53 protein-coding genes and 1 pseudogene (2 of these 54 only partly in view) are annotated in these 57,671 nt (G+C 49.2%); 36 read left to right on the top strand and 18 right to left on the bottom strand.

Features of this window, described 5'->3' with window-relative positions; genetic code table 11:
* Positions 1 to 70 carry the 3' portion of a DciA family protein gene (locus IEV19_RS12760; protein WP_188371118.1) on the top strand. Its footprint begins 224 nt before the window's first position, so the window shows 70 of its 294 coding nt (coding positions 225-294); the start codon falls outside the window, past its left edge; it ends in the stop codon at positions 68 to 70.
* Positions 71 to 136: 66 nt separating this feature from the next.
* Here IEV19_RS12760 and IEV19_RS12755 read toward each other — a convergent pair whose 3' ends face one another.
* Together IEV19_RS12755 and IEV19_RS12750 are read right to left on the bottom strand one after the other, a co-directional pair.
* Positions 137 to 556, bottom strand: a complete 420-nt coding sequence (locus IEV19_RS12755) for a nucleoside-diphosphate kinase (protein WP_188371117.1) — start codon at positions 554 to 556, stop codon at positions 137 to 139.
* A gap of 49 nt (positions 557 to 605) precedes the next feature.
* Entirely contained in the window at positions 606 to 1,631 is a 1,026-nt protein-coding gene (locus IEV19_RS12750) for an alkaline phosphatase D family protein (RefSeq protein ID WP_188371116.1), read from the bottom strand.
* A 157-nt stretch (positions 1,632 to 1,788) separates the two neighbouring features.
* On the opposite strand from IEV19_RS12750, the gene IEV19_RS12745 reads away from it, so the two are divergent.
* The 3 genes from IEV19_RS12745 to IEV19_RS12735 are packed head-to-tail and all read left to right on the top strand — an operon-like array spanning position 1,789 to position 4,474.
* Positions 1,789 to 2,805 (top strand): DHH family phosphoesterase, encoded by a 1,017-nt coding sequence (locus IEV19_RS12745; protein WP_188371115.1) that lies wholly within the window; start codon positions 1,789 to 1,791, stop codon positions 2,803 to 2,805.
* Positions 2,802 to 3,353 carry a gliding motility-associated peptidyl-prolyl isomerase GldI gene (gene gldI / locus IEV19_RS12740; protein ID WP_188371114.1) on the top strand — a complete coding sequence of 184 codons (552 nt, stop codon included), beginning with the start codon at positions 2,802 to 2,804 and terminating at the stop codon, positions 3,351 to 3,353. The genes IEV19_RS12745 and gldI overlap by 4 nt, the downstream gene beginning before the upstream one ends.
* 11 nt (positions 3,354 to 3,364) lie before the next feature.
* A complete protein-coding gene (locus tag IEV19_RS12735) occupies positions 3,365 to 4,474 on the top strand; it encodes a peptidylprolyl isomerase (RefSeq protein WP_188371113.1) in 1,110 nt (369 codons plus the stop codon).
* Positions 4,475 to 4,507: 33 nt separating this feature from the next.
* Here IEV19_RS12735 and IEV19_RS12730 read toward each other — a convergent pair whose 3' ends face one another.
* A complete protein-coding gene (locus IEV19_RS12730; protein ID WP_188371112.1) occupies positions 4,508 to 5,959 on the bottom strand; it encodes an aminoacyl-histidine dipeptidase in 1,452 nt (483 codons plus the stop codon).
* 75 nt (positions 5,960 to 6,034) lie between these two features.
* Here IEV19_RS12730 and IEV19_RS12725 point away from each other — a divergent pair, with 75 nt between their 5' ends.
* The 3 genes from IEV19_RS12725 to IEV19_RS12715 all read left to right on the top strand — a co-directional run bounded on the left by IEV19_RS12725 (position 6,035) and on the right by IEV19_RS12715 (position 11,469).
* Positions 6,035 to 7,102, top strand: a complete 1,068-nt coding sequence (locus IEV19_RS12725; RefSeq protein ID WP_188371111.1) for a DUF3810 domain-containing protein — start codon at positions 6,035 to 6,037, stop codon at positions 7,100 to 7,102.
* Positions 7,103 to 7,211: 109 nt separating this feature from the next.
* On the top strand, positions 7,212 to 10,169 hold the full coding sequence (locus IEV19_RS12720) for an amidohydrolase family protein (protein WP_188371110.1): 2,958 nt from the start codon (positions 7,212 to 7,214) through the stop codon (positions 10,167 to 10,169).
* Positions 10,170 to 10,179: 10 nt separating this feature from the next.
* A complete protein-coding gene (locus IEV19_RS12715) occupies positions 10,180 to 11,469 on the top strand; it encodes an amidohydrolase family protein (RefSeq protein ID WP_188371109.1) in 1,290 nt (429 codons plus the stop codon).
* A gap of 27 nt (positions 11,470 to 11,496) precedes the next feature.
* Here IEV19_RS12715 and IEV19_RS12710 read toward each other — a convergent pair whose 3' ends face one another.
* Positions 11,497 to 12,309 carry a DUF6503 family protein gene (locus IEV19_RS12710; protein WP_188371108.1) on the bottom strand — a complete coding sequence of 271 codons (813 nt, stop codon included), beginning with the start codon at positions 12,307 to 12,309 and terminating at the stop codon, positions 11,497 to 11,499.
* Positions 12,310 to 12,377: 68 nt separating this feature from the next.
* Here IEV19_RS12710 and IEV19_RS12705 point away from each other — a divergent pair, with 68 nt between their 5' ends.
* From IEV19_RS12705 to IEV19_RS12650, 12 genes and pseudogenes are all read left to right on the top strand, one after another.
* Positions 12,378 to 13,193, top strand: a complete 816-nt coding sequence (locus IEV19_RS12705) for a TrmH family RNA methyltransferase (RefSeq protein ID WP_188371107.1) — start codon at positions 12,378 to 12,380, stop codon at positions 13,191 to 13,193.
* A gap of 20 nt (positions 13,194 to 13,213) precedes the next feature.
* On the top strand, positions 13,214 to 14,446 hold the full coding sequence (locus IEV19_RS12700; protein ID WP_188371106.1) for a M48 family metallopeptidase: 1,233 nt from the start codon (positions 13,214 to 13,216) through the stop codon (positions 14,444 to 14,446).
* Between the two features lie 40 nt (positions 14,447 to 14,486).
* Complete coding sequence (locus IEV19_RS12695; protein ID WP_188371105.1) at positions 14,487 to 16,694, top strand: RelA/SpoT family protein; 2,208 nt, start codon at positions 14,487 to 14,489, stop codon at positions 16,692 to 16,694.
* 91 nt (positions 16,695 to 16,785) lie between these two features.
* Complete coding sequence (locus tag IEV19_RS12690; protein WP_188371104.1) at positions 16,786 to 17,235, top strand: Fur family transcriptional regulator; 450 nt, start codon at positions 16,786 to 16,788, stop codon at positions 17,233 to 17,235.
* A 13-nt stretch (positions 17,236 to 17,248) separates the two neighbouring features.
* Positions 17,249 to 18,535, top strand: coding sequence for an adenylosuccinate synthase (locus IEV19_RS12685; protein ID WP_188371103.1), 1,287 nt, complete (start codon positions 17,249 to 17,251; stop codon positions 18,533 to 18,535).
* Between the two features lie 107 nt (positions 18,536 to 18,642).
* Positions 18,643 to 20,217: pseudogene (locus tag IEV19_RS12680) on the top strand (OstA-like protein); the annotation flags it as partial.
* A 387-nt stretch (positions 20,218 to 20,604) separates the two neighbouring features.
* A complete protein-coding gene (locus IEV19_RS12675; protein ID WP_188371102.1) occupies positions 20,605 to 21,786 on the top strand; it encodes an aspartate aminotransferase family protein in 1,182 nt (393 codons plus the stop codon).
* A 97-nt stretch (positions 21,787 to 21,883) separates the two neighbouring features.
* Positions 21,884 to 23,284, top strand: a complete 1,401-nt coding sequence (locus IEV19_RS12670) for a tetratricopeptide repeat protein (RefSeq protein WP_188371101.1) — start codon at positions 21,884 to 21,886, stop codon at positions 23,282 to 23,284.
* A gap of 27 nt (positions 23,285 to 23,311) precedes the next feature.
* Positions 23,312 to 24,229 carry a polyprenyl-phosphate transporter gene (locus IEV19_RS12665; RefSeq protein ID WP_188371100.1) on the top strand — a complete coding sequence of 306 codons (918 nt, stop codon included), beginning with the start codon at positions 23,312 to 23,314 and terminating at the stop codon, positions 24,227 to 24,229.
* 11 nt (positions 24,230 to 24,240) lie between these two features.
* Positions 24,241 to 25,257 carry a DUF368 domain-containing protein gene (locus tag IEV19_RS12660; RefSeq protein WP_188371099.1) on the top strand — a complete coding sequence of 339 codons (1,017 nt, stop codon included), beginning with the start codon at positions 24,241 to 24,243 and terminating at the stop codon, positions 25,255 to 25,257.
* Positions 25,232 to 25,987 carry a shikimate dehydrogenase family protein gene (locus tag IEV19_RS12655; protein ID WP_188371098.1) on the top strand — a complete coding sequence of 252 codons (756 nt, stop codon included), beginning with the start codon at positions 25,232 to 25,234 and terminating at the stop codon, positions 25,985 to 25,987. Before IEV19_RS12660 ends, IEV19_RS12655 begins: the two co-directional genes overlap by 26 nt.
* A 132-nt stretch (positions 25,988 to 26,119) precedes the next feature.
* Positions 26,120 to 28,267: a DUF349 domain-containing protein gene (locus IEV19_RS12650; protein WP_188371097.1), complete on the top strand. Its 2,148-nt coding sequence runs from the start codon at positions 26,120 to 26,122 to the stop codon at positions 28,265 to 28,267.
* A gap of 39 nt (positions 28,268 to 28,306) precedes the next feature.
* Here the strand turns inward: IEV19_RS12650 and IEV19_RS12645 are convergent, their stop codons facing one another.
* On the bottom strand, positions 28,307 to 28,525 hold the full coding sequence (locus IEV19_RS12645; protein WP_188371096.1) for a hypothetical protein: 219 nt from the start codon (positions 28,523 to 28,525) through the stop codon (positions 28,307 to 28,309).
* Positions 28,526 to 28,912: 387 nt separating this feature from the next.
* Between IEV19_RS12645 and IEV19_RS12640 the strand changes: the two genes are divergently transcribed.
* Positions 28,913 to 29,686: a sulfite exporter TauE/SafE family protein gene (locus IEV19_RS12640; RefSeq protein ID WP_188371095.1), complete on the top strand. Its 774-nt coding sequence runs from the start codon at positions 28,913 to 28,915 to the stop codon at positions 29,684 to 29,686.
* A gap of 60 nt (positions 29,687 to 29,746) precedes the next feature.
* On the opposite strand, the gene IEV19_RS12635 is transcribed toward IEV19_RS12640, so the two are convergent.
* Positions 29,747 to 29,965: a hypothetical protein gene (locus IEV19_RS12635; RefSeq protein WP_188371094.1), complete on the bottom strand. Its 219-nt coding sequence runs from the start codon at positions 29,963 to 29,965 to the stop codon at positions 29,747 to 29,749.
* Between the two features lie 420 nt (positions 29,966 to 30,385).
* Between IEV19_RS12635 and IEV19_RS12630 the strand changes: the two genes are divergently transcribed.
* Both IEV19_RS12630 and IEV19_RS12625 read left to right on the top strand, forming a co-directional pair.
* Positions 30,386 to 32,347 (top strand): TPR end-of-group domain-containing protein, encoded by a 1,962-nt coding sequence (locus IEV19_RS12630; protein ID WP_188371093.1) that lies wholly within the window; start codon positions 30,386 to 30,388, stop codon positions 32,345 to 32,347.
* Entirely contained in the window at positions 32,334 to 32,729 is a 396-nt protein-coding gene (locus IEV19_RS12625; RefSeq protein ID WP_188371092.1) for a nuclear transport factor 2 family protein, read from the top strand. Before IEV19_RS12630 ends, IEV19_RS12625 begins: the two co-directional genes overlap by 14 nt.
* A 107-nt stretch (positions 32,730 to 32,836) precedes the next feature.
* On the opposite strand, the gene IEV19_RS12620 is transcribed toward IEV19_RS12625, so the two are convergent.
* Positions 32,837 to 33,055, bottom strand: coding sequence for a hypothetical protein (locus IEV19_RS12620; protein ID WP_188371091.1), 219 nt, complete (start codon positions 33,053 to 33,055; stop codon positions 32,837 to 32,839).
* A gap of 292 nt (positions 33,056 to 33,347) precedes the next feature.
* Here IEV19_RS12620 and IEV19_RS12615 point away from each other — a divergent pair, with 292 nt between their 5' ends.
* Positions 33,348 to 33,806, top strand: coding sequence for a hypothetical protein (locus tag IEV19_RS12615; RefSeq protein ID WP_188371090.1), 459 nt, complete (start codon positions 33,348 to 33,350; stop codon positions 33,804 to 33,806).
* On the opposite strand, the gene IEV19_RS12610 is transcribed toward IEV19_RS12615, so the two are convergent.
* Positions 33,791 to 34,492, bottom strand: a complete 702-nt coding sequence (locus IEV19_RS12610; RefSeq protein ID WP_188371089.1) for a peptidoglycan DD-metalloendopeptidase family protein — start codon at positions 34,490 to 34,492, stop codon at positions 33,791 to 33,793. The two genes, IEV19_RS12615 and IEV19_RS12610, sit on opposite strands and share 16 nt — an antisense overlap.
* A gap of 107 nt (positions 34,493 to 34,599) precedes the next feature.
* On the opposite strand from IEV19_RS12610, the gene msrA reads away from it, so the two are divergent.
* Complete coding sequence (gene msrA, locus IEV19_RS12605) at positions 34,600 to 35,280, top strand: peptide-methionine (S)-S-oxide reductase MsrA (RefSeq protein ID WP_188371088.1); 681 nt, start codon at positions 34,600 to 34,602, stop codon at positions 35,278 to 35,280.
* Positions 35,281 to 35,479: 199 nt separating this feature from the next.
* Entirely contained in the window at positions 35,480 to 36,214 is a 735-nt protein-coding gene (locus IEV19_RS12600; RefSeq protein WP_188371087.1) for a sugar-binding protein, read from the top strand.
* 3 nt (positions 36,215 to 36,217) lie between these two features.
* On the opposite strand, the gene IEV19_RS12595 is transcribed toward IEV19_RS12600, so the two are convergent.
* From IEV19_RS12595 to IEV19_RS12585, 3 genes are read right to left on the bottom strand one after another with little or no spacing between them, the layout of a single operon-like run.
* Positions 36,218 to 37,666 carry a DUF4097 family beta strand repeat-containing protein gene (locus IEV19_RS12595; RefSeq protein WP_188371086.1) on the bottom strand — a complete coding sequence of 483 codons (1,449 nt, stop codon included), beginning with the start codon at positions 37,664 to 37,666 and terminating at the stop codon, positions 36,218 to 36,220.
* Positions 37,638 to 38,222: a hypothetical protein gene (locus IEV19_RS12590; RefSeq protein ID WP_188371085.1), complete on the bottom strand. Its 585-nt coding sequence runs from the start codon at positions 38,220 to 38,222 to the stop codon at positions 37,638 to 37,640. The genes IEV19_RS12595 and IEV19_RS12590 overlap by 29 nt, the downstream gene beginning before the upstream one ends.
* Complete coding sequence (locus IEV19_RS12585) at positions 38,206 to 38,763, bottom strand: RNA polymerase sigma factor (RefSeq protein WP_308418543.1); 558 nt, start codon at positions 38,761 to 38,763, stop codon at positions 38,206 to 38,208. The genes IEV19_RS12590 and IEV19_RS12585 overlap by 17 nt, the downstream gene beginning before the upstream one ends.
* An 87-nt stretch (positions 38,764 to 38,850) precedes the next feature.
* On the opposite strand from IEV19_RS12585, the gene IEV19_RS12580 reads away from it, so the two are divergent.
* The 5 genes from IEV19_RS12580 to IEV19_RS12560 are packed head-to-tail and all read left to right on the top strand — an operon-like array spanning position 38,851 to position 43,241.
* Positions 38,851 to 39,759 (top strand): aldose epimerase family protein, encoded by a 909-nt coding sequence (locus tag IEV19_RS12580; RefSeq protein ID WP_188371084.1) that lies wholly within the window; start codon positions 38,851 to 38,853, stop codon positions 39,757 to 39,759.
* Between the two features lie 28 nt (positions 39,760 to 39,787).
* The gene (locus IEV19_RS12575; RefSeq protein ID WP_188371083.1) at positions 39,788 to 40,354 is read left to right on the top strand and encodes a DUF2911 domain-containing protein; all 567 of its coding nucleotides are present in this window, start codon (positions 39,788 to 39,790) and stop codon (positions 40,352 to 40,354) included.
* Positions 40,351 to 41,397 carry a methylmalonyl Co-A mutase-associated GTPase MeaB gene (gene meaB / locus IEV19_RS12570; RefSeq protein ID WP_373284835.1) on the top strand — a complete coding sequence of 349 codons (1,047 nt, stop codon included), beginning with the start codon at positions 40,351 to 40,353 and terminating at the stop codon, positions 41,395 to 41,397. Before IEV19_RS12575 ends, meaB begins: the two co-directional genes overlap by 4 nt.
* Before the next feature lie 31 nt (positions 41,398 to 41,428).
* Positions 41,429 to 42,388, top strand: a complete 960-nt coding sequence (locus IEV19_RS12565; RefSeq protein WP_188371082.1) for a glycosyltransferase family 2 protein — start codon at positions 41,429 to 41,431, stop codon at positions 42,386 to 42,388.
* On the top strand, positions 42,369 to 43,241 hold the full coding sequence (locus IEV19_RS12560) for a lysylphosphatidylglycerol synthase transmembrane domain-containing protein (RefSeq protein WP_188371081.1): 873 nt from the start codon (positions 42,369 to 42,371) through the stop codon (positions 43,239 to 43,241). The genes IEV19_RS12565 and IEV19_RS12560 overlap by 20 nt, the downstream gene beginning before the upstream one ends.
* Here the strand turns inward: IEV19_RS12560 and IEV19_RS12555 are convergent, their stop codons facing one another.
* Genes IEV19_RS12555 through mazG form a run of 5 tightly spaced genes read right to left on the bottom strand, consistent with a single transcriptional unit; the run spans position 43,242 to position 47,887 of the window.
* Positions 43,242 to 44,900 (bottom strand): ArnT family glycosyltransferase, encoded by a 1,659-nt coding sequence (locus tag IEV19_RS12555; protein WP_188371080.1) that lies wholly within the window; start codon positions 44,898 to 44,900, stop codon positions 43,242 to 43,244. It lies immediately after the preceding gene.
* On the bottom strand, positions 44,897 to 45,466 hold the full coding sequence (locus IEV19_RS12550) for a phosphatase PAP2 family protein (protein WP_188371079.1): 570 nt from the start codon (positions 45,464 to 45,466) through the stop codon (positions 44,897 to 44,899). Before IEV19_RS12550 ends, IEV19_RS12555 begins: the two co-directional genes overlap by 4 nt.
* Position 45,467: 1 nt before the next feature.
* Positions 45,468 to 45,695 (bottom strand): DUF8828 family protein, encoded by a 228-nt coding sequence (locus IEV19_RS12545; RefSeq protein WP_188371078.1) that lies wholly within the window; start codon positions 45,693 to 45,695, stop codon positions 45,468 to 45,470.
* A gap of 23 nt (positions 45,696 to 45,718) precedes the next feature.
* On the bottom strand, positions 45,719 to 47,098 hold the full coding sequence (locus tag IEV19_RS12540) for an MATE family efflux transporter (RefSeq protein WP_188371077.1): 1,380 nt from the start codon (positions 47,096 to 47,098) through the stop codon (positions 45,719 to 45,721).
* A 15-nt stretch (positions 47,099 to 47,113) separates the two neighbouring features.
* Positions 47,114 to 47,887, bottom strand: a complete 774-nt coding sequence (gene mazG, locus IEV19_RS12535) for a nucleoside triphosphate pyrophosphohydrolase (RefSeq protein WP_188371328.1) — start codon at positions 47,885 to 47,887, stop codon at positions 47,114 to 47,116.
* A gap of 118 nt (positions 47,888 to 48,005) precedes the next feature.
* Here mazG and IEV19_RS12530 point away from each other — a divergent pair, with 118 nt between their 5' ends.
* Positions 48,006 to 49,658 carry an N-acyl-D-amino-acid deacylase family protein gene (locus tag IEV19_RS12530; RefSeq protein ID WP_188371076.1) on the top strand — a complete coding sequence of 551 codons (1,653 nt, stop codon included), beginning with the start codon at positions 48,006 to 48,008 and terminating at the stop codon, positions 49,656 to 49,658.
* Between the two features lie 17 nt (positions 49,659 to 49,675).
* A complete protein-coding gene (locus tag IEV19_RS12525) occupies positions 49,676 to 50,440 on the top strand; it encodes an SOS response-associated peptidase (RefSeq protein WP_188371075.1) in 765 nt (254 codons plus the stop codon).
* Between the two features lie 9 nt (positions 50,441 to 50,449).
* On the opposite strand, the gene IEV19_RS12520 is transcribed toward IEV19_RS12525, so the two are convergent.
* Entirely contained in the window at positions 50,450 to 52,657 is a 2,208-nt protein-coding gene (locus tag IEV19_RS12520; protein ID WP_188371074.1) for a carbohydrate binding family 9 domain-containing protein, read from the bottom strand.
* Positions 52,658 to 52,786: 129 nt separating this feature from the next.
* Here IEV19_RS12520 and IEV19_RS12515 point away from each other — a divergent pair, with 129 nt between their 5' ends.
* From IEV19_RS12515 to IEV19_RS12500, 4 genes are read left to right on the top strand one after another with little or no spacing between them, the layout of a single operon-like run.
* Complete coding sequence (locus IEV19_RS12515; RefSeq protein ID WP_188371073.1) at positions 52,787 to 53,671, top strand: alpha/beta hydrolase; 885 nt, start codon at positions 52,787 to 52,789, stop codon at positions 53,669 to 53,671.
* Positions 53,672 to 54,346 (top strand): GDSL-type esterase/lipase family protein, encoded by a 675-nt coding sequence (locus tag IEV19_RS12510; RefSeq protein WP_188371072.1) that lies wholly within the window; start codon positions 53,672 to 53,674, stop codon positions 54,344 to 54,346.
* A gap of 5 nt (positions 54,347 to 54,351) precedes the next feature.
* The gene (locus tag IEV19_RS12505) at positions 54,352 to 55,971 is read left to right on the top strand and encodes a beta-N-acetylhexosaminidase (RefSeq protein ID WP_308418542.1); all 1,620 of its coding nucleotides are present in this window, start codon (positions 54,352 to 54,354) and stop codon (positions 55,969 to 55,971) included.
* A 37-nt stretch (positions 55,972 to 56,008) separates the two neighbouring features.
* Entirely contained in the window at positions 56,009 to 57,514 is a 1,506-nt protein-coding gene (locus IEV19_RS12500; protein ID WP_188371071.1) for a S10 family peptidase, read from the top strand.
* Between the two features lie 25 nt (positions 57,515 to 57,539).
* Here IEV19_RS12500 and IEV19_RS12495 read toward each other — a convergent pair whose 3' ends face one another.
* Positions 57,540 to 57,671, bottom strand: the end of a protein-coding gene (locus IEV19_RS12495; RefSeq protein ID WP_188371070.1) for an amidohydrolase family protein. Its footprint extends 3,276 nt past the window's final position; the window shows 132 of its 3,408 coding nt (coding positions 3,277-3,408); the start codon falls outside the window, past its right edge; it ends in the stop codon at positions 57,540 to 57,542.

The following is a 57,671-nucleotide window of genomic DNA, read 5'->3' as shown; positions in this document are numbered from 1 at the left end:
ATCCAAAATCATCGACCTGTTGAACGAAGAATTGGGAAGGGAAGTGGTAAGGAAGATCGTCCTTCGCTGAATACTTTCATCCAACAAAAAAGGCTTCCGTATACTGGAAGCCCTTTTTCAAAATCATTTGTACAGATCAATAGATCTCCCTTCCTGAGAAGTGGAATGCCCCTTCAATGGCAGCATTCTCATCACTGTCTGAGCCGTGTATAGCGTTTTCCCCTATATCCTTGGCATAAAGCTTTCGGATGGTACCTTCGGCTGCTTCGGCAGGATTGGTCGCACCTATCAGAGCCCTGAAATCCTCCACTGCGTTATCCTTTTCCAGGATGGCTGAAACGATTGGACCTCGGGTCATAAATTCAACCAGTTCATTGAAGAAAGGCCTCTCCTTATGAATGGCGTAGAATTCACGTGCATCCCTTTTGCTGAGCTGGGTATATTTCATGGCGATGATCTTGAATCCCGCAGAGGTGATCTTCTCCAGGATAGGCCCGATATGTCCGTTCTCCACGGCATCGGGTTTGATCATGGTAAATGTTCTGTTTCCTGTCATTCTTAAAAATTTTCGGCAAAAGTACGCTATCTTATCGCAACCTACAACATTAATACTGCTGCCAGAGTTCACCCAGGACCTCGCCATGATCCCCGACAATTTTGAAGTGTACCCGTTTTGTACTGAAATCGAATTCCAGTACCCCAAAACTCTTTTTTGAAACAACCTCCCCTATCCTGTACCGATTAGGTTCCCCTGAATAGGAGGAATAGACATGGGTCAGACCGCTGCTTGTGAAGTCGATCAGCGGAAAAGACAAACCATCGACAGCGGAGCTCGAAAATTCTGAGATATGCCGGTCTCCGGACAAGATGATGACCCCTTTCGCACCCGAGTCGACAATCGTTTTCTCAAGTCTGTCGACCTCGTGGGGAAAATTACCCCAGGTCTCAAACCCATGCTGGGAGGACAGAACCTGTATACTGCTTACAATTACGTTGAAGTCGGCATCCGAATTCCTGAGCTCCCCTTCCAGCCATGACCACTGTGCATTTCCCAGGACAGTACCTTCTCCATAAGTTCCGGGCTGGTATCTTTTACCCTTTTCCTCTGCCGGAGTCAGGGCCGTCCTGAAGTAGCGTGTATCGAGGACAAGAACTCTTATTTTACCTTCTGGCCTTATAAATTCGTGAGAAGCGTACACCCCTTCCCTCGCTCTTCTGGGATCATTCTCTTCCAATCCTAAAAAGTCCAGGAATACTTGCTGGCTGCCCTCCTTTGAGACGAACTCTACCCCCCCGTCATTCAAACCGTAATCATGATCATCCCAGGTACCGATAACCGGCACCTCTTCTAACACAGCCTTGTAGCCGGGCACCTCTCTTTGTGCTGAATACATAGCCGCGATCTCTGTGGGGTTACTGGTATCGGCATAGACGATGTCACCACCCCAGATCCATACATCCGGGTTGGCGGCGAGTACATCGTCCCACAGTCTGTTCCGTACATCGTGTTTGTTGCAGGAACCGAAGGTGATGGTGAAATCGCCAAATGCTTGCCGACTTTCCCCTGTGGGCAGGGATTTACAGGCAAGGAAGCAGAAGAAGATCGGGATAGCAAATACGTATTTCTTCATTGGTTTATATTTATTGCTAAGGTAAAAGAATACACCTACCCCGAAAAGCCCCTGTCTTTTTTTGGATAAATCGCAGATGATCCCCCGCTAGAAAATCCCAAGATCTTCTTTAAGGACGGTTCGTGTTGATATGTCAAATAGTCGTATCTTTGCACCCATGAATTCAGCCGATGCCAGGGCGTTGAATACCCTGCTTAGCACTCCGAAAAAAATAGCGATAGTCCCCCACAAGAACCCCGATGGTGATGCCATCGGAGCGGGCCTGGCCTTGTATCATTACCTGGTGATGAAAGGACACAACCCTGTAGTGATTAGCCCGAATGACTATCCTGAATTCCTCAAGTGGATGCCCGGGACAGAGGCTGTCATGAACTTTGAAAAACAGGAAGAGGAGGCCACAGCATTCCTAAAAACGGCAGCGGTGGTCTTCACCATCGATTTCAACGATCTCTCCAGAGTTGGTAAGATGCAGGAGATCCTGCAAGAACTGCAAGCGCCCTTCGTGATGATCGACCACCATCAGAGTCCGGCAGACTACGCCCGTATCAGGTATTCAGATCCGACCATGAGTTCTACTTGCGAGATGATCTTCCACACCGTAGAAGCTCTTGGCGGGAAGGACGAGATCACCCCTCAGATAGCCGATTGCCTTTATGCCGGGATCCTTACCGATACAGGTTCCTTTAAATACGCCTCCACTTCGAGCCTGACTCACAGAGTGGCGGCATTTCTCATAGAAAAGGGAGCCAGAAATTCTGAGATCCACCGTTTGATCTTTGACACCAATACCCCCGGAAGGCTTCACTTGCTGGGATGTGCCCTGAACAATATGGTGATCCTGCCGGAATACAGCACGGCTTACATCACGCTGAGCCAGGACGAGCTAGACAGGCACCAATTCAAAAAAGGGGATACAGAAGGATTTGTGAATTACGGCCTAACCCTGGCGGGGATCAGGCTGGCGGTGATCTTTATTGAGAACAAGGACGAAGGGATCATCAAGATCTCCTTGCGATCTGAAGGCGATTTTTCGGTCAATGAATTTGCGCGGGCCTACTTTAACGGGGGAGGCCATACCAATGCAGCCGGCGGAAAAAGTGAACAATCCATGGAGGATACTGTCGCCTATTTCAGGAGCCTGCTCCCGAAACACCAAAAAGAACTGAACAAATGAGAAAGGTCTTACCCTTATTTTTGGCACTTCTGGTCCTGGCCTGCCAGGGACCGGAACCCAGAAGGCCTGTGAAAGTAAAATCAGGTTCCTTTATCAAAGAATCCGTAGAAAGGAATAAAAAATTACTGGCAGAAGAAGAGGAACGCATCCAAAGGATCATTAAAACAGACAGCCTGAAAGAGTACATGCCCAGTTCTGAGGGTAGCTGGTATGCCTATGAGCTAAAAAATGAGGTCTCTGATTACACGCCCCAGACCGATGACCTCGTGAGATTCACTTACACCTTGCTCACCCTGGACAATGATACGATCTACACCCAAAAAGAGATAGGGCTGCAATCCTACAAAGTGGATAAACAGGAACTATTCCCCGGATTGCGCAACAGCATCAAACTCTTGAAGGAAGGGGAAATTGCGATCTTCCTCTTTCCCTCATCCCTCGGATACGGATATATTGGCGATAAAAACAAGATCGGGGTAAACGTCCCCCTCAAAGCCGTGATCACAGTCCGTGAGATCGAAAGAGATACGAATAACGAAACACCATAAATTGACATAAAATGAAGAATATACTTATCCTGTTAACCGCGATGATGATCACCCTGGCAGGGTGTAAATCGAGCCAGTATACCCACCTGGGGGATGGTCTGTTTGCGGACATCAAAACGACAAAAGGTGACATTATTGTGAAACTGGAACACGATAAAACTCCTGTGACCGTGGCCAACTTCGTCTCCCTGGCAGAAGGCACGAACCCTTTTGTGAGCGAACAATACAAGGACAAAAGATACTACGACGGAGTGCTGTTCCACCGGGTGATGGCCGACTTTATGATACAGGGTGGAGATCCCACCGCACAGGGAACCGGGTCCCCCGGGTATCGTTTTAAAGACGAGATCGTCGATTCGCTCCGGCACGACAGGCCCGGGATCCTATCCATGGCCAACGGAGGCCCAAAAACTAATGGGAGCCAGTTCTTTATCACGTTGAAGCCCACACCCTGGCTGGACGGAAAGCACGCGGTCTTCGGGGAGGTTGTCGAAGGGATGGATGTCGTCGATTCTATCGGGGTGGTAGAGACCAACGACAGGGACAGACCCCTGACGGACGTGGTGATGAAGGAAGTACAGATCATCAGGAATGGCAGAGAGGCTAAGAATTTTGACGCGGTCAAGATCATGAGCGATTATTTCGCAGAGGAGGAAGCCGCTATCGCTGCTTTTGAAAAGATGAAAAAGGACTTTGCCAATGAGATCGCCGATCAAAAGAATGAGACCGAGGCCTTGCCCTCAGGATTAAAGTTAATGGTCCTCGAAGAAGGGACAGGTGAAAAACCCAAGGTAGGGCAAAAGGTTTTGGTGAACTATGCCGGTTACCTTGAGAACGGAGAACTGTTCGATAGTAATTACGAGGCAGTAGCTTTAAAATATGGCGTATTCGATTCCAAGAGAAAGATGGGAGGAGGCTACGAACCTTTCCCTATGGATTACAGCCCGGAAGCCAGCCTGATCCCGGGCTTCAAGGAGGGTCTGCTCTCCATGAAAGTAGGCGACAAGGTCAGATTGTTTATCCCCCCTCACCTGGGTTACGGACAACAGGGCTTTGGACCCATCCCACCCAATTCAGATCTGGTCTTCGACCTGGAGATCACCGGCCTTTACGGCGAGTAAGAAATAGCCCCCGCGATTGCGGGGGTTTTTTTATTATACCCTGGGAGTTTCCAGCAAAACCTTCTGGAGAAAGGTCCAGAATTTCTGAACCGAGGAGATCTGTACCCGTTCATCAGGAGAATGCGCTCCTTTGATATTGGGCCCGAAACTGATCATATCCATTTCCGGATAATGGCTGCCCAGGATCCCGCATTCGAGTCCGGCATGGCAGGAAACCACTCTGGGTTCTTCGGCAAATAGCAGTTTGTACTGTTCAGTGAGTACTTTCAGAATTTCCGAGTCCGGATCCGGGGTCCATCCCGGATAATCCCCGCTAAGGGTTACCTGATATCCGGCGAGTTCGAAGACAGAAGCGAGTCCGTTAGCCAGGTCCATCTTGGCCGATTCCACAGAGGAGCGGGTAAGGCAGGCAATTTTTATCCTGCCATCCAGAACCTCCACCCGTGCCAGGTTGTTAGAAGTTTCCACGAGTCCGTCTATAGCCCTGCTCATGGCAAACACCCCGTTGTGCACCCCGTATACGGCCTGCAACAGTCTATCTCGGTCCTCCGCCCCCATCATCATCCCGCTTTGTGACTTTTCTTTGATGCTGATCTGAAGATCGGGCTCGGTGGGGGCCAGTTCTTTCTGTATCTCCCCGATCAGCTCATTTATCGCCTTGAACACCTCTTTCTGTCCATTCGACAGGGCAAAATACGCATTGCTCTCCCTCGGAATCGCATTGCGTAAGCCACCCCCATCGATTCCGATCAGGAAAAGATCTCCCGCTTTAGAGCCGGCAAACAGGAGGCGGTTCATGATCTTGTTGGCATTACCCAGACCACGGTGAATGTCCATCCCGCTATGACCACCCTGCAGACCTTTGACCTCAAGGTGATAGGTCTTGGCACCTTTTGGGACTTCTCTCTGAGGATACGTTCCGGTGGCCGTCACATCGATACCGCCGGCACAGCCGATATCAATCTCATCGTCCTCTTCCGTATCCAGATTCAAAAGGATACTGCCCTTCAGAACGTCGCTCTCCAGGCCTTTGGCCCCTGTCATTCCCGTCTCCTCGTCTATGGTGAATAAAGCTTCCAGGGGTGGATGAGGAATGTCGTCGCTACCCAGGATAGCCATGATGGCTGCCACCCCCATGCCGTTGTCTGCTCCCAGGGTTGTTCCCCTTGCCCTGACCCAGTCTCCATCGACATACATCTCTATCCCCTGCTCCTCAAAATTAAAGTCGGTCGTATTATTCTTCTGGTGGACCATGTCCAGGTGGGACTGGAGTACGACAGTCTTACGATTCTCCATGCCTTTTGTGGCCGGTTTCCGGATGATAACATTACCCACGCCATCCTTAAAGGTCTCCAGATTCAGCGACCTCCCGAAATCGAGCATAAAAGCGATGACCCGTTCTTCTTTCTTAGATGGCCTGGGTACAGCATTGAGTTGTGCGAAGTACTTCCAGACGGAGGTGGGTTGTAAGGAGTGGATGTCCATAAAATTTTCGTTTTGAGGCTCAAAAATACAATGCTAGCATGAATCCCGCTTCTAAAAATGGGTAAATTTACGCCCATGAATTATCGGTTGAAGAATGCCATTGTCCTCTCCCTGCCCGTCCAGATCCTGCTGGTCAGCTGGATTACGAGATACCCGGAGGTCATTGAGAATTATTACAGCCTTGGTATCTATCCCTACATCTCTGCAGTTTTGAGGTGGCTGTATGGATGGATCCCTTTTTCTCTGGGAGATATCCTCTACACATTGCTTCTTTTGGTTACGGGGAGGTATCTGTACCTGCACTGGTTGGAGATACGCACAAAACCGCTTTCCTTCCTCAGGGATTTGTTGGTGGTATTTTCCATTGCCTACTTTTCCTTCCACCTGCTTTGGGGTTTGAATTATTACCGGCAGCCGCTCTCCAAAACCCTTGGCTTGCGCAATTCATATACCACGGAAGAACTCACTGCCTTTACGGCTGTCCTTACCGAAAAGACCAACGAACTGCAGGCCAAACTTTCTGAAGCAGACAGTATACAGGTAGTCGTCCCTTTCAAAAGACAGGAGATCTTTGAAATGGTCTCGTCTGATTACCGTCCTTTACCGACGGAATTCCCAGAATTCGAATACAGCAACCCCAGTGTAAAGGGTTCACTTTACAGCCTGGCGCTGACCTACATGGGCTACGGGGGATATCTCAACCCCTTTACCCTTGAGGCTCAGGTGAATCAGAAGATACCCATGTCGAGATTCCCTGTGGTCAGCTGCCACGAGATCGCCCATCAGCTGGGTTATGCAGCCGAGAACGAAGCTAATTTTATCGGTTATCTGGCGGCCCTTAACCAGGGAGATCCACGCCTGAGATATTCGGCACTTTCCTATGCATTGGGTTATTGCCTGTCTGAACTTCGCGCTCTGGATGAAGAATTGTTTGAAGAGGCCTACTCCCGAGTAAATCCCGGGATAAAAAAGGATTACGAGGAGCTTAGCGCCTTCTGGAAAGCCTATGAAAACCCCCTGGAGCCGATCTTTAAATTGACATTTAATGCCTTCCTCAAAGCCAACAACCAGGCTGCGGGCATCCGGAGTTACAACCTGGTGGTGGCCCTCCTTGTCGCTTACCACGAAGAATCGCCTTTATAGTCCTGATCTGCCCCGGATTCTCCCTGTTTTTTGTTAAAAAAAATGTAACGCGGTCTCATTTTTTCACAGTTCGTTTAATTTTAGCCGTTAACTAAAAATCCAGGCACATATGAAAATGAAGTATTTTGTACTGGCCTTTGCCTGGCTCAGTACATGTACCCTGTTTTCTCAGGACTATTTCCCCAAGAATGACGGGGTAAAGGCCGAGAATAACAATTACACGGCTCTGACTCATGCCCGAATCTACGTGAGTCCCTCACAGGTCATCGAAGACGGCACTCTGTTGATCCGAAATGGAAAAGTGGTATCTGTAGGCACCAATGTAAATATCCCTGCTAATTCGGTAAGGATCGACCTGAAAGGCAAGTACATTTATCCCTCTTTCATCGATGTGTATTCTACATTCGGGGTGGAGCAGCCCAAGCGGCCATCCGGAGGTGGAAGATCCGCACAGTACGATCCCTCCAGGGAGGGATTTTACTGGAATGACCACATCATGCCGGAGGCGGATGCGATCAATTCCTTTACCTATAATGACAAGGACGCCAAAGCCCTGCGTGAGGCAGGTTTTGGGGTTGTCAACTCCCACATTCAGGATGGGATCGCCCGAGGAAGCGGGGTCCTGATCGCATTGAGGGCCGAAGGAAATGACGCCGAACGAATCGTGGATGACAACTCAGCTCAGTACTTTTCCTTTGATCGCAGTATCATAAAGAACCAGTCTTATCCCACTTCCCTAATGGGAGCTATGGCCCTGCTCAGGCAGATGTACAATGATGCCTCCTGGTACCAGAAAGGGATGGTAGCTACCAAAGACCGTTCCCTTGAGGCCCTGATAGAAAACAGGGGTATGATGCAGATCTTTGCGGCCGGAGATGCGGGGCATGTACTGCGTGCAGATAAGATCGGGGATGCTTTTGGCGTTCAATACGCCATCCTCGGTGGCGGTAACGAGTTTGAAATGATTGACGAGATCAAAGCCACCAATGCCAAACTGATCATCCCGCTGAACTTCCCGGATGCCTATGATGTTTCGGATCCCTTCCAGGCCGACTATGTGGCGCTTAAGGATATGAGATACTGGAACCAGGCACCTTCCAATCCCAAGGTACTGGCAGAAAATGGGGTGGCGTTCAGCATCACCCTCCATGATCTGAAAAGCCCCTCTGAACTCAAAGACAAGCTCGCGAAGGCGATCACCTACGGACTATCTGAAACCAAAGCCCTGGAGGCTCTTACCACCGTACCTGCCTCCATCCTAGGCAAGTCTGATCTTATCGGCTCCCTTCAGGCCGGTCGCTATGCCAACTTCCTGATCACCTCAGGGAATGTGTTCGACAAGGAGACTACCCTTTACGAGAACTGGGTCCAGGGACAAAAGCACATCGTAAACCCCATGGATCAGAAAGACATTCGGGGGACATACGACCTGAGGGTGAGCGGAGAGACCTATGAACTCGCCATCAGCGGAGAACCTTCAAAACCCAAGGCCGAGATCAAACAGGATACGGTAAAAATAGAATCAAAATTCAAGTACGACGGCGACTGGGTCACCCTTACCCTTACCACACCCGATGAAGAGGTCTACAGGATGACGGCCAGGATTACGCCAGGGGAGGACAATTTAAGTGGTAGGGTTTTGTTGCCCAACGGTGGAGATTCTACCTTTTCGGCTGCTAAAAAAGCAGGGCCGGAAGAGAAATCCTCTGAGAAGAAAGAAGAAGTGGCCGGGCCTCCGGTGGTCATGCCTGTCAAATTCCCCAATGTGGGCTATGGGTATGCCCAGAGGAAGACCGCGGAAGACATCCTGTTCCGGAATGCGACTGTTTGGACCGGAGAATCCGAGGGAATCCTTCAGAATACTGATGTGCTTGTACGGAATGGCAAGATCGCGAGGATCGGGCAAAACCTGAGTCCGGGGAGTGCGAAAGTGATCGATGCCACCGGAAAACACCTAACGGCGGGGATCATTGACGAGCACAGCCACATAGCGGGACTCGCCATCAATGAGGCCGGTCAGAATTCTTCGGCTGAGGTAAAGATGACCGATGTGGTCGACCCTAAGGATATGGACCTTTACCGCAATCTGGCAGGAGGTGTGACTACCGTACAACTCCTCCATGGTTCTGCAAATCCCATTGGTGGAAGGTCTGCCATCCTTCGACTTAAATGGGGAGAATCTGCCGATAAGCTCATCTTTGAGAATTCACCCAAGTTCATCAAGTTCGCCCTTGGGGAGAATGTCAAGCAGAGTAACTGGAGCAGCAATTCACGTTTTCCGCAGACGCGGATGGGGGTTGAGCAGGTCTTTGTGAACTACTTTCAGCGGGCTAAAGAATACGACGCCCTGAAAAAAAGCGGCAAACCCTACCGGTATGACGAAGAAATGGAGGTGCTGGCCGAAATCCTCAACGGGGAACGTTTTATCAGCTGCCACTCCTATGTGCAGAGCGAGATCAATATGCTGATGAAGGTGGCCGAGAAATTCGGTTTTCGGGTCAATACCTTTACGCATATCCTCGAAGGGTACAAGGTGGCCGATAAGATGGCCGAGCACGGGGTGGGAGGATCCACCTTCAGTGACTGGTGGGCCTATAAGTTCGAAGTGAATGACGCCATCCCCTACAACGCAGCTATCATGGCCAGTGAGGGGGTAACCGTGGCGATCAACAGTGACGATGCGGAAATGTCGAGGCGACTCAACCAGGAAGCCGGAAAGACCATCAAATACGGTGGTATGTCTGAAGAAGAAGCCTGGAAGACCGTGACCCTCAACCCCGCCAAGCTCCTGCATATCGATGACCGCGTAGGAAGCATTAAAGTAGGTAAGGAAGCAGATCTGGTGCTGTGGAATGCTCATCCCATGTCTGTCTACGCCAAGGCTGAAAAGACCCTTATACAGGGGGTCACGTACTTCGACCTGGAAGAGGATAAAGCCCTGAGGGAGGCGATCAAAAAAGAACGCAGCCAGTTGGTTAAAATGATGATAGACGAGAAGAACGGAGGCAGCAAAACACAACGTCCCGTACAGCGCAAAAAGGAAAGATTCAATTGTGACAGTTTATAACAGGAACACCATGAAAAATTTGAAATATATCGCACTAGCCCTTTTTATAGGGTTCTATCAGAATACTTCGGGACAACAGACCCCGGCTCCAGCCCAGTCTGAGGTCATATCGGTGACCGGTGCCACTGCCCATATCGGTGACGGCACGGTTATCGAGAACTGTACCCTCGTTTTCGAGAATGGAAAAATATCGGCCCTTGGCGCAGGGGTGAGTCCGCAGGGCAGGGTGATCAACGCTACCGGAAAACATGTGTATCCGGGTTTCATCGCCCCTGGAAAGTCGCTTGGTCTTATTGAGATCAATGCAGTAAGGGCCAGTGATGACCAGGATGAGATCGGCAGCCTGATACCCCACGTGAGAAGCCTTATTGCCTACAACGCGGAATCCAAGGTGGTGGAGAGCATGAGGCCAAACGGTGTCCTTATAGGCCAGATCACCCCCCAGGGTGGCAGGATCTCAGGTACATCTTCCATCGTACAATTCGATGCCTGGAACTGGGAAGACGCAGCCGTTAAAGTGGATGACGGTATCCACCTAAACTGGCCAAACACCTTCAGGCGGGGTCGCTGGTGGCTTGGTGAGGACCGCGGATATCAGCCCAATAAGGATTATCAGGAACAGGTAGAGGAAGTCCTGTCCTTCCTGAAGAATGCCAGGGTCTACGGCAACGGCCAGGGTGCGCCTGTGAATCCGGCCTTTGAAGCTTCTCAGGGGCTGTTCAACGGATCTAAGCGCCTCTATGTGTATGCACAGGATGAGAAACAGATCGTAGACGCCATCACTTCACTGAAGGAAACAGGAATAGATAAAATGGTCCTTGTAGGAGGGTATCACGCCCACAGGGTAACAGATCTACTCAAGAAGCACAATATACCGGTCCTCGTGAACTTTACTCACACCCTGCCGGAATTTGATGACGATGATTACGATTTTACCTTTAAACTTCCAAAAATGCTGGTAGACGCTGGTTTGCTGGTGGCCCTGCAAAATGCGGAGGCCTCCAACTTCCAGACCCGAAACCTGCCCTTCTATGCCGGGCAGGTGGTAGGACAGGGACTGGACAAGGAAGTGGCCCTGCAGCTGATCAGCGGCAACAGCGCAAAGATCCTGGGGATCGATGACAGCTACGGCACCCTTGCCACAGGCAAAAGTGCCACCTTCTTCATTTCCGAAGGGGATGCACTCGACATGAGGGGGAACCAACTCACCCACGCTTTTATAGACGGGCGAGAGATCTCCCTGGAAACGCATCAGACAGAGCTTTGGAAGCGGTATATGGGTAAGTATAACGCGGACTAAACTAAAAAAGGGGCTTCGGCCCCTTTCTTAATTTTCAGGCTGCACGGGCTTCCTGATCACAGCCCCTTCAGGCATGGCGAACATGGAAGGATCTTCCTGAGTCCCACTCAGGACAACCTGTTGAAATTCCACTGTATTTCTTGCCACACTGGGCCATCCATCCTCCACCTCGTACCAGGTCATTGAACCGGGTAAGCGGAGTCCGGATACGGATATCCAGTCGTCATACCGAATAAAATGCACATCATCCGACGGTTTTCCTGTCCGGTAAGTCACCGTATAGCCCAACCAAGACATACTATTGGAATCCGGGTCGTAATAAAGAAAATATTCGTCCTCAGGAGAGGTGCCGACCTCATCCTCGTATCTGATACCGATTCCGGGATAGGATTTTCCGTTAAAGGTTAAAGGTTCGGTCTCAAAGTACTCTATTCCCGGGTCGGCCAGGACAAAGGGCATGGCGTAGAAATAGAACATGAGGTTGTGATAAAAGACCGGATCTCCTTTGTAGGCGCCATCCGGATCCCGGAGCCAGACCTCTTTCCCGTCATAACCCATGCTGTAGGTATCGGTTTCAATAAGATCCTTCCTGGAATAGAGATCTATGTGGTGTTTTTCGATTCCGGAATTTTTAGGGATCTCATAGCTCAGGTACCTCTGCCTTTTCCAGAGATCTAGCCCCCCGTGCGCCTGGAATACCCCGTCTAAGGCTTTTGGGTAGCGTGCTGTTTCGACTTTGACCTCATCAGAGGTTTTCTCTACAATGGAAGTCTCTTCTTTCGGGGCCTGCTTACAATTGATAAGAAGAAAGCCCAAAATCCAGAATATTGTCTTGTACATGGTAAAACGATTTTTTTATTTGTCGGGAATGCGTTCTTAAATTTACAGTTTCCTGTATTTTTAACCCCATGCAACCTCCTAAAAAGATAAGCAGTCTACAGAATCCTCTGGTACGCCAGGTTACCCAACTCAAGCATAAGAACAGGGAACGCGGCAAGACCGGACTTTTTGTACTGGAAGGTCAAAGGGAACTGTCAATGGCGCTCAAGGGGGGGTACCGGATCGAGACCATCCTGATCTATCCGGAATTCTTTCCTCTTGAGGAAGCTAAAAAATTCCTGACAGGCCGGGCTGAACAAGCTGAACTCATTGAACTCAGCAAAGATGTTTACCAAAAACTGGCCTACAGAGAAAAGACCGAAGGTGTCCTTGCCATTGCCAGGACCAAGGACCACAGTCTCAATTCTCTGGAACTGCCGGAAGATCCGCTCATTTTGATCGCAGAGGCGGTTGAGAAACCCGGAAATCTCGGTGCGCTGCTAAGAACGGCCGATGCAGCCAAGCTGGATGCCGTCATAATTGCCGACCCAAAAGGGGACCTCTATAACCCAAACACGGTACGCTCCAGCGTGGGGTGTCTTTTTACAGTCCCAGTAGCCACAGCTTCCTCAAAGGAGGTACTGGCTTTTCTCAGGCGACGGGGCATAAAGGTCTATTCCGCTACCCTTACCAGGGCCATCCCCTACACCTCTGTGGATTACACGGGAGGCTGTGCCATTGCTGTAGGGACCGAATCCACCGGACTATCAGAGATCTGGACAAACCAGGCAGAGGAAAGGGTGGTCATTCCCATGGAGGGGGAGATAGACTCCATGAACGTCTCCGTCTCGGCAGCAATCCTTATCTTTGAGGCCAAAAGGCAGCGTCTCTCCTCTGTCGGATAAGTGCCTATCCATCCCTTTATATGAACAGTATTACCCTTTTTTACCTCATCATTGCCATCCTGGTCGTCGAGTTTCTGGTAGATACCCTGATGGATTACCTCAATTCAAGGCGATTTGGAGATCCCGTACCCGAAGAATTGTCAGATGTATATGACCCTGAGGAGTACACCCGGTCTCAGGCTTATAAAAAAGCCAATTATTCCTTCGGACTGGTCTCTTCCACCTTCTCTATCATCCTTATAATAGTCTTTCTGAGCCTGGGAGGATTTCAATGGGTCGACCAACTCGTCCGGCAGGTTACGGATAATCCAATCGGCATGGCCCTGTTATTCTTTGGGATCATTATGCTCGGAAGCGACCTGCTGATGACCCCTTTTGCATATTACAGGACTTTTGTGATCGAAGAACGGTTTGGCTTCAACAAAAGTAACCTCAGGCTGTTTATAACAGATAAGATCAAAGGATGGCTGTTATTGGGCATTCTGGGAGGTGGTGTCCTGTCGCTGGTCATTCTCTTTTTCCAGAGGACCGGCAGTAATTTCTGGTTGTATGCCTGGGGGCTGATCGCCGTGTTCTCAGTTTTTTTGAACCTGTTTTACAGCAAACTCATAGTGCCCCTGTTTAACAAGCAGGAACCCCTGGAGGAAGGCAGCCTGAAACAGAGTATACAGGATTATGCCGGGAAGGTGGGATTTGAACTGGAGAAGATCTTTGTGATAGACGGTTCCAAGAGATCTACCAAAGCCAATGCCTATTTTTCAGGGTTTGGGAGGCAAAAACGAGTTACCCTGTACGACACTCTGATCCAGGACCTGGAGGAAGATGAGATCGTCGCCGTCCTCGCCCACGAAGTAGGGCATTACAAGAGACGCCATATCATCTCCAACCTGCTGGTCTCTACCGCCCTTACGGGATTCACCCTTTTCCTTCTTTCCCTTTTTATCAACAATCCTGAGGTGTCTATGGCCATTGGGGTTGAACAACCGAGTTTCCACGCCGCACTCATCGGTTTTGGACTACTGTACAGTCCGGTTTCACAGCTGACCGGCCTGGCCATGAACTACATGTCAAGGCAGTTCGAGTATCAGGCCGATCGGTATGCGAGAGAGACCTTTGGAAGTCGACCTCTTATCCATTCCCTGAAAAAACTTTCGAGGAACAGCCTGAGTAACCTCACCCCCCACCCGGCTTATGTATTCATGCACTACTCCCACCCGCCACTCATCGCCCGTGTCCGCAGGCTGCAGGCATGATTTTTGTTGATTACTCCAAAAGATTGTGTAATTTTAAGATATGAGGAGTGAAACTGTAGTAGACAGGGAAAACCGGGAAATTGCCAAGCAGTACAAGGAATTGCTGCGCATCAGTTACCAGACCCTTACGCCCCAGGACAAAAAACTGATCCGATCTGCATTTGATGTGGCCGTGGATGCCCATAAGAATCAGCGACGGAAATCGGGAGAAGCCTATATTTTCCATCCCATAGCGGTTGCCAAGATCGTGGCCTCCGAGATCGGTCTGGATGCCGTGTCCATTGCCTCTGCCCTGCTCCACGATGTGGTGGAGGATACAGAATACACCCTGGACGATATCGAACGACTCTTCGGGGAGACGGTGGCCAGGATCGTAGACGGACTGACCAAGATCGCCCACCTCAAAAAAGACACAAACATCTCCCAGCAGGCGGAGAATTTCCGGAAGATGCTGCTGACCCTGCACGACGATGTAAGGGTGATCATCATCAAGATAGCCGACCGGTACCACAACATGCTCACCATGGAATCCATGCCGGAGGACAAGCAGGTGAAACTCGCTTCGGAAACCCTGTATATCTATGCCCCTCTGGCCCATAGGATAGGGCTGTACAACATCAAAACGGAACTGGAAGACCTCAGTTTAAAATACACAGAACCAGAAGTTTACCAGGACATACAGAACAAGATAGAGGAGACCAAGGAAGAGCAGCAAAAGTATATAGACGACTTTTCCAATATTATCAAGGCATCCCTGGACAAGGAGAAACTCAAATACTCCATCAAAGGCCGGATGAAATCCATCTTTTCCATCCGCCGGAAGATGAACACCCAGAACGTATCCTACGAGGAGATCTACGATAAATTTGCGATCCGTATCATCTACAAATCAGACCGGAAGAATGAGAAATTTCTAGCCTGGAAGATCTATTCCATCGTCACGGACCATTTTACGCCCAATCCAACCCGATTGAGGGATTGGATCTCCTCCCCTAAATCAACCGGGTACGAAGCCCTGCACATCACGGTGATGGGGCCCCAGGGGAAATGGGTGGAGGTACAGATCCGCAGTGAGCGTATGCACGAGATCGCTGAGAAAGGCTATGCCGCCCATTTTAAGTACAAACACGGCGACCAGAAGGAACAGGGTATTGAGGAATGGCTGAACCGGCTGCAGGAGGCTCTGGAGAATTCAAACGGGAGTGCCGTAGACTTCGTGGAAGAATTTAAACTCAACCTGTATTCGAAGGAGATCTTTGTCTTTACGCCCAAGGGAGAGCTGATCTCCCTGCCAAAAGGGGCCACTCCTATCGACTTTGCCTTTAACATCCACACTGAAGTAGGGATGCGCACCAGGGGAGCCCGTGTCAATGGAAAGCTCGTTCCCCTGAGTACTTCCCTGAAAAGCGGGGACCAGGTAGAGGTCATTACTTCAGACAGCGCAAAACCCAACCAGAACTGGCTCGACTATGCAACAACGGCCAGGGCAAGGTCTAAGATCAAGGCCTCCCTGAGGGACGAAAAGAAAGCGGTAGCCGAAGAAGGCAAGGAGATCCTGAGGAGGAAGTTGAAATCCCAGAAGGTAACCCTGAATGAGGATTCCATCAACAAAATGGTGGTCTTTTTCAAACTCAAAACGAGTCTAGACCTTTTCTACAGGGTGGGGATAGGTTCCATCGACAACCAGATGATCAAGGACTTTGCCTCCTCCTACAACAACGCTTTCATCAGTTTCTTCAAGAACCGAATGCGGAAAAAACCGGTTCCGGAGGATGTGGACAAGGACGAGATCACTTCCAAATACGACATGCTCGTTTTTGGAAAAGAGGAAGAAAAACTGGAGTACAAGCTCTCACAATGTTGCAACCCTATTCCGGGAGACGAGGTTTTTGGGTTTATCAGTGTGAATGACGGGATAAAGGTGCATAAGAAGAACTGCCCGAATGCCATACAGCTGCAATCCAATTACGCATACCGGATCATCAGTGCGAAGTGGATCGATTCTACTCAGGAAGAGTTTACGGCCGAGATCAAGCTAACAGGCCTCGACAACCTCGGTCTGATCAATGAGATCACAGAGATCATCTCGGATCACATGCACGTAAATATGAAGAATCTGAATTTTGACACCGATGGAGGAACCTTTTCCGGCAGGATCACCGTTGTGGTCAAAAATAAGGGCATCTTGAAAAAATTGATCGATAATCTGAAAGCTGTAAAGGGGATCGATAAAGTGACCAGAACCTGACCTGATAAGGGGTGTTTTGGGCCCGTAAATGGGCCGTTTTTTAATTTTTTTAGCTTTACCTTTGCACTGGAATGCAGCCGAACCAAATTCTATGGGAAATAAGGATCAGGAAATCGTAAAAAACGTATTCACGGCCTTTCTGGAAGAGAATAATCACAGGAAGACCCCGGAGCGATATGCCATTCTTCAGGAGATTTACGATACGGACAACCATTTTGATATCGAGTCGCTCTATATCAAGATGAAGAACAAGAACTACCGGGTTAGCCGGGCCACCCTCTACAACACTATTGAGCTGCTGCTTGAATGTAAACTTGTGCGCAAGCACCAGTTCGGGAAGAATCAGGCCCAGTATGAAAAATCCTATTTTGACAGGCAACATGACCACGTCATCCTGACCGATACGGGAGAAGTGGTCGAATTCTGCGACCCGCGTATCCAGTCGATCAAAAAAACCATAGAAGAGGTATTCGATATCAAGATTAACAATCATTCGCTTTACTTTTACGGCACAAGGAACCAGCCCGAAGAGGCGAAATAATTAGACTTAATAAATGGCGGTAGATTTGCTACTCGGTCTTCAATGGGGAGACGAAGGAAAAGGGAAGATCGTAGACGTCCTGACGAAAAATTACGATATCATAGCCAGATTCCAGGGAGGGCCCAATGCGGGTCACACCCTCGAGTTCGACGGTCACAAACACGTACTGCACACCATCCCGTCGGGCATTTTCCACGATGAGGCGGTCAATGTGGTGGGAAACGGCGTGGTCATAGACCCCGTGATATTCCGGAAGGAACTGGCCGCCCTGGACAAGTTCGAGATCGACATAAAGTCGCGCCTGCTCATCTCCCGCAAAGCCCATCTTATTCTCCCGACTCACAGGTTGCTGGATGCCGCTTCAGAAACTGCCAAAGGCAAGGCTAAAATCGGTTCCACTTTGAAGGGCATTGGCCCCACCTATATGGATAAGACCGGGAGGAACGGGCTGAGAGTGGGCGACCTGGAACTCAGCAACTGGAAGGACAGATACCGGGCTTTGGCAGACAAGCACGAAGCGATGATCCACTTCTACGATGTAGACATACAATACAATCTGCAGGAACTGGAAGCCGAGTTCTTTTCGGCCGTGGAAGTCCTGAAGAAACTCACCTTTATCGACAGTGAAGAATACCTTTTCCAGGCTCAGAAAGCCGGGAAGTCAATTCTTGCGGAAGGGGCACAGGGCTCCCTCCTGGATATCGATTTCGGGACATATCCTTACGTGACCTCGTCCAACACTACGGCAGCTGGGGCGTGTACCGGACTGGGGATCGCACCGAACAGGATCAACAAGGTCTTCGGCATTTTCAAGGCCTACACCACCCGTGTGGGCAGCGGACCATTCCCTACCGAACTTTTTGACGAGGACGGCAAGACCATGGGGAGGGTCGGCAATGAGTTTGGTGCCACTACCGGAAGGCCGAGGCGCTGTGGGTGGTTAGACCTGGTTGCGCTTAGGTACGCCGTTCAGATCAATGGGGTTACCCACCTGATGATGATGAAGTCTGACGTGCTCAGCGGATTTGAAACCATCAAAGTATGTACGGCCTACCACTACCAGGGGAAAAAGATCCACCACCTGCCCTTCAACATAGAGGCCTCGGAAGTGACCCCTGTGTATGCCGAATTCAAAGGCTGGAAACAGGACCTGACCAGGATGAACTCTGAAGAACAGCTTCCTCAGAATCTGATCACCTATATCGAATTCCTGGAAGAATCCCTGGAAGTTCCCATCCAGATCGTCTCCGTAGGGCCAGACCGAACCCAGACCATTCACAGGGAACTGGCAGTATCCTGATCGCCCGGGAAAGGGGAAGTATTAAAACTGTACTAAAGAAAATCCGGCTGCTTCAAAAAATCCTATTTTTGGTTAAAAGAAAGCGTTTGAAAGGAATCCTCTGCATAATCCTTCTTTGCATCTCCTTACATTGGACCCTTGCCCAGGATCCGGAACCCCAGCAACGACAGATCAACATTGTCTACGGGGCCAACTTCACCAAGGACGAAGCCAGATATCCCGGGGCATCCATCTTCAGCAAGGACGACCGGCAGGTGCAGTTCGAGCACCAGGGGGCCGATCTCTGGTGTGATATCGCCATCTTTTATCAGAAGGAGAACAAACTGAGAGCCATCGGAAATATCAGGCTTGTACAAGGTGATTCTATATTGATGACCAGCGGCAAGATCGATTACGACGGCAACGAGAAACTGGCCAAGGCCTGGGAAAAAGTAATGCTGAAGAATGCCGACATGACCCTGAGGACAGATACTCTGTTCTTCGACAGGGAAAACCAGGAAGCCTATTACCGGAGTCAGGGGACCATCGTCGACTCCGCTAATACACTGACCAGCAGGATTGGTCGATATTTTATGGAGCCAAAAAAATACCAGTTCCTGCAAAACGTGAAGATCAGAAACCCGGAATACACCGTAGAATCGAGTCAACTTGATTATTATACCCTATCCAAAAATGCTTATATGTACGGGCCTTCGACCATCACAGGAGAGACCTATAAACTCTATTTCGAGAGGGGGTTTTACGATACGAAGGTGGAGACCGGGTACGGGATCAAGAACACGAAGATCAACTACAACAACCGTATCATCGAGGGAGACAGTGTGTATTTCAACAAAGCCCGGGAATTTGCCTCGGCCACCAACAATATCAAGGTCACCGATACGATCAACAACGGGGTGATAAGGGCGCATTACGCAGAGGTCTACAAGGCAAAAGATTCGGTCTTTGCAACAAAACGTGCCGTCTCCGTGAGCCTGGTAGAACAGGATTCACTCTACATTCACGGTGATACCCTGATGATCACCGGAAAACCCGAAGAGCGAATCCTACGGGCGTTCAGGAATACCAAGTTCTACAAGACCGACCTGAGCGGGAAATGCGATTCCCTTCACTTTGAGGAGAAAACAGGTATCACACGGTTGATCCGAAAGCCTGTGCTGTGGAACCTCGAGAACCAGATGACGGGAGACAGCATCCTGCTGATCTCGGACATGGAGACGGAAAAACTCGATTCCCTAAAAGTGCTGAACAACGCCTTCGTGATCTCACAGGATACCATTGGCAAAGTGGGCTTCAACCAGGCCAAGGGCAAGGACCTCTTCGGGAAATTCATAGAGAACGAACTCAAAATTGCCGACCTGGTCAAGAACACAGAGGTGATCTATTATATGTACAATGACGACCAGGAGCTCATCGGGATCAACAAGACGATCTGTAGTTCCATCCGTCTCACCTTTGAGAACAGTGACATTGAGGACATCACCTTTTTTACCAACCCCGACGGGGATATCTTCCCGGAGGCCGACCTGCCCGAGAACAGCAGAAAATTAAAGGGATTTATTTGGAGGGGCGATGAACGTATCCGGAGCAAGGAAGACATCTTTGATGAGGACGACAACAATCTGGTGTTACCAAAGATCCGGGGCCTTGACAATCCCATAGACACAGATGCCGATCCTCAGATCTCCGAGCTGGAGAAAAAGGCAAGGGATTACGTCAATTCCTCTGACACAACGATCGTTTCAATTCCCGAAAAGAAAATCCCTTCGGAAAAGGAGGTAAAACCGGAACGTGTCACAGAGATCAGGGCAGAACCCGGGATCATGCCCGGGTACTACCTTATCGTCAACGTTTTTGAAGAAGAGGAGAACTTCTCCAGGTTTTCGAGGATGCTTTCAGACAGGGGTATCGAACCCAGGACATTCTTCAGGGAAGGCAAACAGTTTACCTATGTCTACCTGGAACGCTATGATTCGCTTTCAGAAGCTGTCAGGGCCAGGGATTCCAACTATTATGGAAGATATACGGACGAGATTTGGATCTTAAGGGTAGTCGGGAACTGATCAGTCATGAAAAAGGATTTCTTTCAATACCAGGCCCAGACCACTCCCCACCCGCTCGCTCTTGAGATCTCCCGGGCAGAGGGCAGCTATATCTACGATACAGACGGAAATGCCCATCTCGATTTTGTGGCGGGCGTATCAGCCTGTAGCCTGGGTCATTGCCATCCTGCTGTGGTCAGCGCCGTGGAAGAGCAGGCGCGGACCTATATGCACGTGATGGTGTATGGAGAATACGTACAGGCCCCGGCTGTGGAATACAGCAGGGAACTGGCTTCACTGCTACCTCCCCCTTTGGAGACCACATATCTCGTGAATTCGGGTACGGAGGCCATAGAAGGGGCCCTGAAGTTAGCCAGACGCGTGACGGGAAGGAGTGAGATCATCGCAGCCAGGAATGCCTACCACGGCAATACAATGGGCAGCCTTAGCCTCATGGACTACGAAGAGCGTAAAGCCCCTTTCAGACCCTTGTTACCAGATATCAGGCATATTGAGTTCAATAAAAAGGAAGATCTGGACCGGATCACCTCCGGCACAGCTGCTGTGATCCTGGAGACCATACAGGGAGGCGCAGGTTTTATACAACCGAAAAACGGCTACTTAAAAGCTGTCAGGGACAGGTGTGATGAGGTAGGTGCACTCCTTATCCTGGATGAGATTCAGCCCGGATTTGGTAGGACGGGCGCTTTGTTTGCCTTTGAACACTTTGGGATCGAACCTGATATTCTGGTCATGGGCAAAGGTATGGCATCGGGACTTCCCATAGGGGCCTTTACCGCTTCCAGGGAAATGATGGCCACCCTGAGGGAGAAACCCATGCTCGGCCACATCACTACTTTCGGAGGCAATCCCGTTATCGCTGCCGCTGCCCTGGCAACACTTCGGGAGCTTACCTCATCCCGACTTATACAGGCAACTCTCGAGAAAGAGGCGTATTTCCGAAAGCGCCTGAAACACCCTTTGATTAAAGAGATCAGGGGGAGAGGACTTATGTTGTGCCTGATGATGAAGAGTAGTGAAATCGCAAATGAATTAGTACTTTCGTGCGCCCGAAAAGGACTGGTCCTTTTTTGGCTGCTTTTCGAAAAGAACGCTGTCAGGATTACCCCTCCCCTGACGATTTCCGAGGCGGAGATCGAAAAGGGATGTTCGATAATCCTTGAGGTTTTGGAAGGTATGACTGAATGAGTTGTTAACTAATTTGTTAATAATATAGGCCCCGCAGAGACATAAAAGTGGTTATAAAAACTATTTTTAAGTCCATAGTATAACCAAGCACGTTCCTATGGCGTTAGATCCTAACGAGAAACCGAACCAGCCCGTTACCAAATTTGAATCCATGCTCAAGACAGATGATGTCTATTTCTTCGATGCCGAAGACTTCGAAGACATCATCCATCATTACCTGAACAACGGTAAGATCTCTCTGGCAAAAAAGGCCATAAAGATCGGCCTGCAGCAGCACCCTGAGTCTATGGAGCTAAAGTTGCTGGATGTAGAGGTAATGGTCTTTGAAAACAACCTCGAACTCGCCGAGAAGATCCTGGACAGGCTACAACTCCTGGATGGGACCAACGAGGAAATCTATATTCAGCGGGCCAATATCTACTCTAAAAAGGACAATCACGAAGCGGCAGTCGCCCTGCTAAAAAAGGCGCTTTCGCTTACGGAGGAGAGTTTTGACATCTACGCCCTGTTGGGCATGGAGTACCTCTTCATGGACGATTATGAACAGGCCAAGGTGAATTTCATGAAATGTGTCTCCTTTGATGAGCACGATTATTCCTCCCTCTATAATGTGATCTATTGCTTTGAATTCCTGGAGGACTATGAGGGAGCTATCGCATACCTCAACGAATACCTGGAACGCAATCCCTATTGCCAGGTCGCCTGGCATCAGCTAGGAAAACAATACTTTACTCTTAAGCTATACGAGGAAGCACTCGCTGCTTTCGATTTTGCCATCATCTCTGACGACACCTTTCTGGGCGCCTACTTCGAGAAGGGCAAGGTCCTCGAAAAACTCGGCAGGTACAACGAGGCCATAGAAAATTACGAGACCACGATCTCCATAGATGATCCTACCTCCCACGCCTACCTAAGGATTGGGAAATGTCATGAAAAGCTCGCCAATGACGACCTGGCAAAATTCTATTTTTATCAGACCGTACATGAAGACCCCCTGCTGGACAAGGGCTGGCTGGCCATCACCAATTTCTATTTCAAGAAACACAAATACGACAGGGCCCTCTACTACATCAATAAGGCCATCAATATCGATGGGGAAAATGCGAAGTACTGGAAGAAATGTGCACGTATCCACGCGGCACTTGAACATTATGACGAAGCAGATTTTGCCTTCAAACAAGCCGTGGACCTCGGAAACTACGAACTGGACACCTGGCTCAACTGGGCCGAGGTGGTGACCCAAAACCAGGAGGTTGAAGCTGCAATACAGATCCTGCTCCAGGGTCTTGAATTCTACCCGGAGGAGGCTGTGATCCTCTATAAAATGGCCGGACTCTACCTGATGGCCAACGATCCTGTAAAAGCCCAGTACAGGTTCAGGAAAGCGCTCAAAAAGGATATAGAGATGGTCGATATCTTCAAGGAAGAATTCCCCTCATTTTACGATTCAGTCTGGGCGAGAAACATTATAGAAAGCGTACAGAAGGCTTCGAAATAAAAGCAGTACTTTTGGCTTTTCCAAAATATGGGGAACCGTAATCTCATACAATATCTCGTGGTTACGCTCAAGGGCATGGCCATGGGCGCGGCAGACGTCGTTCCTGGTGTTTCAGGTGGCACTATCGCTTTTATCTCGGGGATCTATGAGGAACTGATCTATTCCATCAACCAGATAGGAACCGCGGTTGTCAAAACCCTTCCCAGGGAAGGCATTTCAGCCGCCTGGAAACAGGTCAACGGAAAATTCCTCCTGGCGCTGTTTCTTGGGATCGCCCTCAGTGTGATCACCCTGGCAAGGTTTATCAGCTGGCTCCTGGAGAACGAGCCCATCTTGCTCTGGTCCTTTTTTTTCGGACTGGTAGTTGCCAGCGTGATCTTTGTGGCCCGTGCGATCTCATCCTGGCGGGCAGCGACGCTGCTTACCCTCTTCCTCGGTGCCGTTTTAGCCTATTACATCACCCAGCTCCCGCCGGTTGAAAACACAGGAAGCCTGCCCTACCTGTTTCTGTCCGGGGCACTGGCCATTTGCGCCATGATCCTGCCGGGAATTTCAGGGGCCTTTATCCTGGTGCTTCTCGGATCGTACAAGACCGTACTGGATGCGGTACACGAAAGAAACCTCCTTATCCTGGGCACTGTCTTTCTGGGAGCCTTGTTCGGGTTGTTATCCTTCGCCAGACTCCTCAAGTGGATGTTCCAGCATTACAAAGACCTCACCCTGGCCCTGCTGACGGGTTTTATCATAGGATCACTGAGCAAGATCTGGCCCTGGAAAGTGGTTCTGGAGACCCGTGTCTTCGATGAAAAGATCATCCCTGTGCTGGAAGAGAACGTATCCCCTATGTCCTATCCGGGAGACCCGCAACTTCTCTGGGCAATTCTACTGGCTATCGCAGGTTTTTCACTTATTTTTATGCTCGAAAAACTCGCTGCAAGAAAATAAAACCTACTGGCATGCATCAACCCAGAACCTTTGCGGATAAGGTATTCCTTTTTATCAAGGGTCTTGCTATGGGTACCGCGAATAAGGTGCCCGGGGTTTCCGGGGGTATTGTAGCTTTTGTGGCCGGTTTTTACGAAGAATTCATCTACTCCCTTCAAAAGGTCAACCTCAAGGCTTTTAAACTCCTGTTCAACGGGAGGTTCAAAAGCTTTTACCGCTATGTGAACGGTCCATTTCTCTCTGTCCTGATCTTTGGGATGCTGGTGAGTTACTTTAGCGTCTCAAAACTCCTGGATTATTTCCTCGAGACCAAGGAGCTCTATGTATGGGCTACTTTTTTTGGGATGATCATTGGGTCTATCTATTTCATCGCCAAGGATTTCGAGCACTGGAATCGAAAGACCATCACCTGGGGTGTACTCGGACTGATAGCCGGGATCTCCATCAGTTTCCTGAGTCCGGCCAGGGAAAATGACAATCTCCTGTTCATCTTCCTGTGCGGGATCATCAGCGTCTCGGGTATGACTCTCCCGGGCCTGTCCGGTTCCTTTATACTGATACTGTTGGGCAACTACGTGCTCCTGCTGGTCGATTCAGTCAATGCGCTCTATGACACCATAGCGGAGGTGGTGCAGGGGGATTTCAGCTTTACTTCCAATACGGAACGCATCGATACCCTCAAGGTCCTCGCCGTCTTTACCCTGGGTTCAGCGGCCGGCCTTGTCACCCTTTCCCACCTGCTGGGATACGTGCTCAAACATTTCAGGCATATCACGACGGCCACCATCATCGGTTTTATCACAGGCAGCCTCGGGGTAGTCTGGCCCTGGAAAAGGACTATCTTTGCTGAAGATGCCCTGGGGCAGGTACTTTTCGACAGCAATGGCGACCCGATTATCAGGAACTACCAGAGATACCTCCCGGACATGTCACTGACTGAATCCTGGTGGGCCATTGCATACATTGTTTTAGGCATCCTGATCCTCATCGGTTTGGAATGGTATGGAAAAAGCAGGGAAAAAAAATAGGTTTGGACTTTTGGGCAGGAATATTTCTTATTCCTTCTCCAGGGGATATTTTACCCGCTTCTTCCGGGAACAGGGGCTTACCGAGCACTCCTATGAGAATTTCGACCTTCCGGACATCTCGGATCTCGAAACCTTGTTGAAGGAGGAACAGGATCTGGGCGGACTCAATGTGACCATCCCCTACAAGCAACAGATCATCCCCTACCTCCACCGTTTACATCCTGAGGCCAGGGAGATCGGGGCTGTCAATACCATCAAGTTTACCAAAACCGGACTCGAAGGGTATAACACAGATGCCTATGGGTTTCAAAAATCACTGGAGCCCTATCTCAATAAGCGCGATCACGCTCATGCCCTGATCCTCGGTTCGGGAGGAGCATCCCTGGCGATCGCCTACAGCCTGAAGAAAATGGGGATGCGTTTTGTCACCGTCTCCCGCCAACCCGAAGAGGGTCAGTGGGGGTATGAGGATCTCACTGAAGAGAGGATAAAATCACACACCCTGATCATAAATTGCACCCCCTTGGGGACCTTTCCCCGGGTAGAAGAGAAACCGGAAATCCCATACGAATACCTCACTGCAGACCACCTGCTGTTCGATCTCGTATACAATCCGGAGAAAACAGCGTTTATGAAGGCAGGTGAACAAAGGGGGGCAACCACAAGCAACGGCCTTGCCATGCTGGAGTTCCAGGCACAGAAGGCATGGGAGATATGGCAGGAGTCCTAACGGAAAGTTTCTGATCTGACGTCAAAGGGCCCGTTCCCCGTGTAAAAGTAGATTGATTACCTTTGTTGTCTGTAGGGTTGTTAGTATCTTACAGAGGGATTTAGATCCCGTACGCACGTAATCCAGACGATCATGTTGGAAGAAAAAGACCAGAAACTACACACCGATGTAGGGGGAAAGGAAACACCGGAGGCTACTGAGGACACATCGACCTCAGAGAAAACGTCCGGAGAATCAAAAAAGAAGAAACCCACTGCCAAGTCCGCCACCAAGACTGCAAAAGCAAAAGCGGAGAACAAAACTCCGGCTGAAATCGAAGAAAATGCTTCTGAAGATGAAGTAAAGCAGAAAGTTTCTGAGGTTGCAGAGGAAGCAGAAGAAAAGGCAGAGGAGAAACCCACTCCGGAGAATAAGGAAGATGTTCAGGAGGAGATCGATGATTCCAACGCAGAGGATGCTGAGGATGAAGATAATCACCGCAGACATCATATCCCTATGCAGGACTACCACGCCATGTCTATGGAAAACCTGGTCGGGGAGCTGCAGCGCCTTATTCGTACGGAAAAAGTTCAGGCGATCAAGAACCATGTGGACGCCATCAAATCTGAATTCGATCTTAAGTTTCAGGAATTTTTAGAGGAAAAAAAGGAAGAGTTCGTGGCCCACGGGGGCAATGAGGTCGATTTCAAGTACAATTCCGTGGCCAAGCGGCAATTCAATGAGGTATATGCCGATTATCGCGAAAAGCGGAATTCATATTACCGCAACCTGGAACAATCCCTGAAGGCCAACCTGGAAAAGCGATTGCAGATCATAGAGGAACTCAAAGCCCTCGTGAACGTCGAAGAAGACATCAACACCACCTATAAGAATTTTAAGTCCCTGCAGGAGCAGTGGAGAAATGCAGGTGCCGTACCCAGGAGCAATTACAACGATGTTTGGCGGACCTATCATCACCACGTCGAGATCTTCTACGACTTTCTGCATCTGAACCGGGAATTGCGCGACCTGGATTTTAAGTACAACCTGGAGGAAAAGGAAAAATTGGTGCAGCGTGCAGAAGCCCTGGTAGAAGAACCGGACCTCAACAAGGCTTTTAGAGAATTGCAGACCCTTCACAAGATCTGGAAAGAGGAAATTGGTCCGGTCGACAAGGAACACCGGGAAGCCATATGGGAACGGTTCAGTAATGCCACCAAGGCGATGCACCAGAGGCGTCAGGAGCATTTTAAGGAACTGGACAAGGAATTCGAGCAGAACCTGCTGAAAAAGAACGAGATCATAGCCTCCATTACTTCCCTTGGCGAGCATGTGGCTACGGACCACAAAGGACTGCAGAAACAGATCAGGGAACTGGAAGCCCTGAGGTCTGCCTTTTTTTCAGCGGGGAAAGTCCCCCTCAAGGACAATGAAGCCACCTGGAGCCGATTCAAGGAGGCTGTGCGGGCATTTAACCGCAAAAAGAACGAATACTACAAAAACCTGAAGAAAGAGCAACAGGTAAACCTGGAGAAAAAACGGGAACTGGTGAAAGTTGCCGAATCCCTTAAAGATTCCGAAGACTGGGATTCCGTAACCCCCCAGATGAAAAAGATACAGCAGGACTGGAAGAAGATCGGCCACGTCCCGAGAAAATACTCAGACAAGCTGTGGAAGGAGTTCAAAGCAGCTTGCAATCACTACTTCGATCGCCTGCATGCGAATAAGAACAAGGGCAGTGGGGAAGAACTCGAAAACCTGGAAAAGAAAAAGGCGTGTTTGGACAAACTACAGGCATTCAGCCCGGGGAAATCCAAGGAAGATGACCTGGCCACTATTAAATCCCTGATTGGGGAATGGAGGTCGATCGGCAGGGTACCCTACAATAAAAAAAGCATAAACGGTAAGTTCAACAAGATCGTAGACGGGGTCCTTAAAAAACTGGGAGTAGACCAGAAGGAAGCCGAACTCCTCAAATACGGCAATAAACTCAAAGAACTGGCCTCTGCACAGGACGATTATGCCCTCAGGAAGGAGCGCACCTTTATCAAACGTAAGATAGATGAAGGGAAGAGCGAGATCAATCAGCTGGAGAACAACCTGCAATTCTTCTCTAACGCCTCAGAAGACAACCCATTGGTAAAAGAGGTGGTGGATAAGATCAACCGCCAGAAGGAATCCCTCAAAACCTGGAAGGCCAAGCTCAAGAAGATCAATATTCTGCAACACTCTCTTTCAAAAGAGGAAGAGGAAGAAGCGTCGTCAGAAGGAGAAGCAGAAGAAGGAAAGGAAGAAGCATAGGTATAGATTTATAGGTCGATAGTAAAAATCGCATTCACATTAGGCCAGTTTAGAAGTACTTTTAGAAGTCTTAAAAGAAAGCTCCTTTTTGATACGGCTATTCTTAAAACGGTACAAACGGGCAACACTCTCCTTTTCAGCAGCAGGAACAACCACTTCTTTTTTTGCAGTTTCTACCTTTACTTCAGCAGTGTTATTCTGAGCCTGGGCAGCGAAGCTGATCAGGAAAAAGAAGAAGAAAGTTACGAGCGTTTTCATGTCTTGCGTTTTATATAAATAAAACGCGATGACAGGGGTTTCACCGGGGTGTCGTTCGCTGAAAAACCCTTATTTTTCGGTATCTGGCGAGAATCCGGCTAAAGTGTAAAAATTCATCGGTGAACGTCACAGAACCTCAAAACCGCTAATCGAAAAAAGGGGTCGTTAATCGGTGTAGAACTTCCGGATTTCCTCTTTTTTGCTTACCTGACACTATCGTTTTTCCATATGAATTATGGGATACATGTGACGATAATATAATTTACCCGGTTTACGATCAGGTATTCCCTTTACTGACTTGATCCATCATCGTGTTCCACCAAGTCATGACCGACTTTGTGGCATTCTCTTACAGAAACCTAAAATCACCTATTTTTAACCCTACCTATGGAATATGTCATCATTGCCATTGTTGCCTTCCTGGTAGCCATCCTTACCTTTTTTTCAGGATTTGGCCTGGGAACCATCCTCACCCCGGTTTTTATGATCTTTTTCCCGGTAGAACTGGCCATTGCCCTTACCGGGGTGGTGCACTTCTTCAACAACATCTACAAGCTTTTCCTCGTTGGCCGGAATGCAGACAAACAGGTACTGCTTCGATTTGGGATCCCGGCTGTCATTGCGGCCTTCTTCGGGGCCTGGCTGCTGCTCAACATCAATGACGTACAACCCTTGTTCGCCTATGACGCCTTCGGGAGTCACCTGGAAGTATATCCCGTAAAATTCCTGATCTCTATCCTCCTGATCATTTTCGCGACCATGGACCTGCTGCCCTGGTTCAATAAACTGGAGTTCGGGAAGGATAAACTTCCCCTGGGAGGGGCACTTAGCGGCTTTTTCGGAGGTCTTTCGGGTAACCAGGGGGCACTCCGGAGCGCCTTTTTGATAAAGGCAGGTCTCTCAAAAGAGGTCTTTATAGGGACCGCAGTTGTAATCTCAACCCTGGTGGATTTTACACGTTTGAGCGTATATGCTACCCGCTTTGCCACAGCCGGCCTGGGGGATTACGTGCCACTGGTCCTCTGTGCCACCCTTGCCGGTATTGCCGGATCCTTTGTAGGGAACAGGCTGTTAAAGAAAGTGACCCTGCGCTTCCTGCAGGTCACCGTCGCCATCATGCTTATCCTGCTCTCCCTTTCACTAGGGGCCGGATTGATTTGAATAATGGAATTCCCTGTTTTGTAATATATCCTTTCGTAAGGCGATTCTTGAACGACTGGTTTATGCCAGTTTAGATATGCTTTTAGAAGTCTTAAAAGAAAGCTCTTTTTTGATACGGCTGTTCTTAAAACGATACAGACGGGCAACGCTTTCCTTCTCAGCAGCAGGAGCAACCACTTCTTTTTTTGCAGTTTCCACCTTTACTTCAGGAGTGTTATTCTGAGCCTGGGCAGCGAAGCTGATCAGGAAGAAGAAGAGGAAAGTTACGAGCGTTTTCATGTCTTGCGTTTTATATAAATAAAACGCAATGACAGGGGTTTCGCCGGGGTGTCGTTCGCTAAAAAACCCTTATTTTTCGGTATCTGGCGAGAATCCGGGTGAAGTGTAAAAATTCATCGGTGAACGTCACAGAACCTCAAAACCGCTAATCGGAAAAAGGTGTCGTTTATCTATCCTCAATTCGTTCATTTACCGCACTCGTACCCCTTTGATATCGAAACAGGCTTGCTGAGGTGAATGTTTCCTCTAAAGGTTATGGCTCTGTTTATCTGAATATTTATTTGATTTGATCTTAACAAGGATCGTCTTTGGAATCTACATAATCCCAACATTTTCAATCTTTTATGCTTTTTAAATTGAGATTAAAACCTTAATTTAAAGGTCAGGCCACTCAGGATTGTGTAACCAACCTTCCTCTAAATGCATCAGTCCGTTGAAAAGCAGCTAGCTGCTATCATGTTTACCGATATTGTGGGGTATACCACCATGATGGGACAGGACGAAACCAAAACCCTGGAGCTGTTGAGACAAAGCAGGGCGATTCACCTGGAGCAGATCAGAAAACATGATGGGGAGGTGATCAAAGAGATGGGAGATGGAATGCTTGCACGATTCGCAAACCCTCTCGATGCCACACTATGCGCCAGGGATATACAACTGGACGCCAGGAACTTGCTATGTAAGATCAGAATCGGGATCGACTTTGGGGAAGTTACCGTGGAGCAGGGCGATGTCTTCGGGAACGGCGTTAACATTGCCTCAAGGTTGCAATCCATTGCAGATCCTGGCGGGATCTTTCTCTCGTCAAAAGTTCGAGAATCCATTGGAAATGACTGTGATATCATCTTTGATAAACTCGGTGAACTCCCTTTAAAGAATGTGGCACTGCCTGTTACCACGTATGCTATAGCCGACCCGGAATTCCCGAAGACCTCTCATCACAGGAAAAAGGAATTGAGTGGGTCAGACATAATAGAGTCTATAGCCGTCCTACCTTTTCACAGCCTTTCAGGAGATCCCGAACAACAGTTTTTCGTAGATGGAATGCATGATGCTCTGATAACCGAGCTCGCTCAGATCAACTCCCTGAGGGTCATCTCCAGGACATCAACACTGCGTTATCGGAATACTACTTCGCCCATGTTGCACATTGCCGGGGATCTCGGGGTAGATGCCATTGTCGAAGCCACTGTATTCAAAGATAAAAATCACATCAGAATACAGGTCCAGCTCATAAAAACGATTGTTAAAGAAGAGCATCTTTGGGCCAAATCTTACGATCGGGAGCTTAAAAATGTCCTTTCCATGTACAACGAACTGGTAAAGGACATTACAGAAGAGATCGATGCCAAACTGACCCAAAGAGAAAGAGATCAGGTTGAAAATTATTATGAAGTCATCCCTGAAGCCTATGAAACCTATTTAAAAGGAGTACACTACTGGGAACAACTAAGCAAAGAGGGACTGGACCGATCACTGGAATGTTTTTTGAAGTCGACTCAGCTGGATCCGAATTTTGCGCCGGCTTATACTGCCATGGCCGGTGTATGGCTTGGCAGGGCTCAAATGGGATTCGTCAATCAGGCTAAGGCCTTGCCGAATGTCTACAAGAATATGTACAGATCCATGTCCCTTGATGGTGAAAATGCAGAATCTTACTTTTGGCGGGCTTCTCTCCATACATGGATCGACTGGGAATGGGACAAGGCATATAAGGCCTTTAAACGCGCCTTAGAATTAAATCCCAATAATGCCAAAGGCAGGGCATATTTTGCCCATTTACTGGCCATTACCAACCGGCTTCAGGAAGCCGTAGCAGAGGCCGAACTCAGCATTCAACTAGACCCTTTCAATGAACTCATACAGTCCCTTTACGGCATGGTCCTTAACTATGCCCGGAAATTTCGAAGTGCCGAAGCCATCTTACTGAATATAATTAAGGACAGAGGAAATCATCCCATCGCTTACTCCACCCTGAGGACCGTGTATTTCAACCTTGGGGAATATGATAGGTCATATGAGATGTTTAAAGTATCCTACCTTGAAAAAGGAGAAGCCAGGTCTGCAGAAATCCTGGAGGAAGGGTTTAGAGAAGGTGGCTACCCGACTGCCCTTTCCGGAGTCGCTGAATACAAAAGTGAAGATCGGGACGGTGCCTATCACACCCCCTGGCAGATAGCCACCTTGTACACGCGGGCCGGAAATTCAGAAAGAGCAATCGAATACCTCAAAAAGGCCTATGAGATACGAGATCCGAATATGCCTTACTTAGGTATCGATCCTATTTTTGATCGTTTGAGAGATCTGCCGGAATATCAGGAGTTGCTGAATCAAATGTATTTAAATCAATTTTTTAATAAAGTGAATCATGAAAGCAATTGACCAGGTTATTGCATTAGAAAGGGAAGCGCTGGATGGATGGGCCAGTGGAAAAGCCGAAGGATATGCCATCCACGCACATCCGGATCTTATCTATTTTGACAATCTAGGTGCACAGGAATTGGTTGAGGGAATGGAAAATGTCATTGCCTACGCAAAAAAAACATTTGCCGAGCTTCCGGCTCACACCTATGAAATGGCCGGGCTGAAGGCAAGGAAATACGGCGATACCGTTATACTGTCCTACCAGTACCACCCCAGCTTACTCGATGGCAGCCCCTCCACAAAATGGGCAGCCACTGTGGTATATTCACTAACCGGATCCCGGTGGAAAATGGTACATGCGAACTGGACGATGCTAATTCCTCCTCAAATGCCTACTTAATAGCGGATAGTCTTTTTGGGGAATATGGCTTTAAAACGATTGAAGAGATGGATTATAATTTCTCAGTGCCGGGCGAAATCAAAAAACAGCATTTCCCTAACTAGTTCTTAGGCAAGTTTAGAAGATCCTCTAGAAGTCTTAAAAGAAAGCTCTTTTTTGATACGGCTGTTCTTAAAACGATACAGACGGGCAACGCTTTCCTTCTCAGCAGCAGGAGCAACCACTTCTTTTTTTGCAGTTTCCACCTTTACTTCAGGAGTGTTATTCTGAGCCTGGGCAGCGAAGCTGATCAGGAAGAAGAAGAAGAAAGTTACGAGCGTTTTCATGTCTTGCGTTTTATATAAATAAAACGCGATGACAGGGGTTTCACCGGGGTGTCGTTCGCTGAAAAACCCTTATTTTTCGGTATCTGGCGAGAATCCGGGTAAAGTGTAAAAATTCATCGGTGAACGTCACGGAACCTCAAAACCGCTAATCGGAAAAAGGGGTCGTTAATCGGTGCCTGCCTAATTAATATTCCTAATATCGAAAGCTTCGGAACAAATAATTATGTGAAACTGCAAGTGAATTCAGTTTGGCGTAATTAACTCTATCCGGTAATCCATTAACTTAGCAGGTATGAAGAAGAGTTTAATCGGTCTATTCCTCTCCCTTGGCGTCTGTGCCCTGTCGATTTATCTCCTGGTCACTGCCTCTCCCGCCCTGGAATACCCCCTCGGAGAAAACGATACGGTCCCCCTGGGCAGTTTTATTACCTGGGCCGGACTTATTTCCTTACCCATGAGCCTCTATTGCGGGGTTAGGAGGTTCAGGGAACCCCAGGGTTTTTTCTACAGGTCGATGGCGGTTGCGCTAAAGATTGTAATCGTGTTAGCCTTCCTTTGGGTCCCGATATCCTACGGGCTGGCGGGAAATATGAACTTCAACTTCGGGCAGTCGGAGACATTTCAGGGTGGACAAACTGCTATGTCACTGTTCTGGGGTCTGAGCCTTGGAATTCCACTGGGCACTATTGTATTGTTTGCTGTGCATCTTATCATCGAGGTGTTCCAACGTTTATTTCACCGCCGGAAGTGATCCTTAAGTCCTTGTGAACCTAGGATTAAAAAGGGATCCGGACAATTCCGTTTGTAAAATTCCAAATCAGAGGCCATGCATACCCCGGGGTAATCTCCCTGTTTGCCTTCCATATCAAGAATCAATTGGAAATGCAGGTGAGGCGCGTAGTTCACATTGATATCAGGAGTACCCAGTGATCCCAGTACCTCCCCTTTTCCTATCTGTTTTCCGGGGTAAAGTCCCTCGAGTGATTCGAGGGAAAGATGGCCATAGAGGGTATAAAAAGTGTTTTTGCCAGTCTCATGGGTCAGGATGATGGTAGGGCCGTAATCTCCCTTGTCTGCATTGTTCTTAAAACTGTGGACCTTTCCGCTAAGAGGGGCGAGGACCGGCGTCCCGGCCTCGGCCCAGAAATCAATCCCCAGGTGAATATCACGTGGTTCTTCACCCGATTCAAAACCCGCATTACCCCGGTAGAGATTGCGCTGTTCCAGATATCCCCCATAGGCGATCCTGGCAGAATTCCGCCTCAGGACTAAATCTATATATCCCTGGCAGGCCGCAGGATCACCCAGGTCTATTCCTTCCAATTCCCTGTTGGCAGTACTCAGATCAAGAGGTGTGTAGTCCTCCCATGGAATGGAGGCATCCATTACGGGTCCGGCACCCGAAGGAGTTGTAAAGTCGTCAGATATTGTCAGCATATCGTTTAAGCTGAGAGGCCGAATGATTTCTCGGGATAATTAACATCGTCTTAACCCTGATTTTTATGAGGTTTTATACCTTTTGCAAATCAAATTAAAAAATTGCTATGAAATTGCTTAAAACTACCTTTTTTACTGTGATTGCCCTGGTTTCTATGAGTTGCCAGACCAAGGCCAAAAGTCCAGACCAGCAGGCCGGTGAACCCCTGGCACAGGAAGAGAAACTCTCAGATACCGAACTTCAGAAATACGAGACCGCCTATTTTGCCAGCGGCTGTTTCTGGTGTGTGGAGGCTATTTACGAAAGCGTAAAAGGCGTGAAGGAAGCAGTTTCGGGCTATGCAGGCGGAACAGAGGAAAATCCTACCTATGAACAGGTGAGTTACGGTCGTACCACCCATGCCGAAGCCGTAGAGGTCTATTACGATCCGGAAGAAGTGAGTTTCTTTGAACTGGTACAGGTCTTTTACGGCTCTCACGACCCGACTACCCTCAATCGGCAAGGACCGGACCGGGGGCCGCAGTATCGCTCTATCGCCTTCTACAAGAACGAGGAAGAGCGCAAGATCATTGAGGAGTACCAAAAAGCTCTGGACGAGAGTGGGGTGTACGGAAAGCCTATCGTCACTGAGATCAAGCCCTTTACTACTTTCTGGAAGGCCGAGGAATACCACCAGGATTACGAGCGTAAACATCCCAATGACTCTTACATCCGCAATGTCTCCATCCCCCGCCTCAATCGGTTTAAGGAGAATTTTGCGGAGTACCTCAAGAAGGATAGTCACTAGAATCTGCCCGGGAACTATTTACTTTGCCTTTCTCAATAAAATCGACCCAGGTCAGGAGATCGACATTCATCGAGATTTTCTTTAAAACGCAGGGGAATTCTGATTAAATTGTATCTTTAATCTGCCCTCTGGACCCCAAATCTATGGCTTTCATTCATCAAGGAGTGATTGAGCCCTTGAGAACTTAAAATCCTGTGTGATGAAATACGCTATGTTGATTCTCGCCCTGGCTTGTATTACAAGTTGCGGCAAATCCACCGAAAAAGAAGACCATCAGCTTTTGGTCGTAAAGAAGACCTCTACCCCCCCTACCCTGGATGGTTTAGCCACTGAAACCTGCTGGAATATGGCTACCTGGCATCTGCTGGATCAAAACTGGCTTGGTGAAGCCTATACTTTTGAAGATTTTAACGGGCGGTACAAACTCAGCTGGGATGAGGACTACCTGTACGTTCTGGTCGAGATCACTGACGACATCCTGTACGACGCCCGAAAAGACCCCCTGAAACTCTGGTGGGATGACGACTGTGTAGAGGTTTTCATAGATGAGGATAACTCGGGAGGGTTGCACCAGTTCAGCCACAATGCTTTTGCGTACCACATTGCCCTGGATGGGAATGTGGTCGACCTGGCCCCTGATCGGGAACCCAGACTCTACAACGACCATATTCGTTCTGCCCGCAGGGTGGATGGAAATCTCAGCACCTGGGAATTGGCCATCCGGCTGTTTAAGGACGATTACCAGGACGGAGGGATCAATATTCCCGTACCCCTGAAAAAAAATAAGAAGATCGGTTTTGCCCTGGCGTACTGTGACAATGACGGCAGTGCAGAGAGGGAGAATTTTGTGGGATCGGTATTTGTACCCGGGGAAGATAAAAACCAGGGGTGGATCAATGCGGATATCTTTGGCACCCTGGTGCTGGAGGAGTAATCTCTATTGCAATACTACGGAACTATAGGCCGTGTTGAGTTTAAAGACCCTGTCTGAATTGCCTTTGCCGGAATTTCCGGTGTAGAGGACGCGTGGACCGTCTTTGGTGGTTTTAAGTATCCAGGAAGCAGGGAAATTGAAATCGGATTGGGTATTTCTCACTGATACTGCAAAGGGGGTGTTGGGAAGAACACATTCAAATTCCCCGTTCCTCACTTCTATATCGATCTTTTTAAAATTGGGATCTACAGTGCTGATATAAATAGCCCCCAGTTCGTTCCTGCTGATCAGGTTCCGGAGCACCTTGTTGATCTTCACCTCGGAAGAGGTAGCGTTCAGGTTCAGATCCGTCACGGCATCGAGCTCCACCTGATCGGTAAAGCTTGTGTTCAGATTTCCGTATTTCCATTGTGCTACTTTCACGGGGGTGTAGGCGGCGTTGATCTCTGTATCATTACCTTCAATACTGGCAGCATGCAACCTTGCGTAAGACAAGGTTGCACGAATGTTCCTGGTATTGGCCGCCAGTTTTACTTCCCCATGCCGCACATTCATTTTCAGGATGGCCGACTTAGGCATTTTGATCTTGATGGTCTTTTTAACCTTGTACGACTTGGATTCCCCATCAGCCGAACGGAAAAAGAAGTTAGATTCGTCTGAATTCCTCATTTCCGTCCTGATTTGCTCCCTGACCTTGCGGACTTCTTCCCTGGCTCGCTCCCGGTCCTTCATGGCCTGTTCCCTGGCCTGCTCAGCCTGTTCCCGAAGCTGTTCATTTTGCTCCCGCATCTCAGCCCTTTGTTCTTCCATCACTTCACGTCTTTCTTCCATCAGGTCTTTTCTGGCCTCGGCCCTGGCAGCAAATTCCCGGCCCCAGGCCTCCATTTTCTCCTGGTACTCCTTGTCAAAGCTCTTGTTGAATTCCTTCTTCCATTTTTTCATGTACTTCTCCCCGTCTTTTTTAAAGGCTTCATAGTCGAATTCAAAATCGGGCATAGGTGGCAAGGGTGGCATCTCAGGCATAGGGGGTATCTCAGGGATGTCGATGGAATGGATGATGGCATCCACATCGGGAATGCGGAAGTCCAGTTCCATCATTTCAGCCGAAGGCCAGGCTCCGGCTATGCGGCCCCAACCGCTGTTCCCGGAAGTCCTGATCTCAACGGTTTTGCTGTTGCCCAGAATCTCAATCCCCGAATTCTCAAAATAGGCCCTGGCTTCTTCCTCAGTAGCCCCTTCCAGTTCAATGGTTCCTTCCACCACCACCTCGTTTTTATCCCAGGTTTCAAATTGGATATCGGCATAGCTCGTATTGATGTCGATGACGGCATTGGGTTCTATTTTGAATTCCTCTTTGTAGGTCTTGGTCTGTTTCTGCGCGATGGCACCCGTACAGATCATGGCCAGTGCCAAAGTGAATCCTTTAAACGGTGTTGTTCGTAACTGTTTCATTGTTTGATGATTTTAGATGATTTAATTTATCCTTTAGTTTTAACAGGAGTTGCAGTCGCAGTTGGAGGTTGCGGATCAGGGCCTCAATGGTCTGTTCATTGGGACCGATCTCGTTCAGCTCCCTGTTCAGGTCCCTGTATTCCAGGTTCAATTCGGCAAGCCGACCCATAAAGTCGTCAACTATTTCTTTATTGTCCTCAGAGAGATCGAGGCGCGAAAGCTCAAGGTTGATCGAGCTCACATAATAGGTCTCCACCTTTTTGAGATCCGGAGAGAGGTCTCCCAGAGAGATCGCATAGGGCTCTTCAGAAACAGGTTGTTTGTCAACGACAGTGGTCTTTACAGGGATTTCTGTCTGCATCTGTTGGTAGAAGACGAAGCCCAGCCCCAGGAGCACAACCACAGAAGCGGCCATGCCAAACAGGTAATAGAAAGACCTGCGCTTTTGAGGAAATGCCTCATCCAGCCTCTGCTCAAACCGGGCCTCGTGTCCTTCCTTCATGCTGTGCTTTTTGGCTCGTTCGGCTTCAAAAAGCTTTCTAAGATCCTGTTTCATGTTTTTTTTCATTTAAATAAGAGCGCAAATATTCTTTCCCTCTCATGAGTCGGGTCCGACTGGCAACCGGGGTCAGGTTCAGGATTTCAGCGATCTCCTTGTGATCGTACCCCTCAAGGAGATAGAGCTGCAGGACTTCCCTGTATTTCTCCGGTAACCTTTCCATTGCTACGAGTACCCCGTCCACAGAAACCTTTCGTTCCACTGTCCAGTCGGGTTCCTCCGCTATCTGTAACTCGTGCTCCTCAATGGAGATAAGCCTTTCCCTTTTTGATTTGAGGAAGTCAAGGCATTTGTTGACCACGATTCGCTTTAACCAGGCCCCGAAGGTCACCTCTCCCCTGAACTGCTCGATCTTCCTGAAAGCTTTTATAAATGCTTCCTGCACCAGGTCCTCTGCATCGTCCCGTTCCCTGACAAATCTCATGGCCACGCAGAACATCCCTTCGCAATACTGCCTGTACAAGGCCATTTGTGCGCTTCGGTCGTTCGCCTTGCAGCGTTCTACCAGGTCCCGTGTTATCTCCAGGTTTGTGTCCAACGTTGGTCGAGTTGTTATCTAAAAGACGATATAAAAAAGGTAGTGTTGCAAAATATTCTATTTTTAATAAAATCTTTGGATCTCCCATTGAAACTGCACACTGTCAATAACGAATACCTGCAACTTACCACCCTGAACTACGGGGCTATTATTCAGGAATTGCTGGTTCCCGACCGGAATGGAAATCTCACGAACTGTGTCGTTGGCTTTCAGGATCCGGAAGACTACCTGAAAGACGAAAGTTTTTTGGGTGCGTGTGTAGGACGATTTGCCGGCAGAATTTCCGGTGCGCAGTTACAAATAGGGGAATCGTCCTACCCTATCGATGCTGTAGGGGGAGTGCATTTACACGGGGGTAAAAAAGGGTTGGGACGGAGAATGTGGAAAGTAAAGGAATTCCATAATGGCAAGGATCCGTTTGTGACCTACGAATACCTCAGCCCGCATCTGGAAGAGGGGTATCCTGGCGAGCTGTATGTACAGGTCACCTATCAACTCCTGGGCAACGCTTTGAGGATCTACCATGAGGCCACCACCGATCGCCCGACCGTAGTAAATCTGACGAACCACAGCTATTTCAGACTGGACGGGGAGAGATCGCCCGATCACCTGCACTTACAGATTTTTGCAGAGGAGCGACTCGAGACCGAGAAAAACCTTTTACCAACAGGTAAACTTGTGAAGGTAATGGACACGGCATACGATTTTCATAGCATGCGCCCCCTTGGATCGACCCGCCTAGACACTCCTTATGTGTTCGATCCCGATAAAGACCCCAAAGCCCTTGCCTACTCCCCTGTGTCAGGTATCAGGCTTACCGTAGAATCTAACCAACCGGCCCTGGTTGTCTACACTCCAAAAGATCTGCCTTCCATCTGTTTTGAAACCCAAAATTATCCGGATGCACCCAACCATTCCTCCTTTCCTTCTTGTATCCTTCAACCCGGAGAAACCTACAGGAATGAATCTTTTTTTAGGTTCGATTCACTACCTTAGTTCCTTATAATCCTAATCGCAAAACACAATGAAAATTCTGAAATGGGTCATAGGTATCCTGGTGGTACTGGGCCTGCTCTTTTATTTTGTCGGTATGCCATTTCTGAGGCAGCAGACTAAAAAACACAGCCCGGAAACCACCGTGGTCTATCAAAATGACGGCTATGACCTGCTGGTCAATTACAGCAGTCCATCCAAAAAAGGAAGGGTAATCTTCGGGGATCTGGTGGCTTATCACGAGGTCTGGCGGACCGGGGCCAACGAACCCACACGGTTTGAGACCAAAACAGACCTGATGATCAAGGGCAAACCTCTTCCTGCAGGTTCCTATTCCCTTTGGACCATCCCTGGTAAAAAGCAATGGACGATCATTTTTAACAGCGAGATACCGGACTGGGGAGCTACTCTGAGCAGCGGAGGCACAGAAGCCACCAGGAACCCGGAGACGGATGTACTGCAGGTGCAGGCATCTGTGATAGAAATGTCTGCCACCCAGGAAAATTTTACCATAAGTTTTCCTGATGACTACGGACTTTTCCTTTCCCTGATGTGGGACAGGACCAAGGTACAGGTACCGATCTTTCAAAAGTCTTGAGCAGTACGGGCAACATAGGAGATAAGAGTGCTTCTGACCTGAGGTCCATGAGGCTGAAAACACCCACGGTCGAGGAGCTGGTGAAGGGAATCCGTGTGGGAAACCAGTCACTGCTGGCCAGGGCGATCACCCTTGTAGAAAGTACCCATCCGGACCACCGTGAAAAAGCCTATGGGATTATAGAAAAATGCCTGACAATGAAGGGGGAGACTCTGAGGATCGGGATCACCGGGGTACCGGGGGTGGGCAAAAGTACCTTTATTGAAAGATTCGGGACCATGCTTACGGCCATGGGCAAGAAAGTGGCTGTCCTGGCAGTGGATCCCAGTAGTACAGTAAGCAAGGGCAGCATCCTGGGAGACAAGACCAGGATGCAACAGCTGGTCAACGACCCTATGGCATTTATCAGGCCCTCCCCATCGGGCACTTCCCTTGGAGGGGTTGCACGCAAGACCAGGGAAAGTATTATCCTATGCGAAGCAGCCGGATTCGATGTAATCCTGGTTGAGACGGTCGGCGTGGGGCAGAGTGAGACGGCTGTCCACAGTATGGTCGATTTTTTCTTATTGCTCAAGCTCACTGGTGCAGGAGACGAACTTCAGGGTATCAAAAGAGGGATCATGGAAATGGCCGATGCCATTGTGATCAACAAGGCAGAGGGAGAAAATATCAAACGGGCAAAACAGGCAAAAAGCGAATTTGAAAAGGCACTGCACCTCTATCCCCCCAAGGAGAACAATTGGGTCCCCCGCGTACTTACCTGTTCTTCCATCGAAGGCACCGGGATTCCCGAGATATGGGAAATGATAGAGGACTACGCTAATGAGAACCGTGCATCCGGACACTTCGACCAAAAGAGGAAGGGCCAGAACAGATACTGGTTCCAACAGACGACTGAAACCTTATTAAAAGGGCAATTCTATGAGCAAGTCCAAGTAAAGAAGTCCATTAGCAAACTGGAGAAGGCCGTTGAAGAGCTGAAGATCTCTCCCTTCAGAGCTGCTGAGGAGTTGCTCGATGCCTATCGGAAAGGAATGAAATAAATACCCTAAATTTGCGGGCAACAAACCTCCCATGAGACCCAAGACCGAAGCACTCCTTTCTATCGTGGTCCCTCTCTTCAATGAAGAGGCCAATGTGGCCCTTCTCACTGAAAAGATACACGAAAGCCTTAAAGGATATCACTATCAGATCGTTTATGTCGATGACTTTTCGACGGACCAAACACGCAGGGTCATCCAGGATATGGAAGATAAGCGCGTCCACCTCCTCGCCCTGAAAAAGAACTACGGTCAGAGCCTGGCCCTGGCAGCCGGACTGGATTATGCGGAGGGAGAATACATCATCACCATGGACGGGGATCTTCAGAACGATCCCAGCGACATCCCGCAAATGCTGGAACACGCCCTTAGCGGGGAATACGATGTCGTAACCGGTATCCGGCAAAAACGAAAGGACTCCCTGGTAAAGAAGATTCCTTCCAAGATCGCCAATTTCCTGGTGCGTCGGGTGACCAAGCTCGATATCAAGGACAACGGGTGTGCCTTGAAAGTCTTTACACGGGACATTGCCAAGGATCTCAATCTATACGGAGAGATGCACCGATTCATTACCTTACTCGCATTTCTGGAAGGGGCCCGGATCAAACAGGTACCGGTAAAGCACCATGCCAGGCACGGCGGGGTTTCTAAATACGGACTGGAACGCGTCTTTAAAGTGGTCGCTGATATGATGCTGCTGCTCTTTATCCGAAAGTACTTCCAGCGACCCATTCACCTTTTCGGTATCCTGGGGGTATTCCTGATCCTGCTGGGTCTTCTGATCAATGCATACCTCCTTGTGGTAAAGCTCGGTTTCGGGGAAGACATAGGCAGCAGACCCTTGCTGATCTTCGGGATGATGTTCATCCTCGGGGGTATTCAACTGTTCACCATAGGTATCGTCATGGAACTCCTGATCCGTACCTATTATGAATCCCAAAGCAAACGGCCTTATCGCATAAAAAACATAAGCATTGGAGGCCGGCCTGCGTAAAAAAGGGATCACTCTTCTGAAAGTGGTGGTAAGTGCCGCCCTGATCTATTTTATCTTTACCAAGATCCCATTCAGGGAAGTAATTTCAGCGGTTAAAAATGCGAATTCCCTTTACCTTATGGGAGCTCTACTACTTTTTGTAGTTTCCAAATTCGTGGCGGCCATCCGTCTCAACCTGTATTTCCATAAAATAGGCATTCCCCTGGGGTCGGGTACAAACCTCCGCCTTTATCTGCTGGGTATGTTCTACAACCTCTTTTTACCGGGAGGGATCGGCGGTGACGCCTACAAGGGCTACTACCTCAAACAGCACTTTGAAGTGTCTACAAAAAGGGTGGTGGCTGTGTTGTTGCTGGACCGGCTGAGCGGACTCCTCCTGCTCTTCGTCTTTGCCTGTATCCTGGGATTTACCCTTGAGGGGTCTCCCCTAACCCCCTTCAGATGGCTGTTGCTCTTCTGTGTGCCCCTGGGCTTTTTGATTTTCTATTGGGTGTACGTTCGATTTTTCCCATATGTAAAGGCCATTTTCTGGAAGACCAACCTCCTCTCTGCCCTGGTTCAGCTCGCACAGTTAACGAGTGTGTTGCTCATCCTCTGGTCCCTGGATATCTCCCTGAATACTTATGAGTACCTGTTTATTTTCCTTATTTCCTCCATCGTGTCCGTCATTCCCCTGACTATAGGAGGGATAGGCAGCAGGGAACTCGTTTTCCTTTACGGGGCGCTGTGGTTTGGATTGGAAGAAGAACGCTCCGTTGCGATCAGCATGATCTTTTTTCTGATCACGGCCCTGGTATCCCTCTCGGGCTTCTGGTATCATTTCCGAAAGCCCAGTCCCGATCTCCAACAATAGTCAGGGTATATGAAGCAGGTACATCCTGTTCAACACCTTGGAACGGGTACTCGGATTGAGGAATTTTCCCTGCAGGCGTGTTATGCGGAATTGGTCCACCGAATATTCCCTGTCCCAGGTGAAATCCTGCCCGAGCAGCATGGTCATCTCTTCTTCGGTCACATAAACCCAGGTATCATCTAGATCTTTCAACTGATCCAGTGAGATGATCTTTACTGGTTGCCGGTTATAAAAGTCAAGTGCCCAAGTATGCCTTTCAGAAATTTTCGCAATGCGGTCCGGGGGGATGTTCTCTCGTTCTACGATCCGGGCCATGGATGATCCTCCCTGGTATTTGAGCAGTTCGGGGTAGAAATGAAGGTTGAGCACGGAGTTCAGTAATACCGAGGCAAGGACGGTGATGGTGATAATGCGCAGATAGGGAGCCTCTTTTTTAACGATAAAATAAGCCAGTAAGGCATAACCCAGGCCCAAAGGAAGGTAGGACAGCCAGTTTCTCCATTCAAATACATAAAAACAAATCAGGGCTGTGGCGATGAAGACCAGGCTCAGGATGAAGTATTGTGCGGCCAGTACACGGTTCAGTACCCGTGTCTTTTGCCTCCTTTTCAAGGAAAACAAGTAAGAGGCTGAGAGGATGGCAAAAAGAGGGATCAGGATATTCAGATAATGAGGGAGCTTGAACTGGGCAAAACTGATGATCACAAAAATGATCCCAATACCACCCACCGTAAGCAATTCGAGTTTTGAATTCTTTCTGAAATGAGTTTTTATCAGTTTTCGCAGGGCCGTCCAGTAGGCAAAGATTCCTATGAGAGTCCATGGTAAAAAGACCCAAAGGAAGGTGTGAAAAAAGAAGAAATAATCACTGCTGTTTCTGCCAACCCCTTCCCCGCTTAAGCGCTCAAAACTCTGTTCCCAGAAAATAAAAAGGATACCGCTTCTGCCCGAGCGCCCCCTGATCACTTTTTCCGGATGCAGGTCGAATTGCTGGTAGTAGGCATATAACATCGGACTGATCGTCAGACCAAAGACCAGCAGGGCAGCCACCACCTTCCAGCTGAGTAATACTTCCCATCGTCTCGTATACGCCAGGTGGCAAAGTACAGGCAGGCCGATGACCAACAAGGCGATCTGTCCCTTGGTGGAAAATGCGATCCCTGCACCAAAGGCGCCAAGCAAAAGGGAGAACAGATCCGAATCCCTGATGTACCTGGCCAGTTGCCAGATCGCAAATACCGTAAAACCGGTCAGAACGGCATCCGTTCTTACGTCTATATTGGAGAGTACAATGGTCTGAGCCGTGAGGAAAATAAGGGAAGCCAGTCTTCCCACTTGCTTGTTGTAAAGCACGCTGCCCAGCCCAAAGGTACTCCAGGCACCCAAAAGGGAAGCCAGCAGGGCCGGGATACGATAGGCCCAGTCATGTATCCCGAAGATCTTAAAAGCCAGCGCCGCCAGCCAGTAATGCATATGCGGCTTGTCCAGGTATTCTTCGGGCCCTTTGAATAGGCTTAGGAAGTCGTTTTCCTGCACCATCCTCATCGCCATGACGGCAAACTGAGCTGAATCGTTTTCGAAAAGAGTTGCGAAGAGACCGGCGAGATAGACCAGAGAGATCAATAGCAGCAAACTCCAGTATCGGGCCGGTGTGATCATAATCGGATCCTGTCTGAGGCAAAGATATACAAGCGGAAGAAAAGCCAGCCCATAAATGTACCCACAAGAGCCCCTGAGAGCACATCCAGAGGGAAGTGGACCCCGATATAGATCCTGCTGTAGGAAACCACCCCTGCCCACAGGATCAGCACCCAGGGAAACCATTTAAAGTCTGTCCTGAACAGATAAGAAAAAAAGGCGGCTACCGCAAAGGTGTTGGCAGCATGGGCCGAAAAATAACCGTATTTCCCTCCGCAGGAAGCTTTCACCAGTCGGAAAAGCCCGTTTAACTCAGGGTCATAACAGGGCCTTAGTCGGCCTACTCCCAATTTAAAGAAATTAGACAACTGGTCGCAGACCGTAATCAGAAGGGCCACTGCAACCAGCAGTAGAAAGGTTTTCTTCCATCCCAGCATCCTGCCGCTCAGGAAGAGCAGTAAAAAATAGAGGGGAAGGGAACTCCATTTACCGGTCATAAACAGCCAGAATCCATCCCAGGACGGCGTTCCCAGGTTGTTGAGGAACAGGAAGGTCTCCCGGTCTATTTGGATGAGTTCTTCCAGCATATCAGTCCTCGTATCTGCCTATCTCCCTGTCGTAAAATTCGTTGGCCGCCTCAAAGAGTTCGCGAGCCTCCGCTTCCAGCTCCTTCTCATCCTCCATGGAAAATTCCTCCAGCCAAATCACCTCATCATTCTCCAGATTGATGATAAAGCGGGGATACTCTGTATGTATGATGAAGATGGCCGATGGATAGTCTGTATTGTCTCCAAATAAGAATTTGGGTATGTCCATTTTTGGGAAATTTTATTTAGCTATCAGTTGTTCGCTTGTTCCAGCGCAAGTTTTTTGGTTAAATGATTGAATCGAAGATACAACATAATCGCCGAAGCAGTAAGGCCGGATAAGAGTCCGATCCATATACCTGTACTGCCCAGTTCAGTGTGCAGGCCCAACACATAGCTGATGGGAAAGGCGATCAACCAGTAGGATACAAATGTGATCCCCGTAGGGATCTTTACGTCCTGTAATCCTCTCAGGGCTCCGAGTATAACCACCTGTAACCCATCGGAGATCTGAAAAAAGGCAGCCACTAGCAATAACTGGGCAGCCAGGCCGATCACCTCCATATTATCTGCCTGATTGGCGAGATCGTCCACATCCAGATAGATAGTAGGGAACCAGTGCCTGCAAAGGAGGAATAAAACTGCAAAACCGATCTCAAGGAGAAGGGTCAGGAAAAAGATGGACTGGGCAATGCGCCTGAGTTCACTCCAGTCTTTCAGTCCTTTTTGGTTACCAACACGGATCATGGCAGCCACCCCCAGTCCCATCCCGAACATAAACGTCATGCTGGAGAGATTCAGGGCGATCTGGTTGGCGGCCTGTGGATTCTTCCCAAGCACCCCGCTCAACCAGATGGCAGCCGTAAAAATGGCCACCTCAAAGAACATTTGAAGGGCCGAAGGAAAGCCGAGATCGATGATCTTCTTCATCACCTTTCTCTCCAGTTCCCTGAAGTTAAAGGCAGAGACATAGTAGTGGAATTTCTGCTTCTTGTTCAACAGAATCCAGAGAAATGCAAGCATGACAAAGCGAGACACCAGTGTCCCTACCGCAGCTCCGACGATCCCCATTTTTGGAAAACCAAAGGCACCGAAGATCAGCAGGTAATTCAATACGATATTGATCACATTGGCCAGGATGGTGGCATACATGGGATATTTGGTCTGCGAAAGCCCTTCTGAAAACTGCTTAAATGCCTGGAACATGACCAGGGGGACCAGGGAGAATGCCACCAGGTCCAGATACGGGATGGCCAGTACCACCACTTCGGCAGGCTGGTCCATCATATACATCAGGGGTTTGAGCAAAAGGATAAGCACAAAGAGGGACAGGCCCAGCAAAGTACACAGAACCAAACCGTGTTTTAGCGCCCTTTTGGCATCTGATTTCAACCCGGCTCCGTCTGCCTCGGCCACCAGAGGTGTAATGGCCGTGGAGAACCCTATACCGAGTGACATGGCGATAAACACAAAACTGTTACCCAGGGATACCGCAGCCAGCTCGGCCGTTCCCAGCTGACCTACCATGATGTTGTCTGCAAAAGCTACAAAGGTATGCCCCAACATGCCGAGGATGACAGGAATGGAGAGCCTGATGTTATATCGGAATTCCCGTGTGTATTGCCTGAACAAGGGATATGATTTTAATTAGAGGGTTTTGGCATGATTCCAATGCACATCCATTTCGGCCAGGGTCATCTCTTTCAGGGATTTTCCCGCTTCCCTGGCTTTCTCCTCCAGGTAGGCAAATCTTTTGATGAATTTCTTGTTTGTCCTCTCCAGGGCATTTTCGGGATTTACTTTTAAAAACCTCGCATAATTGACCATGGAAAAAAACACATCTCCGAATTCCTCCTCTATTTTTTCCTGCTTTCCTTTGCGGACCTCCTGTTGCAGTTCGCCCAGTTCTTCCTGCAGTTTTTCGAACACCTGCTGGGGCTCCTCCCAGTCGAATCCCACTCCGGCCACCTTATCCTGTATGCGATTGGCCTTTACCAGGGCTGGCAAGCTATTCGGTACACCCTCAAGCACGCTTTTCTTGCCCTCGGCCAGTTTGATGTTCTCCCAGTTTTTTTTCACCTCCTCCTCATCGGCCACATCCACATCACCGTAAATATGGGGGTGTCGGTGGATCAATTTCTCGCTGATGGAATGGCAAACGTCTGCAATGTCAAAATCCCCGGTCTCAGACCCGATCTTGGCATAAAAAAAGATGTGGAGCAGCAGGTCCCCTAATTCCTTCTTCACTTCCTGCAGATCTTCCTCTAGGATGGCATCGCCCAATTCATAAGTCTCCTCTATGGTGAGGTGTCTCAGGCTCTCCATGGTCTGTTTCCGGTCCCAGGGACACTGTGCCCTCAATTCATCCATGATGGTCAGAAGCCGGTCGAGCGCCTCCAGTTGTTGTTTACGGGAATTCATATGCGGTAGTTTGCGCAAAAGTACAAAGATGAAAGTTTTGGGAGTGCTCATTATTTGGACTATTTTTAGAGGACTGCCCATGGCAGAAATCATAACCGCCTCCTTAAAATTCTGAAGTATGCGTACCACTTCCAACTTGATCCTGTTTATTATTTCCGTTGCATTTTTAAGCTGTTCGAAGCCCAATTCCTATGACATCCTTATCAGGAATGGCTTGGTCCTGGATGGATCCGGGGAGGAAGGCATATATGCCGATATAGGGATCAATGCCGATACGATTGCTGCCATCGGAGAACTGGATGAAGCTGTGGGTAACCAGGAGATCGATGCTAGCGGTCTCGCTGTGGCCCCGGGCTTTATCAACATGCTGAGCTGGGCCAATGTCTCTCTTATCGAAGACGGGCGATCCCAGAGCGATATCAGACAGGGAGTAACCCTGGAGGTCCTGGGGGAAGGCCGATCCATGGGGCCGCTCAATGAGAAAATGGCAGCTGAAATGGCGGAGAATCAGGGAAGCATCCAATATGATGTCAGCTGGAGAACGCTGGGAGAATACATGAATCATATGGAGCAAAAAGGGATCTCACCCAATATCGCTTCCTTCGTGGGTAATGGGACGGTGCGGGAATACGTCATGGGCTATGAGAACAGGGTGCCCACGGATGAGGAATTGTCTCAAATGGGATCCCTGGTCCAACAGGCCATGGAAGAAGGAGCCGTAGGGCTTTCCACCTCCCTGATCTACGTACCCAGCGGACACGCCCAAACCGAGGAGATCATTGCCCTGGCCAAGGTTGCCTCCAAATATAACGGGATGTATGTATCTCACATCCGGGACGAGGAAGGTAAATTACTGGACGCAGTGGACGAACTGATCAGGATCTCCGAAGAAGCCGATCTGCCGGCAGAGATCTACCATTTTAAAGCCTCGGGCACGGCCAACTGGCACCTGCTGGACAGCGCCATTCAAAAAGTTAACAGTGCCAGGGAGAGAGGCCTCGCCATTACGACCGACATGTATATGTATAATGCCAGTTCAACCGGACTCAATGTGCTGCTCCCTGCCTGGGCCAAGGAAGGAGGCCACGACAGGACCATCGAGCTGATGAAGCAACCTGAGACCCGGAAAAAGATGATCCGGGAGGTCGATTTCCATGTACCCCCTGAAAACATTCTCCTGGTGGGCTTCAGGAATAAGGACCTGAGACACCTTATCGGCAAGACCCTGGCCGAGGTAGCTGCTGAACGGGGAAAACCGGCGAACGAGACGGTGGCCGACCTCATCTTTGAGGACGACAGCCGTATACAGGTAGTGTATTTCTCCATGTCTGAAGACAATATCAAAAAGAAGCTGGCCCTGCCGTTTATGGCCATCTGTTCCGATGCAGGGTCCTATACCAATGAAGGGGTTTTCCTGGAACAAAGCACACATCCCAGGGCCTATGGTTCATTTGCCCGCCTGCTGGGCCATTACGTCAGGGAGGAGAAGGTCATTTCCCTTGAGGAGGCTATCCGCCGTCTGACCCTGTTGCCGGCTACCAATTTAAAACTCGACAGGAGAGGCGCGCTCAGGGAAGGATATTATGCCGACGTGGTCCTGTTCGATCCTGAAAAGATCACCGACCACGCCACATTTAAGAAACCCCATCAGTACGCCACAGGTGTGATCCATGTCCTGGTAAACGGCGTGCCCGTATTGAAAGACGGAGATCATACAGGTGCATTTCCGGGGCGTTTTATCAAAGGTCCGGGATATTCCGGATCTGATTAACCCAACTCTAAGGTCTTATGTGTTACGACATCAAAGCCAGTTTGGAAGCCCAACTCAAGCGCGCCCGCCAGTACGGGGACGAGATCGCTATACGGGAGATCGAAGAAAAACTCGCCCCATTAACAGACCTCCCGATTTATCACGCCTCCGGCTTTCAGCACCCGCGGCTGTTCATCTACACGGATGATGAACCCTCGATCCCAAGGGTAGCTACCTGGGGATTGGTGCCCCACTGGGTAAAGGATCACAATCAACAGAAAAAGATCTGGAACAACACCCTGAATGCCAGGGGGGAGACCATCTTTGAAAAACCCGCCTTTCGGACTGCCGCCAAATATCATCGCTGTCTGATCTTCGTGGACGGATTTTACGAGCATCATCACTTCAAAGGCAAAACCTACCCCCATTTCATCTCGCGCAGAGATGGACAGCCTCTGGTGTTTGCAGGTCTGTGGAATCCCTGGCTCGATCCTGAGACCGGAGAATACCTGAATACGTTCAGTATTGTCACCACAGAAGGAAATCCGATGATGGCTCATATTCACAACAACCCTAAACTGGCAGGACCGCGAATGCCCCTCATCCTCGATGAGGAATTGTCCGACAAATGGCTGATAGAGGTTGAGGAAGACCTGGATATAAAAGCCCTGCAGGACCTTATCCATTCCTATCCGGAAGAAGAATTACAGGCTCATACGGTCGGGAAATTAAGGGGAAAAGAATACGCCGGGAATGTACCGGAGATCAGCGAGGAAGTTGTTTATCCGGAATTGAAAGAATAGTTGTCCGGCCTAATTTACCAAATCAAACATCCTGGTATACTTAATGATAAAACTATTGTTAAGTGGGTCTCCTCCCTGAAGGTTGTGATTGTACACTACAAACAGGCCGGTATTCGCTCTTTGCAGCCAGCTGAACCTCAGGTTTACCGCCCATATTTCGTCTGCAGTATTGTTCTGGATCAGGCCCTGAAGATAGATACGGGGTGTAAATGCATAGGACAATTGGGTCCTTAGGATATTGGCCGAAAAACTACCCCCCGGAAGGTCGAAACTATTGTTCTGATACGTCAGAGCGATGTTGAAATTATCACCCTGACGATAGGTAAGGGTACCGCTGTTGAGGTATCTGGACCCTCCAAAGGAACCTCCCATAACCGATCGGATATTTACTGAAAGCGGTTTACTTCGGTTGGTAAAAAAGATTATCTGGGCTTCCGTATGGTCATAGGTGCCGGCGGGAACGATCACCCCGTCTGAGATCTCAAAATCACTGACCACCCCTTCCGTGGTCAGGTTCATTCCGGTGTGGAATTCAAGGCCGCTCTTGAATTCCCAGTGATTGTCGAGGTGTAAAAACCCCGTTTCCTGGAATCCCTCAAAATTCCAATAGCCACGGTAAGACACATGGGGTCTGAGTTCAAGGATACGGGATTCCGGGTTTTTGGGACGATATCGATACAAGACCAGGGCCTCTGGTTTCCGGAAGGCCGATCTAAGCAGGAAACCCACTTCCGGGTTAAAGCCTTGCCCTACCTCTGTATAAGCCAGCCTCATTTCCAAATTGTTCCATAAATAATCGGCTTGCAGCTTGTAGGCATGTGCCTGGGTTGTATCGTTGGGATCATAGGTGCGGGCATAAAAACCCGAAAGTCTCGCCTTGTTTCCCAGCCCCAGTTTCCCATCGATGGCGGCCGTTCTGTTGAAATCGTCACTTCTCTCCAGGCCGGCCCTGTTCACGAAGACCGCGCCCAGGGCAGACCGTCCTTTGAATTCGTGGTTGACCCTGGCTACACTGAAATTGTTCTTCTCGATCCCCGCATCGGCCACATCGTCCGTGAACATGGACAAAAGCCCGACATTGGTCCTGTTTAGCTTTCCTGACAACCTTGTCCCCCCTATAATAGGCACGAGGTTCCCAGCGGTACCTATCCCAATCCTCCGGCTGAAGAAAAGATCGACCTCCCCCGGGCTACCCACGGTGAACAGTCCTGCATTTTCAAGGAAAAAGGCTCGCTTTTCCGGAAAGAAAAGGTTAAAGCGGTCCAGGTTCACCTGCTGGTCATCCACCTCAACCTGCGCAAAATCAGTGTTATAAGTAAAATCCAGGGTCAGGCTGGGGGTTATGCTGTATTTGATGTCCCCTCCGGCATCAGGGGAGAATTCAAGCTCGGGATCGGTTTGTTGATAGTCTTTTTCAAGTCGACCCAGAACATAGGGTATAACTTTCAGATTCCCGGGACTCCTGAGGTCCAGATCCGTAAGGGTCCCTGCAAGAGATAGCCTGTTAAATGTAAAACCCAGGGGTATGGGTGCCCAGTAAGCGATCTCGTTGGTCTTCCTGATATTTCTCCGGAAGTTGATACCCCAGTCTTTCCCGGACTGGAATCGAATGGTCCTCAGAGGAATGGAAAATTCTGCGCTCCAGCCAAAATCTCCTACCTGGGTACGGACCACCCAGCTCGCATCCCAGTTGAGGTTAAAACCTCCAATCGTCCCTCCCTGCTGCCGATTGACATTGAAATTGCCTTGTCCTTCATTGTCTACCTGTGCATCGTACTCCACCCCCTGGGAATTCGTCCCGAAAATAAAGCCGTTCTGCCCATCTTTATAGGTATCGATAATGAAGAGAAAGGCATCCGTATTGTCGAGATCGGCATCCCTCCTGGCGTCTGAGATCACCAGTTCAGAAGGCCTGGAATCGAAACAAACCACCGAAAGAAAAAAAGTATCCTCTGAATAGGCAATCCGAATATCGGTCCTTTCACTGGCAGGAAATCCGAACCGAGGCTGAGTCTGTATCAGATCCCCATACATAGGTATGTTCTGCCAGACCGGGTCATTCAGTACCTCCCCGTCTATAGATGGAAGTTCGGTGAGTTTCAAGGCCTTCATTACGGGTCGGTCGCCCTCAAAAGACAAATTCCTGACCTGACTTTTGGCATTTATGGCGAAAATGAGACACAACAAAAAGGGAAAGGAACGTCGGAGTCCGTTCATAGGATCGGTTGATTACTGGTAATTTAAATGTAGTACTAATTTCCAAATATGGAATACTAAAACCTGCCTGGGACAGCATTTTATTTGTTATTTTAGGAGCTGGACTTTATAAGAATGACCCGCCATAAGATGAGAACTGTTTTTTTAATCTTTACTCTTTTGTTGAACGGACTGTTCATACAGTCCCAGGAGATCATTGCCCTCCCATATGAAAAGCCTGAAAGTGTGAGTTGGGAAGGAGGTGAAAAGGCCTTCTTTTCCACTATCTGGAACACAGAAGTTGTTTGTAATGTTTCCGTACCCACGATGGAGGTATTCAGACCGGCTCCCGGCACAGCCAATGGAACTTCGGTCGTAATCGCCCCGGGAGGGGGGTTGTACGCCCTGAGTATAGAAAGCGAAGGAAATATGGTAGCCCGTTGGCTTGCTGAACGAGGCATTACCGCATTTGTGCTCAAATACCGGCTTGTTCCAACCGGGGAGGATGGGGTCAGGGACCTCAACGAGACGAGCAAAAACAACCTGGAGGAGTTCAAAAGGCTGATCTCCGTCGTGATCCCCTATTCCGTGGCGGATGGACTTGCTGCGGTAAAGCACGTACGCGAACACGCCAAAGAATGGGGATTGAAGGAAGACAGGATCGGTTTTATGGGCTTTTCTGCCGGCGGTGCCGTTACCATGGGAGTTGCTTACAACGCCACCCCTGAGTCGGGACCCGATTTCCTGGTCCCCGTCTATGCATGGACGGATGCCATGCCCGTGCAGCCTGTCTCCGCAGACCAACCTCCCATGTTGGTTATTTGTGCCTCAGACGATCCCCTGGGTCTCGCCAGTGGGAGCCTGGACTTGTACAAATCCTGGTATGATGCCCGCCTGAGAGTAGCTCTTCACATGTATTCAAAAGGCGGACACGGTTTTGGGATGAGATCTCAGGGATTGCCTTCCGATTCCTGGATAGAACGATTCTACGATTGGGGCATAGCCGAAGAACTCATAAACCCTGCAGGCAAATAAATGAGTACCCCGGTTTCGAAACATATCAGGCTAATTGCCTTTGTGATTATTTCATGTATAGGCCTGGAATCGGGCATATCGCAAAAAAAAGAAGATTTCACTGAGGAAGTAGCCCTGATCAGTCAGAAGTACGAAGACCTCAAAGAAAGTGAACAAAGGTCTGTTGTATTTACGGGAAGTTCAAGCATTAGGTTGTGGCCGGGCCTTGAGGAATCCTTTCCCGACCATCAGATCATAAATACAGGGTTCGGAGGATCCGAAAGCAAAGATCTCCTCAAGTTTATCAAACCTCTAATCCTGGATTTCAGGCCCGAAAAGGTCTTTATATATGAAGGGGATAATGACCTCGAATATCGAAAAAGTCCTTCCAGGGTCTTGAAAAACACTAAGAAGATCCTGAAAAAGGTCTGGGAGAAATTTCCCGATACAGAATTTGTCCTGATCGCCGCTAAGCCCAGCCCGGAAAGGTGGAGATTAAAAAGGCGTTTCCAGAGACTGAATCGCAAGCTGGAAGAGTACGCCTTAAAATCGGAGCGCGTAGAGTTCGCCAACATTTGGGACATAATGCTTATGGACGAACAGCTGAATGAAAGCCTGTTCGAGGAGGACGGCTTACACATGAATGAAAAAGGATATGCACTTTGGTACGAAGTGCTCAGCAAATACATAAATTGATACGTATGAAAATGACAAAGAATTTATTTTGGATGGGCCTGATCACAGTCTTTTTAATAAGTAGTTACTCCTGTGAAAAAGCCCGCGAGGAGATCGACATGCCCTCACTGGATATCAGTAAGCAACACCTTATTCCCATTCCCTCTAAGGTTGTACCTTCAAACAGCAGTTTTCGCCTCGACTCGTTCACCCGGATCGTCACCCAGGGTGAAGACGAGCGGCTGGCAGAGGTGGCTTCCTTTCTGGCGGACAAGATCAGTCAGAAGGCCGGGATCCGGCCGGAAGTAAACCCGGAAACGGGGAATGAAGGCGATCCGGTAATCTTTTTCCGTCAAGAAAACGGAGTGTCCTGGCCTGATCAGGAGGCATACCGACTTTCCATTTCTAAAGATTCTATGATCCTGGAGGCGCCAACGGCTGAAGCAGCCTTCAGGGGAGTGCAGACCATCAGGCAACTCATCCCTGAAGTTTCCAATGATACCCTGGCAGAACATCCGATCTGGCCTGTGGCATCCGGTACTGTAGAAGACCATCCCAATTTTGGTTTCAGGGGCTCCATGCTCGATGTGGCCCGCCACTTCTTCAGCGTGGAAGACGTTAAAAAATACATTGACCTGCTGGCCTATTACAAATTCAACGTCCTGCACCTGCACCTCACTGACGACCAGGGGTGGCGAATTGAGATAAAATCCTGGCCAAAACTCACAGAAGTTGGAGGAAGCACGGAGGTCGGCGGGGAAGCAGGTGGATTCTTCACCCAGGAGGACTACAAGGAGATCGTAGCCTATGCCTCAGAGCATTTTATGACGGTCATCCCCGAAGTTGACATGCCGGGACATACAAACGCAGCCTCCGTCTCCTACCCTTTCCTCGACGGAACGGGGAAACCCCTCAAGCTGTACGAAGGCACAAGGGTGGGTTTCAGTACCTTCGACACCCGGAAGGATACGGTCTACGCGTTCCTGGATGACGTGGTGCGGGAAATCTCCGCCATCACACCGGGGCCGTATTTCCACATTGGGGGTGATGAAAGCCATTCCACGAAAAAACATGATTATATCTACTTTGTCAACAGGGTGGAAAAAATCGTCCAGAAGTACGGGAAGACCATGATTGGATGGGATGAGATCGCCCAGGCCGATGTGGACCCTTCTTCCATTGCCCAGTTCTGGGCCGATGCGGAAAATGCTACAACAGCTGTCAGCAAAGGGATGAAGGTGATCCTTTCTCCTGCTAAAAAAGCCTATCTTGACATGCAATACGATACACTTTCTAAACACGGCCTGCACTGGGCCGCGTATATACCGGTAGACACTGCTTATATCTGGAACCCGGAAACTTACGTCCCTGCGATCCCAAAAGACAAGATCCTTGGGGTAGAAGCCCCTCTTTGGTCTGAGACGATCAGCAATATTCAGGAGCTGGAGTACCTGGCCTTCCCCAGGGCTATTGGGTATGCCGAACTCAGCTGGAGCCTGGAGGAAAACAGGGACTGGGAGGATTTCAGGGTGCGACTGGCTCATCAAACTCCCTTCCTGGAAATGATGAATGTAGCCTATTATCCCTCACCCAGGATCGATTGGGTAAAACCTCCCGAGAAATCGAGGGAGATCATCAAAGACTGACCTCAGGAGATACGACAAACTCACTAACCCGAAAATCATGAAAAGGATTTACATTTTAACCACATTGTTTATAATGCAAATGGTTCATGGCCAGGCAGAACGGGATACTATCCCTGAAGCCGAAGTTTTTACCAGCATGCAAAGTGTAAACATAAATGGAAGGACCCTCTACCTCACAGCACAGGCAGGGACCTTTGAAGTAAGGGACGAACAGAACAAACCCATCGCCCTTATGGGCCATACCTTCTATACCAAGGGAGACAAGAGGGAATCCGAAACACGAAGGAGGCCTGTCGTATTCGCCTATAACGGGGGTCCCGGCTCTTCTTCCTACTGGCTTCATATGGGCATCCTTGGGCCCAAAAGAATCGTAGTGAACGATCCGGACTACACTCCGGCGTCTCCTTATCAGATCGTCAATAACAATTTCTCCATCCTGGACGTGGCCGACCTGGTCATGATCGACCCCGTGGGAACCGGCCTGAGTGTTCCCCTGGGGAAAGCTCAATTCAAGGATTTCTGGGGAGTCGACCAGGACATAAGGAGCCTTGCCCTCTTTATCAGGCAGTTCCTGATCGCAAACGACAGGATGAACAGTCCCAAATACCTGCTGGGAGAGAGTTATGGCACATTCAGAAATGCGGGGTTGATGAACCGGCTGCTAAAAGATGGGATCGCCCTGAACGGGGTCATCATGGTCTCAGCGGTATTTGACCTGAGGACACTTCTCTTCCCGCCCGAGGACGATCTGCCGTATATCGTCCATTTTCCCACCTATGCAGCAACGGCCTGGTACCACGATATGATCCCGGATAAACCGACTGATCTCTATGTATTTTTGGATAAGGTGAGGAAGTTCACAGAAGAAGAATACACCCCTGCCCTCTTCAAAGGGGATCGGCTTACGGAGGATGAGAAAAGTGCGATGGCTGCAAAACTCGCGATGTATACCGGGACGAAGGCCGACTATTGGGTAAAGGCAGACCTGAGGGTCACCAACAGCGAATTCTTTGCGGAATTCCTCAGGGATAAAGGTGAAATCGTAGGTCGGTTAGACTCCCGCTTCACAGGGATCAATCAGGACCTGTTGGCCCAGGAAGGCAACCATGATCCTCAAAGCTCGGCCATTTCCCCTGCTTATACAGCCGGATTTCTCGATTACTTGTACCGTGACCTGAAGGTGGACAAGTCCTTGCATTACGCCACCTCAGCTTATGAGAGAAAAGGCTTTAAATGGGATTGGAAACACGAGGGAAACGAGCGCTGGGGTACACAGGCCGCCATCAATACGGGAGTGGATCTGGCAGAAGCCATGTCTAGGGATCCCCATGTGAAAGTCCTCATCCTCAACGGAATCTACGATATTGCCACGGTCTTCTACGGGGTGGAGCACAGTATCAGTCATCTGGGGCTGACCCCGGAGATTAAGGAAAACATCATCATGAAGTATTACGAGGCCGGGCATATGATGTATACCCATCCACCGTCTATGGCACATTTTAAGAAGGATGTCGCGGATTTTATCAGGGATACTTCCCGATAATCGCCAACATAGAGATCATTCAGAATCAATGCTTTATACCCGGAATACCCTTTGGTTTTTCGGATTGCCAGCTAAATGGTGCCGCTTTCTTTTCTACCGGCCATACCTCATCCAGGGTTTCGGCATCGTAAACGGTGCCATTCCTGATCACATGCGT

This window comes from Muriicola marianensis, assembly GCF_014638095.1.
Lineage (GTDB): Bacteria > Bacteroidota > Bacteroidia > Flavobacteriales > Flavobacteriaceae > Muriicola > Muriicola marianensis.
Note: the sequence above shows the minus strand (reverse complement) of the source record. Positions and strands in the feature narration are given on the sequence as shown.

Coding starts and splice junctions, on each gene's coding strand:
- IEV19_RS12755 (WP_188371117.1), bottom strand. CDS start 556: ATGACAGGAAACAGAACATTTACCATGATCAAACCCGATGCCGTGGAG.
- IEV19_RS12750 (WP_188371116.1), bottom strand. CDS start 1,631: ATGAAGAAATACGTATTTGCTATCCCGATCTTCTTCTGCTTCCTTGCC.
- IEV19_RS12745 (WP_188371115.1), top strand. CDS start 1,789: ATGAATTCAGCCGATGCCAGGGCGTTGAATACCCTGCTTAGCACTCCG.
- gldI (WP_188371114.1), top strand. CDS start 2,802: ATGAGAAAGGTCTTACCCTTATTTTTGGCACTTCTGGTCCTGGCCTGC.
- IEV19_RS12735 (WP_188371113.1), top strand. CDS start 3,365: ATGAAGAATATACTTATCCTGTTAACCGCGATGATGATCACCCTGGCA.
- IEV19_RS12730 (WP_188371112.1), bottom strand. CDS start 5,959: ATGGACATCCACTCCTTACAACCCACCTCCGTCTGGAAGTACTTCGCA.
- IEV19_RS12725 (WP_188371111.1), top strand. CDS start 6,035: ATGAATTATCGGTTGAAGAATGCCATTGTCCTCTCCCTGCCCGTCCAG.
- IEV19_RS12720 (WP_188371110.1), top strand. CDS start 7,212: ATGAAAATGAAGTATTTTGTACTGGCCTTTGCCTGGCTCAGTACATGT.
- IEV19_RS12715 (WP_188371109.1), top strand. CDS start 10,180: ATGAAAAATTTGAAATATATCGCACTAGCCCTTTTTATAGGGTTCTAT.
- IEV19_RS12710 (WP_188371108.1), bottom strand. CDS start 12,309: ATGTACAAGACAATATTCTGGATTTTGGGCTTTCTTCTTATCAATTGT.
- IEV19_RS12705 (WP_188371107.1), top strand. CDS start 12,378: ATGCAACCTCCTAAAAAGATAAGCAGTCTACAGAATCCTCTGGTACGC.
- IEV19_RS12700 (WP_188371106.1), top strand. CDS start 13,214: ATGAACAGTATTACCCTTTTTTACCTCATCATTGCCATCCTGGTCGTC.
- IEV19_RS12695 (WP_188371105.1), top strand. CDS start 14,487: ATGAGGAGTGAAACTGTAGTAGACAGGGAAAACCGGGAAATTGCCAAG.
- IEV19_RS12690 (WP_188371104.1), top strand. CDS start 16,786: ATGGGAAATAAGGATCAGGAAATCGTAAAAAACGTATTCACGGCCTTT.
- IEV19_RS12685 (WP_188371103.1), top strand. CDS start 17,249: ATGGCGGTAGATTTGCTACTCGGTCTTCAATGGGGAGACGAAGGAAAA.
- IEV19_RS12675 (WP_188371102.1), top strand. CDS start 20,605: ATGAAAAAGGATTTCTTTCAATACCAGGCCCAGACCACTCCCCACCCG.
- IEV19_RS12670 (WP_188371101.1), top strand. CDS start 21,884: ATGGCGTTAGATCCTAACGAGAAACCGAACCAGCCCGTTACCAAATTT.
- IEV19_RS12665 (WP_188371100.1), top strand. CDS start 23,312: ATGGGGAACCGTAATCTCATACAATATCTCGTGGTTACGCTCAAGGGC.
- IEV19_RS12660 (WP_188371099.1), top strand. CDS start 24,241: ATGCATCAACCCAGAACCTTTGCGGATAAGGTATTCCTTTTTATCAAG.
- IEV19_RS12655 (WP_188371098.1), top strand. CDS start 25,232: ATGGAAAAAGCAGGGAAAAAAAATAGGTTTGGACTTTTGGGCAGGAAT.
- IEV19_RS12650 (WP_188371097.1), top strand. CDS start 26,120: ATGTTGGAAGAAAAAGACCAGAAACTACACACCGATGTAGGGGGAAAG.
- IEV19_RS12645 (WP_188371096.1), bottom strand. CDS start 28,525: ATGAAAACGCTCGTAACTTTCTTCTTCTTTTTCCTGATCAGCTTCGCT.
- IEV19_RS12640 (WP_188371095.1), top strand. CDS start 28,913: ATGGAATATGTCATCATTGCCATTGTTGCCTTCCTGGTAGCCATCCTT.
- IEV19_RS12635 (WP_188371094.1), bottom strand. CDS start 29,965: ATGAAAACGCTCGTAACTTTCCTCTTCTTCTTCCTGATCAGCTTCGCT.
- IEV19_RS12630 (WP_188371093.1), top strand. CDS start 30,386: ATGCATCAGTCCGTTGAAAAGCAGCTAGCTGCTATCATGTTTACCGAT.
- IEV19_RS12625 (WP_188371092.1), top strand. CDS start 32,334: ATGAAAGCAATTGACCAGGTTATTGCATTAGAAAGGGAAGCGCTGGAT.
- IEV19_RS12620 (WP_188371091.1), bottom strand. CDS start 33,055: ATGAAAACGCTCGTAACTTTCTTCTTCTTCTTCCTGATCAGCTTCGCT.
- IEV19_RS12615 (WP_188371090.1), top strand. CDS start 33,348: ATGAAGAAGAGTTTAATCGGTCTATTCCTCTCCCTTGGCGTCTGTGCC.
- IEV19_RS12610 (WP_188371089.1), bottom strand. CDS start 34,492: ATGCTGACAATATCTGACGACTTTACAACTCCTTCGGGTGCCGGACCC.
- msrA (WP_188371088.1), top strand. CDS start 34,600: ATGAAATTGCTTAAAACTACCTTTTTTACTGTGATTGCCCTGGTTTCT.
- IEV19_RS12600 (WP_188371087.1), top strand. CDS start 35,480: ATGAAATACGCTATGTTGATTCTCGCCCTGGCTTGTATTACAAGTTGC.
- IEV19_RS12595 (WP_188371086.1), bottom strand. CDS start 37,666: ATGAAACAGTTACGAACAACACCGTTTAAAGGATTCACTTTGGCACTG.
- IEV19_RS12590 (WP_188371085.1), bottom strand. CDS start 38,222: ATGAAACAGGATCTTAGAAAGCTTTTTGAAGCCGAACGAGCCAAAAAG.
- IEV19_RS12575 (WP_188371083.1), top strand. CDS start 39,788: ATGAAAATTCTGAAATGGGTCATAGGTATCCTGGTGGTACTGGGCCTG.
- IEV19_RS12565 (WP_188371082.1), top strand. CDS start 41,429: ATGAGACCCAAGACCGAAGCACTCCTTTCTATCGTGGTCCCTCTCTTC.
- IEV19_RS12555 (WP_188371080.1), bottom strand. CDS start 44,900: ATGATCACACCGGCCCGATACTGGAGTTTGCTGCTATTGATCTCTCTG.
- IEV19_RS12550 (WP_188371079.1), bottom strand. CDS start 45,466: ATGCTGGAAGAACTCATCCAAATAGACCGGGAGACCTTCCTGTTCCTC.
- IEV19_RS12545 (WP_188371078.1), bottom strand. CDS start 45,695: ATGGACATACCCAAATTCTTATTTGGAGACAATACAGACTATCCATCG.
- mazG (WP_188371328.1), bottom strand. CDS start 47,887: ATGAATTCCCGTAAACAACAACTGGAGGCGCTCGACCGGCTTCTGACC.
- IEV19_RS12530 (WP_188371076.1), top strand. CDS start 48,006: ATGCGTACCACTTCCAACTTGATCCTGTTTATTATTTCCGTTGCATTT.
- IEV19_RS12525 (WP_188371075.1), top strand. CDS start 49,676: ATGTGTTACGACATCAAAGCCAGTTTGGAAGCCCAACTCAAGCGCGCC.
- IEV19_RS12520 (WP_188371074.1), bottom strand. CDS start 52,657: ATGAACGGACTCCGACGTTCCTTTCCCTTTTTGTTGTGTCTCATTTTC.
- IEV19_RS12515 (WP_188371073.1), top strand. CDS start 52,787: ATGAGAACTGTTTTTTTAATCTTTACTCTTTTGTTGAACGGACTGTTC.
- IEV19_RS12510 (WP_188371072.1), top strand. CDS start 53,672: ATGAGTACCCCGGTTTCGAAACATATCAGGCTAATTGCCTTTGTGATT.
- IEV19_RS12505 (WP_308418542.1), top strand. CDS start 54,352: ATGAAAATGACAAAGAATTTATTTTGGATGGGCCTGATCACAGTCTTT.
- IEV19_RS12500 (WP_188371071.1), top strand. CDS start 56,009: ATGAAAAGGATTTACATTTTAACCACATTGTTTATAATGCAAATGGTT.